The sequence below is a fragment of the Streptomyces sp. NPDC015346 genome, from assembly GCF_043078785.1.
In the GTDB taxonomy this organism is placed as follows: Bacteria; Actinomycetota; Actinomycetes; order Streptomycetales; family Streptomycetaceae; genus Streptomyces.
Genome location: NZ_JBIBTW010000011.1, coordinates 54,910 through 110,280, shown reverse-complemented (window position 1 = coordinate 110,280; position 55,371 = coordinate 54,910). Strand labels below are relative to the sequence as shown.

The window sequence follows — 55,371 nt, the reverse complement described above, 5'->3', positions numbered from 1 at the left end:
CGCCGCGGCGCGCAAGCTGAACAGCTGGATCAAGACGAAGACCGGCGGCGACCCGAACAAGATCGCCATCGGCTACCAGCTCAACGGCGCGCAGATCTCGGCCGGCAGCGAGGCGGCGTTCTTCGCGCCGTTCGCGGTGGCGGCGATGACCGACGCGGGCAGCCAGGCGTGGCTCGACGCGCTCTGGAACAAGATGCTGGCCACTCCCGTCGACACCAGCAGCTACTTCGGGGCGAGCATCCAGCTGCAGGTCATGATCACGGCCTCCGGCAACCACTGGGTGCCGTAAGCGGCCCGACCGTGCCCGCCGGGCACCTCGGACCCCGGGCCCGCCGGGCCGGCATTCGCCGGTCCGGCGGGCACGGCCGTCGCTCCGTGGCCGAGTCGGCCCCCTTGCGATGCACCCCCGGCACCCTCGCGACATCGAACATGCCTTGCGCATATGCGTCATGAATGCACGTCAGGCACCGTCAGGTTCGCTTTCCGCACGTCGTTGACACTGCACGACGCCCTGAGGTTAATTAATCAACGAGTGGCCTGATGCGACTCCGGCGGACCCGACCGCCGTCATAAGTACCCGCTGGGGGGAGCGAGTTGGAGGCCACGACAGCCGCGCGTCTTCACTGAGCGGGTATGTGCGCAGCAGACTTCTTCAGGGGGGATCAATGACCCGGCTCAACTCCTTCACCGTTCCCGACTTCCATCTTCCGTTCGGCAATTCCAAGCATCCGCAGGCCGCGCAGGCGAACGTCGAAGCCACCTCCTGGGTGGTGCGCCACGAGCTCGTCACGGACGCCATGGACCAGTTCACGGGCATCGGCTGCGGCCATCTCGCGGGCCGGGTGAGCGGCGAGGTCGCCTACGACCGGATCCTCCTGCTCGCCGAGTGGATGGCCTGGTCCTTCGTCCTCGACGACCAGCACGACCACCTCATCAGGACGGGTGACGTGGCGGCCTGGGAGCCCGTCGCCGAGGCGATCACCACCTACCTGGAGACCGGGACGGTCGGCAGGACCTCCCCGCGGCACAACCCCCTGGTGGACGGGTTCGTCGACCTCTGCGACCGCATCCTGGCCGGCATGTCCGAGGCGACCGCCGCCCGCTACCGGTCCCATGTCCCCATGATGCTGCGCTCCTTGGACCAGGAGGCGGTCAACCGCGAGGCCCCCGGCCGACCCTCGGTGGCGGAGTACGTCGTGATGCGCCGGCACAGTTCCCAACTGCTGCCGATGATGGACATGGTGGAGGCGGGGCTCGGCATCGACCTGCCCCAGCGGATCCACGGACTCCCGGAGTTCCAGGAGCTCATCGCGAGCGCCGTCGACATCATCTCGTGGGCGAACGACGTGTTCTCGCTGCCGAAGGAGTACGCCTGCGGGGACCACAACAACCTCGTCTCCCTCATCGCCCACCACGAGCGCCGCTCGCTCTCCGACGCGGTCCGGGAGGTCGAGAACCGGATCCAGATCCGCATCGAGGAGTATCTGGCCGGGAAGAAGCACCTCTTCGAGGCCCTGGACACCGACGGGACGACGAGCCCGGAGCTCCGCGAGACGGTCTCCCGGTGCGTGCGCAGCTACGAGGACTGGATCATCGGCACGGATCTGTGGCAGCGTTACGAGTGCACGCGGTACAGCGACGAACGGTTCGCGGCCGGGCTGGAGTCTGCGTACACCCGCCCGGACCTGATCTCGGTGGCATGACAGGGAGTCGTTCCATGACAGGTCTGGAAGTCTCCGGCTCCGCGGTCCAGGCGCCGGTGGCTCCGGGGCGCATACCGCTCCTGGGTCATGTGCCGCGGCTGATGCGGGAGCCGATCGCGTTCCTGGAGTCGCTGCGGGACCACGGCGAGGTCGTACGGCTCGACATCGGGACATGGCCGGTCCTGGTGCTCACGAGCCCGGACCACGTCCACACCGTTCTGGTCCAGCAGGCCCAGAAGTTCGGCCGCGGCAGGGTCTTCGAGCGGCTCCGGCCGATGTTCGGCAACGGCATCGTGACGACCGACGGCGACTTCCACCGCAAGCAGCGCCGGATGATCCAGCCCGCCTTCCACCGCGACCACATCACCGAGTACACCGAGACGATGGTCCGGCAGGCGGAGGCGATGTCGTCGTCATGGACCGCGGGCCGCGAGGTCTCGATGGTCAACGAGACCCGCCGGTACGCCCTGTCCTCGGTCGCCGAGATGATCTTCTCCGGCGACCTGAGCCGGCCGGCCGTCGCGGAGGTGCACCGCTCGCTCCCCATCGTCCTGGAGGGGATGCTCCTGCGGGTGGTCATGCCCAAGTCCCTGGACCGGCTGCCCATCCCGGTCAACCGGCGGTTCGACTCCGCCGCCGCGCGCCTGCGTCGCATCATCGACGAGGTGATCGCGCGGTACCGCACCACCGAGGAGGACCGGCCCGACCTCCTCTCCCTGCTGCTGTCCAGCGTGGACGCCGACACGGGCGCCCCGATGACCCCCGAGCAGGTACGGGACGAGGTGATCGCGATCATGTTCGCCGGCACGGAGACGCCGGCGACCACCCTGGCCTGGATCTTCCACGAACTCGGCCGCCATCCCGAGGTGGAGAAGCGGCTGCACGCCGAGGTCGACACCGTCGTGGGCACGCGCCCGGTCCGCCCCGAAGACCTCTCACGGCTCACCTACACGAACCACGTCTTCCAGGAGGCGCTGCGCCTCCACTCGCCCCTGCTCTTCACCCGGCGCGCTCTGGTCCCGCTCACCCTCGGCGGCGTGTCGATCCCGGAGGGCGCCGAAGTGGCCTACAGCCCCTACGCGTTGCACCGTGACCCGGCGCGGTTCCGGAACCCCACGGTCTTCGACCCGGACCGGTGGGCCGAGGACGCGGTCGAGCGGCCGGGTGCGCACACGTTCGTCCCGTTCGGGGCCGGCCAGCACAAGTGCATCGGCGATCAGTTCGCGGTGGCGGAGATTCTCATCGCGGTGGCGACCGTGGCGTCACGGTGGCGTCTGACGCCGGCCCCGGATGTCACCGTGCGCGAGGTCCCCGCGGGCATCCCGCAGCCGAGCGAACTCCCCATGATTCCCGTCGCTCGCCACTGACCGCTCCCGCCAACTCCCGTCGTCCGCCGCGCACTTCACCGCCATGAAGGGCGCGAAGGTTACCGCATCATGACCACGTCTGTGGTGAGATGCCGGAAAAGAAGCTTTGAGCAACATCATTCCGCCTGTGGGCCGTACACTCGGCCGCACGCGCAGGAGGGGGCACGAATGTCACAGGTCGGCGAAGCGAGGATGTGGGCCTCCCAGCCTCTACTCGAACGGGAATCCGAGATTCTCGCCATCCACCGCGCGGTGGACGATCTCTGCGGCACCTCCGTCGCCGGTACGGTCACCCGCCGCGGGGGTGTGATGACCTTCGCCGGATCGGCCGGCATCGGCAAGACCACCCTGCTGGCCGAAGCCCGCCGGCACGCCGCCGAGCGGGGCTGCACCGTGCTGTTCGCCCGCGGCGGCGAGCAGGAGAAGCAGGTGCCGTTCCATGTGATGCGGCAGCTCATCCAGCCGAGGTTCGTGGCCATGAGCGAGGACGCGCGCCGCGACGTCCTGGCAACTGGTACGGCATCGTCGCCCCGGCGCTCGGCCTCACCGCCGCCCCGACGGGCCGCACGGCGCCCGACCCGCAGGGCGTGCGGGACGGCCTGGACTGGGTCGTCACCCATCTCGCGGTGCGCAACGCACCCGTCGTCCTGGTCCTCGACGACGCCCACTGGGCGGACGCCGAGTCCCTGGCCTGGCTGACCGCCTTCGCGGCCCGGGCCGAGGAACTGGGCATGCTCATCATGATCGCCTGCCGGCCGGATGAGATCCCCGCCGACGCCGGCTCCCTGCGCGCCCTGATGGGGCGCCAGGGGACGCGTCCGCACGAACTGGCGCCCCTCAGCACCGGCGCGGTGGCGCGCATCGTCCGCGAGGCCCTCGACGAGAGCGCCGACGACGTATTCTGCCGGGAGTGCTGGGCGATCACCGGCGGGAACCCCTTCGAGGTCGTCGAGTTGGCGATGAAGGGGCGCGACCAGGGGCTCAAGCCGCTCCAGGACAACATCCCCCAACTGCGCGACCTGGCCTCCGCCGTCAAGGGCAGCGGACTGATCGAGCGCCTCGAACAGCTCGGGCCGTCGACCGTCCGGTTCGCCTGGGCCGCCGCGGTCCTGGGCACCGCCGTCCCGACCGGCGTCGTCGGCGGTGTCGCGGCCCTGGGCGAGGCGCAGACCGCCGAGGCCATCGACCGGCTGCGCGCCGCGCGCATCCTGACCGTGCTCACCAGCGTGCGCCGCCAGGAGGTCGTGGAGTTCTTCCACCCGCTCATCGCCACCGCCGTCTACCGTTCGATCCCGCCCGGTGTCCGCGTCGGGATGCACGGGATGGCCGCCAGGGCCCTGCTCGACGACGGGCACGGCGCCGCGGCCGCCGCCCGTCACCTTCTGGAGATGCACCCCGAGGGCGACCCCTGGGTGGTGCAGCAGCTGCGCCGGGCCGCGCGCGACAGCTTCTCCTCGGGAGCCCCCGACGCCGCACGGCGCTATCTGGCACGGGCGCTGCGCGAACCGCCGGAGGCGGAGGACCGGGCCGAGGTCCTCTTCGAACTCGGCTCCGCGAACCTGCTGCACGACCCCACCACCACGATCAACCAGCTCAGGACCGCACTCGAGGAGCCCGGCACCGACCAGGAGCTGCGGGAGGCGATCACGTACCGGCTCGCGCAGGCGCTCGCCCACACCGGCCAGTTGGCGGAGGCCGCCGGACTCCTGCACGAGGAGGCCCGGCGCGCCACCAGCTCCCGTACCCGCTTGCGCATGCAGGCCGAACAGTTCAAGTGGAACTCGGTCCGGGTCGACGAGGAGAACTCGCCCGGCAGGTCCCGGCTGCTGGCCCAGTTCGCCCGGCGGCTCACCGGCCGCGGGCTGCCCGAGCGGCACATCCTGGGCCTGCGCGCCTGGGACGCCGCCATGCGCGGCGAACCCGTCGCCACCGCCCTGGACTACGCCGAGCAGGCGCTCGACGGCGGGATGAGCTGGACCGACCAGGACTTCGGTTTCGAGGTGCCGGCCTCCGTCGCGGTCACGTTCATGTACTGCGACCAGCCGGGCCGGGCCGAGGAGCTCTTCAACACCGGCATCGTCGAGTTCGAGTCGAAGGGCTGGCGCGGCGCGCACCTGTCGTTCGTCTACACGCTGCTCGGTTACGTCCGCTACCGGCGCGGACGCCTCGCCGAGGCCGAGGACTTCGTGCGCAACGGCCTGCAGATCGCCGACCGCATCGGACACGGCATCCCCGCGCAGTGGTACGCCGTCGGCACCCTCATCGAGACGCTGATCGCCCGCGGGAACATGTCCGAGGCCCAGCAGGTCGCCCGCACCTACCAGCTGGCGGACGGCTTTCCCCAGGCCGTCGTCTACCCCGACCCGCAGGCCGTGTGGGGCAAGCTCCTGCTCGCCCAGGGCCGGACCGAGGAGGCCGAGCGGCACCTCGTCGCGGCGGGCAAGCGCCTTGACCTGCGCGGCACGCGGAACCCCTCGTGGAGTCCCTGGCAGCTCGACCTGGCGCTCGCGCAGCTCACCCGCGACCCCGAGCAGGCACGCGCCACGGCGACGGAAGCCGTCGCACGGGCCCGCGCGTTCGGAGCGTCCAGCGTGATCGGCCACGCCCTGCGCGTCGCGGCGGCCACGGCCGCGGACACCTCACAGGCGGCGCTCCTGCTGGAGGAGTCGGTCGCACATCTCGGGCAGTCGCCGGCCGCGTACGAACTCGCGCACGCTCTCATCGACCACGGCACGGCCCTGCACACCATCGGTGACACCCACCGGGCGGCGCGGCAGCTCTACCGCGGTCTGGAGACGGCTGTCGGCTGCGGCGCCGACGGGCTCGCGGACCGTGCCCGCGGCCACCTGGCGTCGGCCGGACTGCGTCCTCGCCGGCTGCACACCTTCGAGCAGGAGACCTTGACGATCGCGGAGGACACGGCGGCCCGGCATGCCGCTCTCGGCCTCGATGACGCGGCCATAGCGCGGGAGATGCGCAGGGACGTCCAGGAGGTCTCGGAGCTGCTGTCGGCGGTCTTCATGAAGGTGGGCACCGACAGGGCCGGGCTCCGGCAGGTCTTCGGCGCCTGACCTCCGTACGGTGGGGGCCGCCGGTCACCCTCAGTGGGCGCGCGGCAGCGGGCGGGAGCGGACGCCGTACCCGGTGGCGCTCCCGCGGGCCACGTCGGCTCGGGGCGTGCGCGGGCGGGCGGAGGAGGCGCCCAGGAGCCGACCGGCCTCGGCGTGTCTCCGCAGGGTCCTGATCAGGCCTTCGCCCTGCCGCGCCCGGTCGAACCACACGGTGCCGTCGAGGAGGTGGCGGTCGCCGAGGAGCCCGAGCAGGCGTCGGGGCTGCGGCTGCCAGTCGTAGAAGAACACGGTCGCGCCACGGGCGTGCGCGCGCCGCTGGAAGTCCCGCACACAGTGCATGCCGACGACGTCGGCGAACGAGACCCGGCCCAGGTCGCAGGCGACGACGGCGACCCTGTCCCCCAGAGAGCCGAGGACGCTCCGGAAGGCGGCTTCGGCGGTCATGTCGAGCTCACCGGACGGGGTCAGGTGCACGCTGGGTCCGTAGCGCCGTACGACGATACGGAAGCCGCTGCCGCTGTCGACGGTTTCCATGGCGTCTCACCTGCCAGGAAGAGAGGCCGTTCGGTGGGCCCCGGCCCGCTGCGGGGACGGGCGGGGTGACCACTTCGATACTGGACCCCGCGCCTTCGCTTCCGCAACCTCTCCGAGGGCCCGTCCCGGCCGGAAAGACGCGCGCACACCAGTCCGGTCGTTCGCCTGATCGGTGATCCACCGCACGCCGCCGTCCGTCTTCGATCACTGTGGCGGCTGGACAGCTCGGGGGGAGAAACGGGAGGGGATGCGATGACGCGGGGAACGGGACCGGAGCGCGGTCTGAGGGAGAGTGACGCGGTGCTGCTGGCCGCGGGGGCGGCGGACTGGGCCCTCGACGGTCTGGCCGGCGCGGCGCGGGGCCTGCGGGGGCTGCTCGGCAGGGCGGACCGGGGCGCGCTGGCGGAGGACGGACGGCAGGAGCTCAGGGCCCGGGGACGTCTGGCCCTGGACCGGCTGTCCCTCGACAGGCTGGCGCCCGCGCCGGCGTACCTGGAGGTGCTGGCCCGGCACGTCGCCGCCCGGCGCACCGACGGTGAGGACGGTGGCGATGTCCGTCGTGACGGCTGACGGCGGCGAGGCGCGGACCGTCCTCAAGAACCGTGTCGACGCGGTCCTGGACCGTTTCGTCGAGGACGAGATCGACCAGCTGCTGAGCGTCGACGGCGAACTGGCCCCGGTGGCCGAGCAGTTGCGTACCGCCACGGCGTACGGCAAGCGGCTCCGAGCGGCGTTCTGCTACTGGGGGTGGCGGGCGGCGGGACAGCCCGACAGCGACGCGCTGGTACGGGCCGCGGCCGCGATGGAGCTGGTGCACGCGGCGGCCGTGGTCCACGACGACCTGATCGACGACAGCCCGCTGCGGCGCGGCCTGCCCACCGCCCACATCGCCCTGCGCGCGGCGGTGGCCGGCCGGGGCGGGCCGGCGGCGGCGCGGTCGCTGGCCATGCTGGTGGGGGATCTGCTGATGGCGTGGGCCGGGCAGCTCTTCGTCACCAGCGGCCTGCCCGCCGCCTATCTGTCCCGGGCACGCCCGCTGTGGGCCGCGCTGGCGCGGGAGCTGATCGCCGGGGAGTGCCTGGAGATCCTGCGCACCGGCGCCGAGCCCGACCTGCGGCGCTCGCTGAAGGTGATCCGGTACAAGACGGCCAAGTACACGGTCGAGCAGCCCCTCCTCATCGGCGGCGCGCTGGCCGGGGCCTCGCCGGAGCTGCGGGAGGTCTTCACCGAGTACGGGCTGCCGCTGGGTGAGGCGTTCCAGCTGCGGGACGACCTGCTGGGACTGTTCGGCGACACCGCCCGTACGGGAAAGGCCAACACCGACGACCTCGACGGACACCGCCCCACGGCGCTCCTCGCCGAGACCTGGAGCCTGGCGACGCAGGACGAACGCCAGGAACTCGGGGGCCTGTTGAGCCGCGCCCGGCACGACCCGGACAGTCTTCAGCGGGTCCGCGCGATCATGGTCAGGACCGGGGCTCCCGACCGTGTCGAGGACATGATCGCCGAGCGGGTGCGGGTCGCCGTCCGGGTCGTGGAACAGGCCCGGCTGCCGGCGGACGCCGGCCACGCCCTCACCGGCCTCGCGGCCGACGCCGCCCACCGGCACCACTGACCGCGCACCCGTATCCGTACCCGTACCCGTACCCGTACCCGTACGCATATCCGTACCTGGAGAGACGTCATGACCTCTACGGAAGCCTCGCCGGACGCTCTGCGCCGGGCCGGGGACGAGCTTGCCGACGCCACCGTGGCCACCCTGTTCGAGCGCGGCGAGGTGGGCACGTTCAACACCCTGATGCGGTACGTCTCCAGGGTCGGGCAGGACCTGCCCGCGGGGCTGCCCGAGGTGGCCCGGGAGTACCTCCACGCCACGAGCGCCCCGCCGGCGTGGGTGGACTGGGACGAGATGGAGAAGGCCCGGCTCTTCTTCGTCGACAACAACGTGCACATCTCCACCGCCCTCTCCTTCGCCGCCATGCCGGCCTGCTACCTCGTCCCGCACGTCGCCCGGCTCCTGTCGGCGACGCACGGGCTGAGCTACCCCTCCAAACGCATGGCGGAGACCGGGCAGTTCACGGTCTACCTGATGCGGCCCGACGCCTTCGAGGCCGGCAGCCGGTTCATCCCCGCCGCCCAGAAGGTCCGGCTGCTGCACGCCTCCATCCGCCACCACCTGAGGCGTGAGAACCGCTGGGACACCGAGACCCTCGGGACCCCGATCTGCCAGGAGGACATGATCGGCGGGCAGATGTTCTTCTCCCTGCTGGTGCTGGACTCCCTGGACCGGCTGGGCGTCCATATGAGCACCGAGGGCGCCGAGGCGTACTTCTACGCCTGGCGGGTGGTCGGCGCCATGCTCGGCGTCGACCAGGAGGCCGTCCCCAAGGACCTGGCGGCTGCGCGCCGGTTCCTGGACCAGTACATGCTCCGCCACATGGGCCTCTCCGCCGAGGGCGCCCATCTGACCCGGCAGCTGATCGATCTGTACGAGGAGGTCGTGCCGGGCACCTTCTTCGACCCGGTCGTCTCCGCGCTGATCCGCCATCTGATCGGTGACACCTGCGCCGACTGGCTGGATGTCCCCCGCACCCCCTGGGACACCCTCGTCAAGGCCGCACCCCACCTGCTGGGCGTGCTCGAGACGATCGAAGACCGCTCACCGCTCGGCGCATGGGCGCTGGACCGCCTGGGCTACCTCACCACTGTCCTGGAGCTGTCCTCCCTCACCCGGGGCCGGGTGATGCACTACGCCATCCCCGACCAGCTGAAGGAGGAGTACGGCGTCGACACCGCCCTCCCCCGCACCCGCCGCTGGACCCCGCCCGCGCCCACCGTGACCTGAGCCGGAAGGCACCTGCCCGCGCCGGTGACGAGGCGGAATTCGCTCGACACGGCGGCGCCGACGCGGGAGGCTTCCCCCCGATGACACGACGTACCGATACGCCTCCCGCCTGGGACGAGCGCACACAGCTGACCACCTTCCTCGACTACGCCCGGGACACGGCACGGGCCAAGTGCGAGGGGCTCTCTCCCGAGGACGCCCGCAAGGCGCCGCTGCCGCGGTCACCGTTGATGACGGTGTGCGGCCTTATCAGCCACCTCCGATGGGTCGAACACCACTGGATCCAGGTGGTGTTCCTGGGCGAGGAGCCCGAGGGCCCGCTCGCCGAGGCGTCCGACGAGGACCCCGACCCGGAGATGCGGCTGGCGCGGGACATCCCGCTGGCCCGTCTCCTCGCCGAGTACGAGGAGCAGAGCGACCGCTACCGCCGCCTGCTGTCCGAACACGACCTGGACACGAAGGCGAGCCGCCCCATCCGGGACGGCCGCCACGTGGACCTCCGCTGGATCCTGCTCCATCTCATCGAGGAGACCTCCCGCCACAACGGCCACCTCGACATCGTCCGGGAACTCCTCGACGGGCAGACCGGCGTCTAGACGCGTTTGAAATCGGCCATCCCGCGCATTCGAGGGGAGAAGCACCGCAGCACGCCAAGCCGAGAGGGAGGACCACATGGGCATCATCGCCTGGATCGTCATCGGACTGCTGGCCGGCTTGATCGCCAAGGCACTCATGCCGGGCCGGGACCCTGGCGGTCTCATCATCACCATGCTGATCGGCATCGCGGGTGGCCTGCTCGGCGGCTGGCTGGGCAAGGTCCTCTTCGACGTCGACTCGATCGACGGATTCTTCGAGCTGTCCACCTGGATAGCAGCGATCATCGGGTCGATGATCCTGCTCGCCGTCTACCGGGTGTTCGCCGGGGGACGCACACGCCACGGCCACTGAGCGCGGAGCGCGGGACCGGGAGGGCCGGAGGGATGACGAAAAGGGCTGGAAGGGCCGGAGCGGCCCTTCCAGCCCCTTCGGCTGGGCCTCACTTCGTCAGCAGCCGGTTGAAGAAGGACCGGTACTGACGCAAGGCGTTGCGCAGGCTCTCCGTGTCGGCCTGTTCACCCTGGTTCCACTGACCCTCCAGGCCTTTCTTGTGGTCGGCGAAGGTCTCGGCCAGGGTCCGCATGACGTCGGCGACCAGTCCGTCCGCCGAGTGGACCGCCTCGCGCGGGTCGTCCACGAACTCGTTCTGGATCTGCTGCCAGCGTGAGCGGAAGGCTTCCACGTCGTCCTTCGACAGCAGTTCGGGGAGGTCCTCGGTGTCCTGGCCGCCCGCGGCGGCCACGGCCTCCGTGCCCGTCCCCTCCGGCTCCGTCTCTGTGGTGTCTGCCTCTGTGTCCGCCTCCGTTCCCGCTGCCGTACCGGTCGCCTGGCCCGGGTACACGGGCGCTTCCGAGCCCTGTCCGCCGCCCGCCTCCGGGTCTCCGAAGCCGGCGATGTCCTCGGTCGTCAGGCCGCTGTCATCGGCCCGGTCGGGCATGTCGTTGTGCTGCATGACGTCTCCTCGTACGTCTGCCGTGCGCTCCCGTGGACGGTCAGGTCTCGGCCGGGCCGGACCGTTGGCCGTCGGAGAGCAGTTCGTCGAAGAGGGCCCGGTAGTGCACCATGGCCCCGCGCAGCTGCTCGGTGGTCGCCTGGCGGCGTGAGCTCAGTGCGTTGATCTCATGAGCGGCCCGGTAGTGCTCGAGGGTCTGGCCGTGCTCGACGGAGAGGTCCCGCACCTGCTGGTCGAAGTCCTCGGTGGGATAGCCGCGGGCCCGCATGAGCGCGGTCACGAGCCGGTCGGCGTCGTGCACCGCGTCCTCGGGACGGTCGACGAACTCTTCCTGCACGCCGTTCCACTCGCGCGCGTACCTGTCTCTCTCGCTGGCCTCCAAGGGGCGGAGCTCGAGCGAGTCGTGGCGCTTCTCGCGTTCGGCGAGGTCGCGCTCGGCGGCCCGCCGGCTTCCCGCGTCCTCGACGGTCCGTTCGTACTCCGGCCCGAAGCGCTCCCGGAGGCGGCGGCGGCGCCGTACGACCGTCATGGCTACGGCGATCAGTGCGAGCACCACCACGACCGGGATGATGATGGCCAAGAGCGTCCCTGTTGACATCGGGGCTGGCCCCCTCGGTCGGTTTCGCGTGTCTGTCAGCGGCGCTGCTGCCCGTTCGGTGCCGTCCGAAACGGGCGCGCCGTCCGCGCGTGTACGGGCGGGCCTCAGCCGGGCTTGCGGGCCTCGATGAGGAACCGGGTGGTGTGGGCGACGAAGGGGCCCTCGGTCTCGATCCGGTCGTGCAGCTCGCGGAGCTGCCGCCGGTACCCCTCGACGGTGAAGCCGGGCACCATCCAGATCACCTTCCGCAGGAAGTAGACGACGGCCCCGATGTCGTGGAACTCGGTGCGCAGCGACTCCGACCGCAGATCGACGACATGGAGCCCGGCGGCCTCCGCGTCGGCGCGGGCGTCGTCGGGGTGGCGGGCGCGGCGGACGTTCTCGGGCTGGGCGCCGAGGAAGTACTCGACGAGTTCGAACACGCTGGCCGGGCCGACCTGCTGGGAGAAGTACGTGCCTCCGGGCCGCAGCACCCGGGCGATCTCCTCCCACCACACGGTCACCGGGTGGCGGCTGACAACGAGGTCGAACGCGGCGTCGGCGAACGGCAGCGGCGGCTCGTCGGCGTCCGCGACGACCGCCGCGCCCAGCGGGTGGAGCAGCCGGGTCGCCTTGGCGACGTTCGGCGGCCACGACTCCGTGGCCACCATGAGCCGGGGCAGCTTCGGGACGCCGGCCAGCACCTCTCCCCCGCCGGTCTGGATGTCGAGCGCGGCCGAGGCCCCGGCGAGGCGCTCGCCCAGCATGCGCTGGTAGCCCCACGAGGGTCGCTGCTCGGTGGCCCGGCCCTGCAGCCAGGAGAAGTCCCAGCCCTCCACGGACACCGTCTCCGCCTCGGCGACCAGCTCCTCGAACGATCGTGTCATGGACAAGATCCTCTCATCGGCCGCCGGGCCCGGCACCGTGTCAGGTGGGGTTGCGGCGCTGTGCGGTGCTCTCCTCACGCAGTCGTTCCGTCTGCCGGGTGAGGTCCTCGATGCGGGCGGCGAGTTCCGGGTGTCCGCCGCGCAGGTGGGGGGTGGTGGCGGCGAGGGGACGGACGAGGTTGGCGGCGTCGTTGTCCGCGAGGGCGCGGTTGAGGTCGTCGATCGGAGTGCGGGCCTCGGCCGGGAGGTCGGGCAGGGAGGCGATCTGGCCGGCGAGCCGACGCAGGTCGGCGGCGTTGTGGCGGGCCCAGGCCGCGACGGAGCGGTGCGCGGCGCGGCGGTCGCGCGTGGCCTGGACGCGTTCTTCGCCCGTGCTGCCCTCGGCACCGGGGCGCAGCCGGAGGTAGCGGCGCTCGGCCGCCTGGCGGCTCGCGACGCCGAGCGGTTCGGCCAGGTCCGCCCAGCTGGCGCCGGCTGCGCGGGCTGTCTCGATCAGCCCGGACTCCCAGCCGGCGAGCTGGTCACGCACATGGCGCAGGAGCAGGAGTGCGGCGAGGGCCTGCTCGGGGTAGGCGCCGTCTGGCTCCCGCCCCTCGCCGTCGGCGTCCGCGTGGGCGTCGCGTACCGCTTCCTCGATGGTGCGCAGTGCCGCCATGGCGGCGACGAAGGACGCCGGACCGCTCGCCTGTCCGTTCTTCTCGACCTTTTCGACGGGCTTTTCGACGGGCTTCTCGACGGGGGACACCTCCGCCTCCTTACGTCACCGGGTCAATGACATCTCATCTTGTCATCGTTTGGACGACATGCTACAAGGGTGAGTAGGTGACGCGCAGCGCCTGGCGTCACCCGAGCGTCGGTCCGGAAGCGAAACGCACCCGCCAGCAAGGGACACCGCGATGCGCATGCAATGGGACGCATTCCTCAAGGCCGTTCAGGAGCGCGGCGACTACGACTCGCCGCAGGAGGCGGAGCGCGCCGCCCGCACCGTCCTCGCTCTGCTGGGCGCCCACCTGGTCGGTGCGGACCGCGCCGAACTGGCCGCCCGACTGCCCGAGACCTTCGCCCTGATCCTGCTCAATCCGCTGCAGGCCGCCGAACCGCTGGACACGACACGGTTCGTGCGGGCGACCGCCGCGTGGATCGAGGGGGCGACGGAGGAGACCGCGAAGTGGGACGTCAGCGCCGTCCTGAGCGTGGTCGCGGACTGCGCGGGCGACGACCTGCTGCGTCGGGTCCTCCTCCAGCTGCCGCCCGGGTACGACCTGCTCTTCGGTCGCCCCATGCGGCAGGACTGATCCGGTCCCTCCCCCGCGCCGTCACCGGTCATTCCTCGGCGTCGTCCCGGGCCAGGAGGAGGGCCAGCTCCTGGAGGATCAGTTCGGTGCGCGGCCCCGATCCGGTCTCGTCGTAGGCGTCGGCGACCGCCTCGAAGGCGGCGATGAAACCGTTGACCAGCGCGTTGAGCGGCGTCGAGAGCTGGCCGAGCACCGCCATGCCGACCTCCTCCGGGCCGGCGCCGACGGGCACCATGAACTGCCCCGGGATCACCTCACCCAACAGGGTGGCGACGAGGCTCTCCTCCACACCTCCGCGCAGCCCCGTGAGCGCGGCGATGGCCTTGAGCTTGATCTCGTTCTCCGTCACACGCCGAGCGTAGGAGCACGCCGGGCCGCTGTTTCGCCGGTCGTCGGGACGGGCAGCCGGATGGCGCAAGGCGGTCACCCCAGGACGGGGTCGCCCCGGACGGAATCGAGAGGTGCGTGATCGGTGGACGGAACCGGGCCCGTGGTCGTCTTCGCCAACTTCCTCTCCGACCTGGCGGTCGACCTGACGGAGAGCGGGGCGCTGGCGGGGTGGGCGGAGCAGGCGCCGCGCAAGGCCTGGCTGCTACGGCCGGGAGACGTGCTCGTGACCCCCGTACCGCTCAGTGAGGCGTTCCTGCGGTACGTCGGCGGTCTGACGCGGGTGCCGACCGACGAGGTGACGGTCGTCCAGGTGCCCTCGGCCGGGACCGAGGCGCCGCCCTCCGGTGGCGCCGTGCCCATGGGGGAGGCGCTGCGCGCGGCGGGTCTGACCGAGCGGCTGCGGGCTCTCACGGACGGTTCCGGCGGGGCCCTGCTGCCCACGGCGCTGGACGCTTCCGCCGTCACGCTGGCCCGCGACCTCGGCATCACGGTGCGGCCCTTCCCCACGGTCGACGCCGCCGCGGCCGCCCTGGAGGTCACCCGGCGGCTCAACACCAAGGCCGGCTTCCGCGAGGTCGCCGCCGAGCTGGGCGTACGGCTGCCGGACGGGCGGGTGTGCCGACGCGGTGAGGTCCCCGAGACGGTGCGCGAGCTCCTGGAGACGTACGAAAGGGTGGTCGTGAAGCCCGACCGCTCCGCGGGCGGCCACGGGCTGCGCTTCGTCTCCCGGGGCGATCCCACCTGGACCGAGCACGCCCTGGATCCGGTCGGCGGCCCGGACGGGGTCTGGGTGGTCGAGGAGTGCGTGGACGTGGCCGAGTCGGTCAGCGTCCAGCTGGAGGTCTCGCCGACGGGAACGCGGCCCCTGTACAGCGGGGTGATGCGCACGGCACGGGGCGCGTACACCGGTTACGTCTCTCCGCTTCCGCCCGCCTTCCGGCGTGTGTGCGAGGAGCTGGAGCGGTGGGGAAGGGCCTTGGGCGGCCATCTGTCGCGGCACGGCTACGCCGGCCCGCTCGGCCTGGACGCGCTGGTCACCACGGACGGCACGTTGCTGGCCGGCGAGAGCAACGTCCGCCGCACCGCCACCACCACGGTCCAGGCGATGGTCGAGCGGCTCGGCACCCTCTCCGGCCTGCCCCCTCGGGCGTGGTCGGTCGGGAAGGGGCGCGCGGGGTCCCGCTTCGGCTTCGAGGAGGCCGTCCGCCGTCTCGCGGCGCACGGCCTCGCCTTCGATCCCGCGCGCGGCGAGGGCGTGGTCCTGTACGCGGACGCGCCGCCGGACGGGCATTCCTGGCGGTACGCGGTGATCGGCGCGGACGGCGACGGGGTGGCGGGGCAGGAGGTCCGGCTGGCCTCGGCTCTTGACTTCGCTGTTCGCTCACGTCCGGGCCTGTCTCAGCCGGCGTCCGGGCCGGCGTCCGGGTCACCGACCAGGTCACCGTCCGGGTCGCCGTCCGGGTCGCCGTCCGGCCGCTCGGACAGCTCCTGGTAGAAGGCGGCGAGGGTGTGCGCGCCCCGCCGCAGCGCTTCGACCTCCACCTTCTCGTCCGGGCCGTGCCAGCGGTCGTCGAGGAGGCCGGTGCCGAAGAAGAGCACGGGTGCGTCCAGGCTGCGGGCGAGCTGGGCGGCGGGGGCGGCGCCGCCGTTTCCCATCCGTCGGGCGGGGGCGTCGAAAGCCCGGCTCATGGAGCGCCGCAGCGCCGTCAGGGCCGGGTGGCCGGAGGGTGTGGTGTACGGATCCGAGATGGTCGACGACACCCGCAGGTCGTAACGGAAGTACGGCCGGGCGTGCCGGCCCAGCCAGGCGCGGAGTTGGGCGGCGACGTCGTCCGCCCGCTGGTCCGGGACGAGGCGCAGCAGGAGGTCCGCCGACGCGGTGGCCGGGATGAGGCCGCTCACCGGTCCGTGCGGGTCGCCGCCCGTCATGCTGCTGATCTCGGCGGAGGGCCGGAACCAGACGCGCTCGCGGACGTCGCGTCCGTCCCCTGCGGGGATGCCGAAGGTTCCCGTGCCGGCGGTCCAGGCGGTGGGGTCGAACGGCGGCAGTGCGTCGAGCTCGGCGCGTTCGGCGGGCGACAGCTCGCGGACCGGGTCGTAGAACCCCGGCAGCGAGACCCGTCCCCGCTCGTCGTGGAGCCGGCCGAGGATCCGGCAGAGTTCGTCGAGCGCGTTGGGCGCGCCGCCGGAAGCCGCGCCGCTGTGCAGGTTCCGCTCGGCCCCGCGGATCTCCAGGCGGGCGTTGACGGAGCCGCGGACGGCCGTGCACACGGCGGCGTCCTCCAGGGACCAGAGCATGGTGTCGGAGACCATCACCACGTCGGCCGCGAGTTCTCTCGGGTGTTCGGCGAGCAGGTCCGCCAGGTGGACGGAACCGATCTCCTCCTCGCCCTCGACGAGCAGCTTGAGGGTCACCGCGGGCGCCGCGTCACCGTGGCCGGTGGGGCGCCGGGCGGCCAGGTGGGCGCGGAGCGCCCACAGGTGGCAGAGGACCTGTCCCTTGGCGTCGGAGGCGCCCCGGCCGTACAACCGGCCCTCGCGGAGGGCCGGTGTGAAGGGGGCCGTCTCACGCCACTCCTCCTCCGTGACGGCGTGGACGTCGTGGTGGCTGTAGACGAGGAGGGTCGGGGCTGCCGGGTCCTCGGCGGGCAGGCACGCGTACACCGCCGGCAGGCCGTCGGTCCCCCACTCCTCGACGATCGGGAAACCCTCCTCCCGCAGGGCGCCGCACAGCCACCGGGCGGAGCGCGTCACGTCGACGGCGTGGGCCTCCTCCGCCGAGACGGAGGGGATCGACACCCACTCCGCGAGCGCCCGCAGGACGGAGTCCGTCTGGTCGGCGACGGCGGCGCGCAGCTCCCGGTCGGCCGGGTCACTCACCGCCGTCCTCCCGTTCGCCCCGCGTTCGGGGGGCGAACTCGGCACGGTGGGCGATCATCCAGGTGTTGAAGTCCTGGAGGGCGGGGTTGAGCGCGCGTACGGCGTCGAGGTCGCGGGCGGCGGTGAAGCGGTGCTCGCAGTCGGCGTAGAACTGGAACATGTTGCCGGACTCCTCCGCTCCGGGCACGTCCAGGGCCCGGAAGGCCTCCGGCGTCAGCGGCCGGTACTCGACCGGTTCGCCGAGGTGCCGGCTCATGGTGGCGGCCATGTCCGCGACCTTCAGGTGCTCCCCGGCGATGCCGACCTTGGCGCCGAGGAGGTCGGTGCCGCGCTTCAGGACGGCCAGCGCCGTCCTGCCGATGTCGTCGACGGCGATGCCGGAGAGCTTGCGGTCGCCCATCGGCAGATTGAGCACGAGGACGCCGTCGTCGTCACGGCGCGGCGCGTACTTGGTGAGCAGGTTCTCCCAGAAGAAGGTCGTCCGCAGGTACGTCGTCGGTACGCCGTCGTCCTCGAAATACCGGTCGGCCTCCGCCTTCGCGTCGAAGTGCGGCACCTTGTAGTAGCCCTGCAGGGTGGGCATCCGGTCGTCCTCCAGGGGGACGCACTCGCGGGTGTCCTCCAGCGTGGACCAGATGGCGTGCTGCACTCCGGCGAGCCCGGCGCCCCGGGCCATGGCCCCGGCCTGCGCCTTCTCCCGTTCCGCGGAGGTGTGCTCCCAGTAGTTGGTCACCAGGAACGCCCCGTACGCCCCCTCGAAGGCGGGGCCGAGGCTCTCCTCCTCGTCCATGTCGGCCTGGACCACCTCGGCCCCGAGCCGCTCGAGGTCCTTGGCCGCCGCGGAGTCCGGCCGTCGGGTGACGGCCCGCACCGCGAATTCGCCGTCCGCGAGGACCGCTCTGGCGAAGCCGCCGCCCTGGCGTCCCGTCGCTCCGAACACGGTCACCGTCCGTTTCCCGGTCCGCTTCCCGGTCATGGTCCGAGCCTCCTCCCGACTCCGCACCCTTGCCTCAGCGCGGCGCCTACCCGGATCCGGGTCGCACATCCACGCTCCCGGCTCCGGCGGGGGCGGAGGCGCGGCGGCGGGCGGCGGCGGCGCGGCGGCGGGCGGTGGCGAATATCCCTTCGTACGGCGGTCCCGGGCGCGGTACCGTCCGCTTGCGCCCGCCCACGAGGCGGGAGAAGGGGAGCCGGACGTGGTGAACAGAGAGTCCGTGGACGAGGCGGTGCGGTTCCGCCAGGCGCTGGTCGCGTGGGCGGCCGGCGGGGCGGAGGCCGGTGCGGCGGCCACGGCGGCGCGGGAGGTGGCCGCGGGCGGCGGTGTGCGGACGGTCGTGCTCGTCGAGGGCGGCAGCGACCGGGCCGCGCTCGACGCGCTGGCCACACGGTACGGCCGGAACCTCGACGCGGAGGGCGTCCCGGTCGTGCCGCTCGGGGGCGCGACGAGCATCGGGCGCTTTCTCGACCTGTGCGGGCCCCAGGGGCTCGGCCTCCCGCTGGCGGGGTTGTGCGACGTCGGGGAGGAGCGTCACTTCCGGCGGGCCCTGGAGCGGGTCGGGCTCGGAAGCCCGGCGACGCGGGAGGACCTGGAGGCGCTCGGTTTCCAGGTGTGCGTCGCGGATCTCGAGGACGAGCTGATCCGCTCGCTGGGCGCCGACGCCGTGCGGAGTGTGGTCGAGGCGCAGGGCGAGCTCCGCTCCTTCCTCACCTTCCAGAATCAGCCGGCGCAGCGGGGGCGGGCCGTGGAGCGTCAGCTCCGACGGTTCCTGGGCACGCACAGCGGCCGCAAGGCGCAGTACGCCCGCGCGCTCGTCGAGAGCCTCGCCCCGGACCGGATCCCCCGGCCCTTGGAACGCCTGCTCGCGCACGTCTGAGACCGGCGGCGTGGCGGCGCTCCGCCGTCGCGCGCCGTGCCGCCGTGCCGCCGTGCCGCCGTGGCGGCCGGTGCGCGAACGCCGGCCCCGCCCCCCCTTCCTGTTCCGGGGGGCGGGGCCGGCGTCCGTGGCGGGTGACGTTACGAAGCGTCCCGTACCGTGCCGGTGAACTCCGGTCCCGGGACCGTCTCCCACGACTCGTCGTAGGTGATCAGCCGGGCCCGCAGTGACTCCGCCGGCTCGCGCGCCGCGTCGGCGACCGTCGGCACGGAGACCTCGACGGCCGTCTCGCCCGCGGGGACGTAGACCGACAGGGCGCCCATGTCCATCGCCGACAGCGGCACGGCGGGTTCCGGTGCCTCGCCGAAGTTCCCCTCCAGCCAGGCGCGGTCGACGTCGGCCGTGGACAGTTCCGAGCGGCCGGCGGCGACGGGCAGGAACTCGACCCCGGCCGAGATGTCGGCGTCGGCGGCCTCGGACAGGGTCAGCCGCCAGGTGAGGGGCTTGCCCTCGGTGACGTCGGCCGCGACCGGTGTCACCGTGACCGCGGGCATCGCATCGTCGTTCCGCGCGGTCACACCGCCCCGGTGGGAGCCGACCACCGCGCCGCGGACCGCCTTCACGAAGACCTCCCGCGAGACGTCGTTGCCGTATCGCGTGTTGCCGCGCACCGTGAACGGTACGTCGATGCCGCCGCTGCCCTGACGTACCGTCACCGTGCGGGAGGTGACCTCTCCGGTGTCCGGCTGGGTGACGAACACCCGGACCTGGCCGCTGCCCTGGCCCGAGACACGCACGGGCACACGGTAGGTACGGGTCCCGGAGTCGCCCTCGTCGACCGTCAGTCGGCCGATGTCGACGCGCGGCAGGGCCGCGGCGCGGACCGCCGGTGTCCCCGGGCGCCAGCCCCAGGCGTCCATCAGCCACGCCCGCCCGGAGCCGGTGCGCGGGGTCAGTTCGAGGGCCTTGACCCGCTTCAGGTCCAGGCCGGCGCGGGCGGCCGCCGACAGCGGGACGCGGATCTCGCGGCCCCAGTAGGAGGCGGTCCGCTCGGTTCCGGGCAGCCCGTCGACGCGGGCCCGGCCCAGGCCTGCGCGGCGGCCCGAGGCGTCGACGACGGCGACGTCCAGCTCGGTCCCCGTGGAGTTGGGCGGGACGATCACGCGCAGGGCGAGGGCCTCACTGCCCGCGAGGGAGACCGGGCGGGCAGGGCGTACCGTGACCGCTCCCCCGGCGCGGGACCAGTTCAGGGCGATCGCGTCGCGGCCCGGTTCCGGGGAGGCCTCCCAGGAGGCGAAGTGCGGCGACTGGCCGACGCCGTCGGGCGGCAGGCAGGCGCGGGCCGGGTCGGGGTCGATCTGGGCGCAGAGCCGGCCGCCGCCGGTGACGGTGACCGACGGGTCCGGGAGGAGGGCCGGTGTGCGGTGCGCGCCGACGGCGTGGGTGAGCACCCGGGCGGGGTCCGCCGAGGGCGCGCGGCGGCCGGTGCCGTCGAGGAGCGGGCGGACCCGGTCGTCACCGGCGACGAACAGGCGCGCCGCCGCGGCGATGTAGGTGGCGCCGGCGGCCTGCTGCTGCGTGGCGGTCAGCCGGGTCTTCGCGCCGGGCGTGCACACCGGGTCCGGCGTCTCGTCCGACCAGAAGTCGTCGTCGGCCGGTGCCTTCGCCTGTCCCGGGGTCCACTCGCTGTTGAAGAAGTTGTGGTTGGCGCCGATCATGTAGACCGCGCTGTGCAGGGCGGTGCCGCGGCTGACACCGCGGGTGCCGTCGACGTAGATCTGGCCCTGGAGGTCGGACACGTCGCCGTCGCAGCCCGGCAGGAGGGTCGCGGAGGGCACGTCGGGGACCGGGTTCTGTCCGAAGACGGTGGGTCCGATCAGGACGTTGCCGCGGATGGTCCAGCGCACCGGGCCCCGGTAGCCGTCCTGGTCGGCGGGCGGCCGGGAGAGGCTGTCGAGCGCGGCGCGGTTGACGCCCTCGCCGCCCCGGGAGTGGCCGACCAGCAGGACGCGGGACAGGTCGGCGGGCGAGGTCGCGCGGACGGCGGCCGGTGCGCCCTTCGGCTTCGCGGCCCAGTCGGCCCAGCGGGCGAGGTGCTGCCGCACGAGGGAGGAGCGGGCCTGGGCGCCGCCGTCCTCCGCCGCGTGGTCCTGCCCGTTGATGCCGTTGGCGGCGATGGAGACGGTCACGTACCCCTGGGAGGCCAGGAGTTTCTGGGCGCGCAGATAGCCCTGGTGGCTGGGGATCGGCTTGGTGCCGGCGGTGCAGGGCCACTCGCCGGTGACCTCGCCGGCGGCGCTGAAGCACGTGGCGTGACGTCCGTGCAGGAAGAGCGCCAGGGGACGCTTGCCGGGGGCGCCGACGGGTCCCACGACGGTGGCCCGCATCTCCACCGGGGCGGCGAATCCGGGCAGCCGTACCGACGGCAGGGTGTACTCGCCGGTGACGGTCCGGTGGGCGCCGCTGACGCCGGGATCGACCGGGTTCGCGGGGAGTTGGGGCTCCAGGCGGGCGGAAGGGGGTGTCTCGCGGGGCGCGGACGGGGAGAGACGCCCGGCGTCGCCGGGGGCGTTCGCGCCCGCGTCGAGGCGGCGGCCGCCCGCCATCACCCGGAGTTCCGCGGCGGGGCCGATGCGCGCACCGTCCGTCTTCAGCCGGTACGCGCGCCCGTCCGGCGTGGCCTCGGGCCGGCCGAGCAGCCTGTCGCCGGCGTAGAACTCGACGCGCGCGTCGCCCATGGGCACGGGGCCGGGCGAGGTCCAGATCAGTTCCGTTCCGGCGCCCTCGCCGGTGAGCCGCCAGCCCTCCGGGAGGTTTCCGTCCTCCTTCGCCTGGTTCGTCCTCGACAGGGGGCCGGGGTCCGGCTGCGCGTGCGCCGCTCCCGGGGACGCCGCGGCCAGCGCGAGTAACGCCGCGGCCGCGGTCACCGCGCGTGTGACACGTATCAAAGCGGTCTTCCTCACCATCGGTCTTCTCGGCACCTCCGGTTTCCGTGGTGCCTCTCTCGCCCCCCGAGGACGGCAACGGGCGTCCGTGGGTTGCCTGGTGAGGGCGACGACGTGGTACGCGCCCGGTGTCCGGGGTGAGTTGCGCACCCCAGAGCGGGAAGAACCATCACGAAAGGGGCGCGACAGGTGACCCGTCGCGCCGAGGTTTTCCGCCGAGGGGGGTAGGCCCGCGCCCCACCCTTGTTATACGTTCCGTCTAACAGCTTGCTAGACGTCACGTCTAACAAGCGAGGGTGGCGTGCGGCGGCCCTCACCTCGTCGCGCGGGCACGCGAGGGGGCGAGGGCGGCCGGCGTCGAGTCGATCTCTCGATTCAAGGAGCCGCACCATGGCAAGCAGCACCGTTCGCCCGGAGACCCAGGACCGGAGCGCCGAGCAGGACGTCGCCCGGCGGCTGCTCGACTCGGCCGCGAAGCTGTCGTACGACCCGGCCACCGAGGTGGACTGGGACACCCCGCTGGACAAGGACTTCCACGGCGCGAGCCCGGAGTGGAGCACCCTCTACGGCACCGCGTACTGGGCGGAGTTGACCGACGCGCAGCGCAAGGAGCTGACCCGCCAGGAGGCCGCGTCGGTCGCCAGCACCGGCATCTGGTTCGAGATGATCCTGCAGCAGATGGTGCTGCGCGACATGTACGCCAAGGATCCCACCTCCCCGCGCTTCCAGTGGGCGCTGACGGAGATCGCCGACGAGTGCCGGCACTCCATCATGTTCGCGCGCGGCGCCGCGAAGCTGGGCGCTCCGGCCTACCGGCCGCGGCGCATGGTGGTCGAACTGGGCCGCGCCTTCAAGACGCTCGCCTTCGGCGAGGCCGCGTACGCCGCGATCCTGGTCGCCGAGGAGGTCCTCGACGTCATGCAGCGCGACTGGATGCGGGACGAGCGGGTCGCCCCCTTCGTCCGCACCATCAACAACATCCATGTCGTGGAGGAATCACGGCACATGAAGTTCGCGCGCGACGAGACGCGCAAGCGACTCCGGCGCGCCGGCCCGCTGCGCCGGCAGCTCAACGCGTTCGTCGTCGCCATCGCCTCCTACTACATCGTCACCAGCATGGTGAACCGGAACGTGTACGCGAACGCCGGTCTCGACCCGGCGCGCGCCCTCGCCGAGGCGCGGGCGAACGAGCACCACAAGGCCCTGATGCGCTCCAGCTGCTCGGGGCTGATGGACTTCCTCGCCTCCGCCCGGCTGCTCACCGGGCCGGCGCTCTTCTTCTACAAGCGCGCCCACCTGATCTGACGCCGACAGCGCCACCGCCCTCCCCTCCCCCTTTCCTCCGACCGACCGAGCCGGGCTGACGACATGACCTACGCCATCACCCAGACGTGCTGCAGCGACGCCACGTGCGTCGCCGTGTGCCCCGTCAACTGCATCCACCCGACCCCGCAGGAACGGGCGTTCGGCAGCACGGAGATGCTCCACATCGACCCCGCGACGTGCATCGACTGCGGGGCGTGCGCGGACGCCTGCCCGGTCGACGCGATCTTTCCCGTGGACAGCCTCTCCGCGCCGCAGCGGGAGTACGCCGCCATCAACGCCGCCTACTTCGCGGACAAGGAACCCGAACCGGCCGACCACGGGCCGAACTTCCACTCCTGGGGCGAGCCCGTCTTCGACCGCGGCCTGCCGTCCGACTTCGCACCGATCCGGGTCGCCGTCGTCGGCACCGGGCCGGCCGGGATGTACGCCGCCGAGGACCTGCTGCTGCACACCAACGCCGAGGTGACGCTGGTCGACCGGCTGCCCGTGGCGGGCGGCCTGATCCGGTACGGCGTGGCGCCGGACCACCCCGCGACCAGGAAGGTGGGCGACACCTTCGCCCGGTTCCACACCCACCCCCGCGTACGGATGCACCTGGGCGTCGAGGTCGGCGAGGACATCACCGCGGAGGAACTGGCCGCGCACCACGACGCGGTGGTGTATGCCGTGGGCGCCTCGGCCGACCGCCGGCTCGGCATCCCGGGCGAGGACCTGCCGGGCAGCATCCCGGCGACCACGTTCGTCTCCTGGTACAACGCCCACCCCGAGGTCCCGGCGGACGCGGTCGCCCTGACCGCCGAGCGGGTCGTCGTCGTCGGCAACGGCAACGTCGCCCTCGACGTGGCCCGCATCCTCGTCACGGACCCGGCGTCGCTGGCCGGCACCGAGATCGCCGGCCACGCGCTCGCGGCCCTGCGCGACGCCCGGGTGCGCGAGGTGGTCCTGCTGGGGCGGCGCGGCCCCGAACACGCCGCGTACACCGCCTCCGAGCTGCTCGCCCTCACCCACCTGCCGGGCGTGGACCTCGTCGTCGACGACCACGACCCGCGGACCGGTGCGACGATCGACGGCTCGGTCGCGGGCGCGGGCGGGCACGAGAAGGCCGCTCTCCTGCGAGGGCTTCCGCGCGAGACGGTGGACTGGTCGCGTACGCCGGTGCCGGAGCGCCGTCGCATCGTCCTGCGCTTCCACTCCGCACCCCTGGAGGTGCTCGGCGAGGACGGCGTCAGGGGCGTACGGGTCACGGAGGCGACGGCGGAGGCGGGGGAACGGGAGATACCGGCCGGCATGTTCCTGCGGGCCGTCGGCTATCGGGGTGTTCCGGTGGCGGGGCTGCCCTTCGACGAGGCGAGCGGCACGGTGCCGCACCAGGGCGGCCGGGTGTCCGGGATGCCGGGGACCTACGTCGTCGGGTGGATCAAGCGGGGCCCCTCGGGCGGGATCGGGGCCAACCGCACCTGCGCCGCCGAGACCGTCGGCACGCTCCTCGCGGACGCGGTCGCCGGGGCCCTGCCCGCGCCGTCGCGTCCGCCGAGGGCGTTCCACCGCCTCGCCCGCAGGCGCGGCCGCCGACGCGGCAGGGGCTGAACGCGCGGCGGGCGGGCCGGGCCAGGTGGGCTGGGGTTGGCCGGGCTCAGTCGACGACCTTCTGCCACGCCGTCGTGCCGAGCAGTCCGGTCTCCCCCACGTCCAGGCCGCCCTCCGGTTCGACGGTCTGCCGCTCCGCCCCGGCGGCCGGGCCGATCTCCACGTACACGCCGCTGCCCCGCAGCGTCGCCGCGTCGACGGCCGAGTAGCGCCAGACGAACACACTGCGCGCGGACTCTCCGGGCGCGAGGGTCATGGGGTGCGGCCCCGGGTCGTCGAGCTGGGTGATCGGTTCCGGCCCCTTGAGGACGGTGACGTCCATGCGCTCGTTCTCGACGTCCCGTACCCGTACATCGGGATAGCCGTTCAACCGCCGCGCACCGCCACCGCAGTTGGTGAGCGTCACCGGCATCGCCCGGAGCCCCATGGCGGCGTTCACCGCGCCCGTCGACACCTTCACCCCGCTCGCCGGGCAGCCCGTCGGCGTCACAGACGGCTCGGCGTCCGTCTCGGCCGGCGCCGCGGTGGGTGGCGGTGGCTCGGGCGAGGCGGCCGCTCCCGTGCGCTCGGGGTCGGCCTCACGGTCGATCTCCGCCGCGAGCCCGCACCCGCCGGTCAGGAGTGGCCGCCACGGCCACCCCCGCGCCCGCCACGCGTGCGCGCCGCACCGATATGCCGGTCACTCGAACCGCGTGGTGTCGCCCGCTCCCCTGCGGACGATGTCGAGTTCGCCGCCGGAGAAGTCGATGACCGTCGTCGGCTCGGTGCCGCAGTCGCCCGAGTCCACCACGACGTCGACCACGTGGTCGAGCCGTTCCTTGATCTCCCAGCCCTGGGTCATCGGCTCCTCCTCGTCGGGCAGGAGCAGGGTGCTGGAGAGCAGCGGTTCGCCGAGTTCGGCGAGCAGGGCCTGCGCGACGGCGTGGTCGGGGATCCGGACGCCGACCGTCTTCTTCTTCGGGTGCAGCAGCTGGCGCGGCACCTCTTTCGTCGCGGGCAGGATGAAGGTGTACCTGCCGGGCGTCGCCGCCTTGATCGCGCGGAACACGTCGTTGTCGATGTGCACGAACTGTCCGAGCTGCGCGAAGTTCTCACACACGAGGGTGAAATGGTGACGGTCGTCGAGGTTCCGGATGGACCGGATCCGGCTGATGCCGTCACGGCTGCCCAGTCGGCATCCCAGGGCGTAACAGGAATCCGTCGGATACGCGACGAGCGCGCCGGACCGGATGCTGTCCGCCACACTGCTGATGGTGCGCCGCTGAGGATTCTCGGGGTGCACGTCGAAGTACTTCGCCATGCGGGCAGTCTAGGTCGAGGGTGGGACCGGCCCGGGACGGCGGGCCGGTGCGCCGGGGCGCGCCGGGGCGCTTCGGCGTACGCGCGACAGTCAGGCGTCAGGCGTCAGGCGGCGAGGCCCAGTTCCTGGCGCACCACGATCGCGTTGAGCCGGATCGTGTAGGGGGCGATGTCCCCCGTCCGCAGCGCGCCGGCCCTCTCCTTCTCCAGGCCGACGGTCACGTCGATGCAGAAGGCGATGGCGTACATGTGCTCGCCGGTCTCCTCGTCCTGCAGGGCGAAGAACAGGTCCCGGTAGTAGCTGGTGTGTTCCGGGCCCTCGTCGTAGTACGAGAGGCCCGGCTCGCCCTCCTGCGCCGCGAGTCCGGTGAAGGCGTGGACGAGTTCCTGCTCGATCGTGTCCCAGAAGGAGGCGTCGGCGAACTCCGCCGGAAGGGCCTGGCGCACGGCCTCCTTGAGGGAGAGCACCATGACGACGACCGGGGCCTCCTCCTGAAGTCCCCAGCCGCGGACCATCTTCACGACGGTGCTGTCGGGGATGGCCGCGGCCGCCTGGCGGATGTTGTCGAAGTCGAAGTTGACGGTCGCCGGGGCGATCGCCTCCTGGAACAAGCGGTCGATGGCACGGGCCTGTTCGAGATGGTCCGGTGCCACCTCGATGACGGTTTTGAAACTGGCGGCCATGTCTCCTCCTGCGGTGATCAAAGGCGATCAGATGTCGATCAGGTGTTGGTAGGGGTGATCAAGCGGGGTCAGTATGCCGAGCGGGCGCGCGGGCGGCGAGGTCGTCCCGCCGTACGGACGGCCGCTCCCGGCCGTGGGCCGAGGTCGTGGCGAGGGACAGCCATGGTCTTGTCGATCCGGCGCGTTCCGCGCACATTGACGGGCATGACGATCGTTGTGCTGGTGGGCACGCTGGACACCAAAGGGCTGGAGTACGGCTGGCTGCGCGAGCGGCTGCTGTCGCGGGGCGTCGAGGTCGTGGTGGTGGACACCGGGATCGTGGGAACCCCGCGCATACCCGCCGACGTGCCGCGCGCGGAGGTGGCGCGGGCGGCGGGGGTGGATCTGGAGCGGCTGCGCGCGGAGGGCGACCGGGGCGCGGCGGTGACGGCGATGGCGCGGGGCGCCGCCGAGGTCGTGCGGCGGCTGCACGCGGAAGGACGGCTGCACGGGGTGCTCGCCCTCGGCGGCAGCGGCGGTACGTCGATCGCGACCCGGGCGATGCGGGAACTGCCGCTCGGGGTGCCGAAGGTGATGGTCTCCTCGATGGCCGCCGGGGACGTCTCGCCCTACGTCGGCTCGGCCGACATCACGATGATGTACAGCGTGGTGGACATCGCCGGCGTCAACCGCCTCTCCGCCCCCATCCTCGCGAACGCCGTCGACGCGGTCGCCGGCATGGCGAAGGGGTTCGCCGCCGAGCCCCGGGCCGTACACGCCGCCGAGCTGCGCGAGGACGGAGCGGGCGGCGACGGAGCCGGCGACGGCGGGCCGCTGATCGCGGCGAGCATGGCGGGCGTGACGACGACCGGCGTCGACGCGGCGCGCGAGCGAATGACCGAGCACGGCTACGAGGTGCTGGTGTTCCACGCCAGCGGGTCCGGCGGGCGGACCCTCGAATCGCTCGCCGAGCGGCAGCTCTTCGCGGGCGTACTCGATCTGACGCTCTGCGAGATCGCGGACGAGCTCTTCGGGGGCATTCTGACGGCGGGTCCCGACCGGCTGCTGGCCGCCGGGCGCCGCGGGGTGCCGCAGGTGGTGAGCCCCGGCGCCCTGGACCTGGTGAAGTTCGGCCCGCTCGACACCGTCCCCGCGCGCGTCCGCGACCGGGACGTACGGGTGCACAACCCGTCCATCTCGGTCGTCCGTACGACGGCGCGGGAGTGCGCCGAACTGGGCACCCTCGTCGCCGCGAAGCTGCGGGCGGCGACGGGGCCGACGGCGGTGTGCCTGCCGTTGCGCGGCCTGTCCACGCTGGGGGCGCCGGGCGGTCCGTACCACGATCCGGCGGCGGACGGGGCGCTGTTCGGCGCCCTGCGGGACGGGCTGAGGGGGAGCGCGGTCGACGTGGTCGAGATCGACACGCACATCGGCGACCCGTCGTTCGGCCGGGCCGCCGCCGATCTGCTCCAGCGGCTGATCGCCGACGGGAAGGTCCGTTGACCGTCGGCGGTGACCCCGACGGGAGCCCCCGCGCCCTGCGCTCCCCCGCCCGTCAGCCGGGCAGGTCGGCCAGGCGTCGCCGGTCGAGCGGGGAGGAGCGGCGGTCGAGGCGCTCCTCCAGGAGGTGGCGGGCGGCGTCGCTCTGACCCGCCTCCATCAGCGCGTACAGCAGGGTCTCCTCGACGACCTCGCGCTGCGCGGCGCTGCCGCCCACCTTGCGCAGGGAGGGCACGAGCGCCCGCAGTCCGGACACCGCGGCCGTCCACCGCTCCTCCAGGACGGCTTCGAGGGCGCGGCACAGCGGGACGACGACCTCCCGCTGTACGGGATCGGCTCCGGCGGCGTGGGTGCGCAGCCGGCGCAGCGCGGGCAGGTCGCCCGCCGCCGTGAGGGCGACGGCGCTGTGGAGCGCGGTGAAGGCGGTCGCGGGCCGCTCGACCAGATCGCGGGCGACCGCGTCGAGGACCCCCTCGACGGGCATCCGGCCCGTCCAGTTGCGGGACATCCTGGCCCGCCACAGCAGGGACCCGGAGTCGACCAGTGCCCGGACGCCGTTCACCTGGCGAGGGGCCAGCTGCGCGAACCACCGGCGGCGTACGGCCGCGGAGTCGTCCAGGGCGAGCTCGTGCAGCGCCACGTGCCAGGAGAAGTGCGCCCGGTGCACGGCTCCCCTGCCCTGGCCGCCGATCCAGCCGTCGAGCCAGTCGCGGCCGTCGCGGTGGGCCCCGGACTCGTAGTGCACGTGGGCGAGGGCGTGCACCGCGTGGCCGGAGGCGGGCTCGGCGGCCAGCGCCACCCGGGCGAGGGCGCCCGCCTCGTCGATCCGGCCCTGTTCCTGGCGGACGAAGGCGAGGAGCGAGGTGTGGAACCAGTGGCCGTCGTAGGCGGGCGCGGTGTGTTCCACGAGCCGCAGCGCGAGGGAGCCGTCGAGGTCGCCGACGCCGGCGAAGGCGATCGTGGGGACGGCGATGCCGAGCGCGAAGGCGTCGCCGGGGAATCGGTCGAGGTGGTCGATGAGCGCCCGGTCGGCGTCGTCGGCCGAGGCGGTGCCGCCGTCGTGGGCGCGGACGCGGCGGGTGACGACGTCGACGAAGGAGCGTTCCCGTTCGTCGCCGCGCTCGGCGGCGCTGCGCCGGGCGTCGGCGAGCGCGCGGTTGACGTCGACGTCCGCGCCGCACTCGTGGCCGAGCAGGGCGAGCGCGGCATGGCCGAGGGCGAAGCCGGGGTCGAGTTCGACGGAGCGGGCGAAGGCCTCGGCCGCCTTGGCGCGTACGGTCACGACCCGGCCGAGTCCGGTGCGGAAGGCGGTGGCCGCGGCGGCGTGGGTGGAGAGCGGCAGCCCGAACTGGTCGGTGGGCCTGCGGCGGCGGGCCGCGCGGGCGGGGGTGAGCGGTGCGAGGACGGCTTCGGCGATCTCCTGGGCCTGGACGCGGATCTCCGGGATCGCGGTCGTCTCCCACAGCTCGCCGCGCCGGGGCGCGCCGAGCGTGAACAGCGGCCGCGCGGTGCGCCCTCGGGCGTCGAGGAGCCGGCCCGCGTCGGTGGCGACGCCGATGCCCAAGGGGCCCGGCACCGCGAGGCCGTCGGCGAGCAGGCCGCCCCAGAGCGGGTCGCCGGCGGAGTCCATCCGGAGTCCGGGCCCGGTGCAGTCCACCACCCGGGCGACGGTCAGTTCGCGGCCGTCGGCGAGTCGGACGGCGAGCCGGCCGTCCGCCAGCGGCTCGGCGGCGGCGATCCGTCCGGCGTGGATCCGCAGGCGGTGGGCGGCGCGGGCGCGGGTGACGGCTTCCGCGGTGGCCGGTGCCATGCGGTGGCGGTGGACGTTCCAGCGGGTGGCGTCGCGGGCGAGGAACTGGGCCCGCTCGTCGTCGGTGAGGCCCTGCCAGAGCGCGGCGATGCCGGGGCGCAGTCCGTCGAGGGCGGGCCGCCAGTCGCCGTGGTCCCGCAGGACGGCGGCGATGTGCCGGCGTAGTGCCGTACGGAGCCGGTGGATCGGGAGGGCGCCGAGACCGGGCGGAGGGGGTACGGGCGGCAGCGGGGCGACGGCGTGCGGCCGGGGCAGGAGTCCGCTTCGGGAGACCGCGTGCACGGTGCGGCCGGGCCGGTCGAGGACGAGGGCGAGGTCGACGGCGGTCAGGCCGGTGCCGACGAGCAGGACGTCGTCCGCCGGGCCCACCGCGTCGAGGGCGCCGGGCGCCCAGGGGTCCGCGATGAACCGGTCGGAGCCGCGCAGTGCCGCCGGGGCCCAGCCGGCCGTGCCGGCGGCGGGCCCGGTGGCCAGGACGACGCTGTCGGCGGTCACGGTCCCGCCGTCGGCGAGCGTGAGCGCGAGGCGCCCGTCGGCCGTGTCGGCGCAGCTCCTCGCCGTCGTCCGCAGCCGGCGCACGGCGACCGTGCCGTGGGCCGTGATGATGGCGCGTCCGAGGGTGTCGGCGAGGTAGGAGCCGAAGCGGTGGCGGGAGGCGAAGTCGGCGGCGGTGACGGTGGATTCGCCGTGGCGGCAGAGCCAGCGGCGGAAGTGTCCCGGGTCGTCCGGGTAGCAGCTCATCCCGCCGACGGGCACGTTGAGGCGGTGCTCGGGGACCTCGGTGGCGTAGGCCGTGCCCCGGCCCGCCTCCGCGGCGGGGTCGATCAGGACCAGGTCGAGCGGGGTACGTCGCCGGGCCGCGGCTTCGCACAGCTGGACGGCGACGAGGGCGCCGGCCGCGCCCGCGCCGACGACTGCCACGGTCGATCGCTGAGGGGCGGACACCACAGACGCGACGGGAACCACGGAAACCTCCGAGCCAAGGCGGGTGGTGCACGGTGAAGTTCGGGAAGTTCACTATGTCGATGGACAATGTGGAATGACAAGCCCGCCCCGTCGGCGGTGAGGGAGTCGGATCGCTTTCGCGCCAACCGTGAGACATTGAGGCGGTGAGGATCTCAGCGAGAACGGACTACGCCCTGCGGGCCATGGCGGAGCTGGCCTGTTCGCCCGAACGGCCGCTGAAGGCGGAGGAGATCGCCGGCCGCCAGGACATCCCCGTCCGCTTTCTCTTCGTCGTTCTCAGCGAGTTGCGCCAGGCGCGGCTGGTGCGGAGCGTGCGCGGCCCGGACGGCGGCTACTCACTGGCCGCGCCGGCGGCGGAGATCACCCTCGCCGATGTCATCCGGGCCATGGACGGCCCGCTCGTCAGCGTGCGTGACCTGAAACTGACGGGTCTCGAATACCAGGGCGCCGCCGCCCCGATGCCGGACGTGTGGCGCGCCGTCCGGGCGAGCCTGCGCCACGTCCTGGAGGGCACGACCCTCGCGGATCTGGCGGCGGGGACCCTGCCCGAGCTGGTACGGGAACGGGCCCGCGAGTACAACGACGACGTGCGGACCTATCCGTAACGCCCGGTGCGGGCCCCGGACGGCCTCGGGCTGCCCCGGTCCCTGCCCGGCCCGGCCCCCGACCTCGCTCCTCCACGACCCCTAGGGAAGGAACACCCCAGCATGCCGATGTTCGACCCGATCACGCGCAGGCTCCGGCGCCTCTTCGAGGTCCTCGACTCAGACCAGGACGGATTCGTCACCTGGTCCGACCACCGGCGGATCGTGGAGGCGTACGCCGCCGGTTACGGACTGGCCTGGGACGACGACAGGATCCGGGCCTTGGAGAAGGCGTACTGGGCGCTGTGGCTCGGACTGCTCACCCAGTCGGAGCCGGGGCGGGAGCAGCTGGACCAGGACGAGTTCGTCGCGGCCCAGCGGGCGGTGGGCTACGACGCGCACCGGCCCGAGCTGCTGGAGAACTTGGCGGAGGCGGTCTTCCGCATCATGGACACCCAGGGGGACAAGCGGGTCAGCCGGGACGAGTTCGCCGCCTACCTCTCCGTCTGGGGCGTCTCCGGCGAGGAGGCCCCGGTGGTCTTCGAGCGTCTTGACCTGGACCGTGACGCGTACATCTCCCAGCGGGAGATCGCCAGGTCCCTTCGCGCCTTCCACCTTCACAACGACGATCTCAACACGCCGGGCGGCATCTTCCTGGGCGTCCACTGACCCCACCCCGCCCCTCGGGCGGCGTGGGTGATGCGCGGTGGGCCGTCGTGTGGTCGGATCGGCGTCATGGACCTCGCAGAGGAGAACGACGGGCCACCACCGGGGCCCGCCCCCGGCAGTCGACGCCAGGCCGCCCGGCGGACCGTCGCGAGTCGGATCGTGGACCGGGCGGAGCTGGCGGAGTTCCTCGACATACTGGATCTGCGGCCGGAGGTCGATCACCTCTACCCCGGTACGGAGGCCGAGACGAAGGAGCGTCGCGGCCCCCGGCGGGCGCGGTAGCGCAGGAGCGCGGAGGCACGGAGGCACGGAGGCCGGCCCCGTCGCGCGGGCCGGTGCGCGGCGGGCCCGCGGGAACGCCCGGGGCCGGTCGACGGCCGGCACCGCCGCCATACGGCCGCCGTACCGCCGCCGTACGGCCGTCCCGCCCGTACACGTGGACGAAGCCGCCCTCCTCCGTGCTGCCCTCGACCCCTCCCCCTCCCCCTCTACCTCCCCGAGTGTCGACCGTCACATTCGGCATGGAATGCGTCCGTCCGGTCAGGTACCAGCGGCAAGGGTGCGCCACTGCGGCGCTGACCAGGAGGAACGAGAAGCATGCCCGAACTCTTCATCGGCGGAGCCTGGCGATCCGCGCTCGACGGGCGGACCCGGGAGATCCGGTGCCCCGCCGACGGCGAGCTTGTCGCGGTCGTCGACGAGGCCGGCGCCAAGGACACCGTCGAGGCGATCGCGGCCGCCCGCCGCGCCTTCGACGAGGGCCCGTGGCCCACGACGCCGGCCGCGGACCGCGGCGACCTGCTGCTGCGCGTCGCCGACCTGCTCGTCCGCGACAAGGACGCGCTGGCCCGCGCGGAGTCCCTCGACACCGGCAAGCGGCTGGTGGAGAGCGCGTACGACATCGACGACATCGTGAACTGCTTCCGCTACTTCGGGCGGCTCGCGGCGGCCGAGACCGGCCGGGTGATCGAGACGGGCACGGCGCACACCGACAGCAGGGTCGTGTACGAGCCGGTCGGCGTGTGCGGACTGATCACCCCCTGGAACTATCCGCTGCTCCAGACGGCGTGGAAGGTGGCGCCGGCGCTCGCCGCGGGCAACACCTTCGTCCTGAAGCCGAGCGAGCTCACCCCGCACACGGCGATCCATCTGATGCGTCTGCTCGCCGAGGCCGGGCTGCCGGACGGGGTCGCCAACCTCGTCCTCGGCGCGGGCCCGGAGGCGGGTGCGCCGCTCGCCGACCACCCGGACGTCGACCTGCTCTCGTTCACCGGTGGGCTGCACACCGGCCGCCGGCTGATGGCGGCGGCCGCCGGGACGGTGAAGAAGGTCGCGCTCGAACTCGGCGGGAAGAACCCGAACATCGTCTTCGCGGACGCCGACTTCGAGACGGCCGTGGACATGGCGCTGACCGCCGTGTTCCTGCACTCGGGGCAGGTCTGCTCGGCGGGGGCACGGCTCCTCGTGGAGGACTCCCTGCACGACCGCTTCGTCGACGAGGTGGTGCGCAGGGCCCGGGAGATCCGGCTCGGCGGGCCCTTCGACGAGCAGGCGCGGACCGGGCCGCTGATCTCGGCCGCCCATCGCGCGAAGGTCGAGGCGTACGTCGCGGCCGGGGTGGCCGAGGGCGCGGTGCTGCGCTGCGGCGGCGCCCGGCCGGAGGGCGCGGAGTACGACGCGGGCTTCTACTACCTGCCGACCGTGCTCGACGAGTGCCGCTCCGGCATGTCGGTGGTGCGGGAGGAGTCCTTCGGCCCGGTGCTGACCGTGGAGCGGTTCCGCGACGAGGACGAGGCGGTGCGGCTGGCGAACGACACGATCTACGGCCTGGCGGGCGCGGTGTGGACCTCCGACGAGGGCCGGGCGGGGCGCGTCGCGGCCCGGCTGCGGCTCGGCACGGTGTGGATCAACGACTACCACCCCTATCTGCCGCAGGCGGAGTGGGGCGGGTTCAAGCAGTCCGGTACCGGGCGGGAGCTCGGCCCGGCCGGCCTCGCGGAGTACCGCGAGACGAAGCACATCTGGCGCAACACCGCTCCGGAGCCGCAGGCCTGGTTCGCCTGAAACGTCCCCTCTCGATCAGGAGTCGACCCATGGCAGCAACCGCTCCCACCCCTCCACCGACGCCGGGCGACGACGCGGAACTCACCGAGTTCGGCTACCGTCCCGAACTCAAGCGCACGCTCGGCAACTTCCACACGTTCGCGGCCGGCATCTCGTACATATCGATCCTCACCGGTACGTTCCAGCTCTTCTACTTCGGTTACGCCAGTGGCGGCCCCGCCTACTGGTGGTCCTGGCCGATGGTCTTCGCCGGGCAGTTCATGGTCGCGCTCTGCTTCGCCGAGCTGGCCGCCCGCTACCCGGTGGCGGGCTCCATCTACAACTGGGCCAAGAAGGTCGGCAACGGGCACGTCGGCTGGCTCGCCGGCTGGATGATGCTCATCGCCTCGGTCGTCTCGATCGCCGCCGTCGCCCTCGCCTACCAGCTGACGCTTCCTCAGATCTCCTCCGTCTTCCAGTTCGTGGGGGACGGGACGGGGACGTACGACGTGGCGACGAACGCGGTGGTCCTGGCCGCGGGCCTGATCCTCTTCACCACGGTCGTCAACGCCTTCGGCGTGAAGCTGATGGCGCGGATCAACACGGCCGGTGTCTTCCTCGAACTCATCGCCACGGTCGTACTGATCGTGCTGCTCGCGGTGAACGTCGTGCGCGGCCCGCAGGTCGTCACCGAGACGGCCGGCACCGGCTCGGGCCAGTCCTTCGGCTATCTCGGCGCGTTCCTGATCGCCTCGCTCGCCTCGGCGTACGTGATGTACGGCTTCGACACCGCGGCCTCGCTCGGCGAGGAGTCCCTCGACCCCTCGCGCAACGCGCCGCGGGCCATCATCCGGGCCATCGTCGCCTCGTTCGTGCTCGGCGGGCTCATCCTGATCCTCGCCCTGATGAGCGTCTCGAACCTGCGGGGCGAGAAGCTGTCCACCGACGGGCTGCAGTACGTCGTCCTGGACGTGCTCGGCCCGACGGCCGGCAAGGCGATGCTGTGGTGCGTGCTGATCGCGGTCACCGTCTGCGCGCTCGCCGTGCACACGGCGGCGGTCCGGCTCGCCTTCGCCATGGCGCGGGACAACAACCTGCCCGCGTCCTCGCGGATCGCCAAGGTCAGCCCGCGGTTCGGCACCCCCATCCTGCCCACCGTGATCATCGGCGTCCTCGCGCTGGCGATCCTGCTGGTCAACATCCGCCAGCCGCAGATCTTCACGGTGGTCACCAGCATCGGCATCGTCATGATCTACGTGGCGTACCTGCTGGTCACCCTGCCGATGCTGGTGGCGCGGCTGCGCGGCCGGTGGCAGCCCGCCGACGGCAGGTTCTCGCTGGGCCGTTGGGGCCTTCCCGTCAACATCCTGGCCGTGCTCTGGGGCGGGGCCATGACCCTCAACCTCATCTGGCCGCGCGCGGCCGTCTACAACGCCGCCGAGCCGTACCACTGGTATCTGCGCTGGGGCGCGGTCCTGTTCGTCGGCGTGACCGCGCTCGGCGGCTTCACCTACTACTGGTTCGTCCAGCGGCACTGTACGGGCGTCCTCGCGGAGCACGCCGCCGTGGCGCCCCGTGAGCCTGCCGCACCGAAGGCCGCACCGAAGGAGGTCACCCCCTCATGACCGAAGAGTTCGATGATGTCTTCGACTACGTGGTGGTCGGCGGCGGTACGGCCGGCAACGTCGTCGCGGCGCGGCTGAGCGAGGACCCGTCCGTCACGGTGTGCGTCCTGGAGGCGGGTCCCAGCGACGTCGGGGACGACAACGTCCTCAGACTGGAGCGGTGGATGGGCCTGCTGGACTCCGGCTACGACTGGGACTACCCGGTCGAGCCGCAGGTCAGCGGCAACAGCTTCATGCGGCACGCCCGCGCCAAGGTGCTCGGCGGCTGCTCCTCGCACAACTCGTGCATCGCCTTCTGGGCCCCGGCGGAGGACCTGGACGACTGGGCGGCCGCGGGCTGTACCGGCTGGAGCGCGGCGGACCTCTTCCCGCTCTACCGCAGGCTGGAGAACAACGACGCTCCCGGTGACCACCACGGCCGGTCCGGGCCGGTGAAGCTGCGCACGCTCAAGGGCGGCGACCCGTGCGGCACGGCCCTGCTGGACGCGTGCGCCGAGGCGGGCATACCGACGACCCCGTTCAACACCGGCTCGACGGTGGTGCGGGGCGCGAACTGGTTCCAGATCAACGCCGACGAGAACAACATCCGGCAGTCCTCGTCGGTCGCCTACCTCCACCCGGTGATGGGCAGGCGCCCCAATCTCGAGGTCCGGACCGGGGTACGGGCGAAGAACCTGGTCATCGAGGACGGGCGCTGTGTCGGCGCGCGGTACCTGGACCCGGACCTGATCCACACCCGTACGGTCCGCGCCCGTCGCGAGGTCGTCGTCTCGTGCGGCTCCATCGACACGCCGAAGCTGCTGATGCTCTCGGGCATCGGCCCCGCGGAGCACCTGCGGGAGGTGGGCGTGGACGTGCTCGTCGACTCCCCCGGTGTCGGCGAGAACCTCCAGGACCACCCCGAGGGCGTCGTGATGTGGGAGGCGAAGCAGCCGATGACCACCACGTCCAGCCAGTGGTGGGAGGCGGGCATCTTCTACGACACGGAGCCGGGCCTCGACCGGCCGGACCTGATGTTCCACTACGGCTCGGTGCCCTTCGACATGAACACCGCCCGGCACGGCTATCCGACGTCCGAGAACGCCTTCTGCCTCACGCCGAACGTCACCCGGGCCAAGTCGCGCGGCACGGTACGGCTGCGCACGCGCGACTACCGCGACAAGCCGAAGGTGGACCCGCGGTACTTCACGCACGAGCACGACGTCCGGGTGATGACGTACGGCATCGAGCTGGCCCGCCGGATCGCGTCCCAGCCGGCGCTGTCCGGGTGGGCGGGGGCCGAGCTCGCCCCGGGCCCCGACGTCCGCACCGCCGACGAGCTGCTCGACTACATCCACAAGACGCACAACACCGTCTACCACCCGGCGTGCACGGTGAAGATGGGCGCGGACGACGACGCCTCGGCGCCGCTCGACGCGCGGCTGCGGGTCAAGGGGGTGCGCGGGCTGCGGGTCGCGGACGGCTCCGTGATGCCGGATCTCGTCACCGTCAATCCGTGCATCACGACCATGATGATCGGCGAGAAGTGCGCCGATCTGCTACGCGCGGACGCCTGACGACGACGCCCGACCCGGCACGCTGCCGGGTCGGGCGCGGTCGGTCTAGAAGGTCAGGTTCCAGGCGTCGATGCGGCCGGTGTCCTGGCTGGCGTTGTCGTTCACGCGGAGCTTCCAGACACCGTTCGCGACCTCCGAGGAGGCGTTGACGGTGAAGGTCGTGGCGATGTTGTCCGCGCTGCCGCCGGTCCGGTTGTGCACCGTGTAGACGGTGCCGTCCGGGGCGACCAGGTCGACCTTCAGGTCACCGATGTAGGTGTGCTTGATGTCCACGCCGACCTTCAGCGTGGCGGGCGCGTTGCCCGTCACCCCGCTGACCGTGATCGGGCTCTCGACGGTGGCGTTGTCGGCGACGGTGACGTCGGTGAGGTTCTCGAAGTACTTTCCGGGCGGCGGGGTGAAGCCTCCGACGGCCTTCAGCGCGTCGGTCTGGCCCTCGCCGAAGAAGCCGTTCTTCGCCGTCGTGCCGGTGCAGCGGCTGTCCGAGGGGCAGGCGACGTCGTTGGCCTGCGTCGCGAGCCGGCCGCGGATGTCGGCCGGGGTGAGGGCCGGGTCGACGCTCACCATGAGCGCGGCGACGCCCGCCACGTGCGGGGAGGCCATCGACGTACCGCTCTTGCTGCCGTACTTGCCGCCCGGCAGCGTCGAGTAGACACCGGAGGCGCCGTCGCCGCCGGGGGCCGCGATGTCGATGACTCCGTTACCGAAGTTGGAGTACGAGGCCTTGACGTTGCCGCTGCCCATGGCCGCGACCGTGACGACGCCCGGGAGCTCGGTCGGGATGTCGACGCACGCGTTGGTGATGGTGCGGGTGACCGGCGTGGAGTCGTTCGGGCTCTCGCTGTCGGTCGTCTTGTTCGCGAGGTCGTAGTTGGAGTTGCCGGCCGCGGCGATCTGGAGGGAGCCCTTGCTCTCGGCGTACGCCTGGGCGCGCTTGACGCCCTCGATGATGGCGGCCTGGTCCACGTTGTCGGGGCAGTTGAACTGCCACGGGTCCGTGTAGTAGCTGTTGTTGGTGACCTTGAAGCCGTGGTCGCCGGACCACATGAAGCCGCAGATGGTGTTCTCGGCGAAGAACAGGCCGCTCGGCTTCTCGGCGATGCGCACCGAGGAGATCTTCACGCCGGGCGCGACGCCGATGACGCCCTTGCCGTTCTTGGCGGCGGCGATGGTGCCGGCGACGTGCGTGCCGTGGGTGTCGATGTCCCGCCAGGCGCCGGCGCGGGTGTCGGCCTTGCCGTAGGCGCAGGAGACCGAGTCGGCCGCGTTGAAGTTGGGCGCGATGTCCTGGTGCTGGTCGTCCACGCCGGTGTCGAGCACGCCGACCTTGACGGCGGCGGAACCGGTGGTGACCGCCCAGGCCTGGTCGGCCTTGATCTGCGTCATGTCCCAGCGGTTGGACTCGGTGAGCGTCGTGGCCGACTGCGCGGGGTTCGCGGGGAGCGCCGGGTTGTAGGCGTCGGCCGGTACGTCGGACGTACGGGTCGCTCCGACCTGCTGGACGCCGCTGACCGCGCGCATCGCCGAGGCGAAGGTCGTCGACGTGGAGTGGGCGACGATCACGCCGATCGCGTCGTACGCGGCGAAGACGGAACCGCCGTTGTTCGCGACGGCGGTGCGTACGGCGGTGGTGTCACCGGGAGCAGTGATCACCAGGTACGCGCGGGTGCCGGCGGCCCATGCGGCCGGGGCCGCCACGGTCGCGACCCGGGCCGCCGAGGCGCCCGAGGGCTCCGGGGTGGTCGACTCGGCGGCCTGGGCGAATCCGGCGGGGGCGGCGAGCACCATGGTCGCGCCGAGCGCGGCCGCGGCCAGAGCGGAGTGTCTCAGCCGGCTGGATATGTGGGAAAACATTGCGTCCTCCGATGGCCCGGTGGCGCTGATGGCGCCGGCTCCGGACCTGCGATGTGTGGGGTGGACGCAAGATCGCAGACGATGCGGTGCGGAAGGAAGTGTTCTGTCCGACAAGCCCGTTGCCGTTACAGACTGTTGACCTGACGGCGGGGCGATCAGGGCGGGTATCGCCCCCGGTGGGCGCTTCGTTCCGACCACTCGCGTACGGCTAAGGTGGGCCCGTGCGGGTGCTGTTGGTCGAGGACGACGAGGACTTGCGTTTCGGGGTGGCCGCCGCGCTGCGTGCCGCCGGGTTCGCGGTCGACGAGGCCGTGGACCTCCCGCAGGCGGACGAGGCGCTCTTCGTCACGTCCTACCACTGCGTGGTCTTCGACCGGATGCTGCCCTCCGGCGACGCCGCCGCGTACGTCGCACGGCTGCGCGCCGGCGGCGCGGCCGTGCCCGTGCTGTTTCTGACGGCCCGTGACACGGTGGCCGACCGGGTCGGCGGTTTCGCCAGCGGCGGGGACGACTATCTGGTGAAGCCGTTCGCCGTGCCCGAGCTGGTGGCCCGGGTGCGGAGCCTGTGCCGCAGGGCGGCCGTCGTCCGGCCTCCCGTCCACCGGATCGGCGACCTGGAGATCGACACCGCACGGCGGCAGGTCCGCCGCGCGGGCGTGCTGCTCACGCTCACCGGGCGGGAGTTCGCCGTCCTGGAGGTCCTGGCTGCCCGCGCCGACCAGGCCGTGTCGCGGGCGGAGCTGATCGAGAGCTGCTGGGACGAGATGGCCGAGCCGCGGTCCAACGTGCTGGAGGTGCTGGTCTCCCAGCTCCGCCGCAAGCTCGGGGACCCGCCGCTGATCCTGACCGTGCGCGGGGTCGGCTACCGGCTGGCTCCCGGGGAGCGCCCGGAGCCCGGGGAGCGCCGGTGACGGTACGCCGGGATCCGACCCCCACCGGCCGGGTGCGCCGGCTGCGCCGGAGGATCACCGCGCTGTTCGCGCTCACCAGCGCCGTGGGGCTGGTCTCGATGGCCGTCTTCGCCGTGCGCAGCGACGACACGCGGTGGCGCGAGCAGCTCGACCGGTCGATGAACCTCGACACCACGCAGGCGATCAGCCTCCTCACGTACGACGAGGAAGACCGGCTGGACAGCCGGGACCTGGTCGAGACCATGGACACGGACTGCCCGCCGCTGACCGTCTTCTCGGTGCCCCGGGACCGCTCCGCGGGCCCCGTCGTCGACTTCGCCCCGGACCGGCCCTGCCTCATCGGACGCCCCGCCGACGTCCGGGCGGCGGCCGAGACCGCCGTCCGTACGGAGGACGTCGTCGCCGTCGACCGGCGGACGGCCGACGGACGGCCGGTCCGCCTCTTCGCCGAGCCCTTCTTCGCTCCGGACGCGGAGGGCGACACGGGCCGGGACGGTGTCGTGGTCACCGTGTACGACACGTCCTCGGCGCTGGCCGACCACCGTCGTACGGCCTGGCTGCTGAGCGCCGGCTGCGCCGTCCTGGTGTGCCTGTCGGCCGCCGTCGGGCATGTGCTGTCCGGGCGGGCGATCCGTCCGGCGCTGACGGCGCTGCGGCAGCAGGAGTCGTTCCTCGCCGACGCGGCGCACGATCTGCGCACGCCGGTCGCCTCGCTGCGGATGCTCGCGGAGACGGCGCTGCGCGGGGACACGGACGGCACCGAGGTGCTGCGCCGGACGCTGCGGCTCGCGGACGGCATGGGCGGCCTCGTCGACGGGCTGCTCACCCGGGCGCGGCTGATGTCGGGGGTGCAGACGCTCGCCCGCGAGCCGCTGCGGCTCGATCAGCTGGTGGAGGCGGTCGTCGAGGACAGTCCCGCGGCGGGGCACAGGGTGGCGGTACGGGCCGAGGAGACGGTCGTGACGGCCGACCCCGACCTGGTGCGCCGCGCGGTGGCGAACCTCCTTGGCAACGCGCTCGCCCACGGCCACGCCCCCGGCGTCCCCGCCGACGTCCGGATCGAGGTGGCGTCGGGGCCGCACGAGGCGACCGTCACGGTCGACGACGCCGGTCCCGGGCTGCCTCCCGGCGTCGCGGACTCGCTGTTCGAGAGGTTCCGCGCCGGGTCGGGGTCGACCGGGCTCGGGCTCTCCATCGCCTCCTGGGTCGCCCACGCGCACGGCGGGAGTCTCTCCGCCGGCCCGGGCGGGCGCGGCGCCGGTGCCCGCTTCGTCCTGCGGCTGCCCACGGGCGGCCGGCCGCCCGCCCCGGGCCTCAGTAGGGCCGGGGGGACATGATCTGGGGTTCGGCGCCCTCCACCTCCAGGACGCACCGCGGGACGCCGGGGCCGGGCGTCGCGCGGACCGTGACCGGGGTCGGGGGGTCGGTGGGCAGCTCGACGCGCACGTTCACCGGACGGTCGCCGCCGGTGGTGGCGTACCCCGTCTCCTTGCCGTCGACGAGGACCTCCACCACAGCGGTGTGGCCGGTCTGCACGGTGACGCTCACGGAGTGCCCCGCGTGGTCGGTGTGGAAGTGGTGGCGTCGTCTCATGGGCTCGTCTCCCGCCGGACAGGGCCGTCGAACGGCCCCTGATCCAGCGTAGCCGTCACCCGAACAGCGGCGCTCCGGACGTGCAAACCCCCTTCCCTCCGGTGCACTGGAGAGGCAACCGTCCGCCGAGCATGGAGACGACCATGTACGAAATGCACGTCGGCCTCGCGGCCCCGGACGGGGTCTTCGTCTGGCACGTCGCCGCCATGGGCACCGCGACCGCCCTCTGTGGTCAGTCCCTCCACGAGGAGCACCTCGAAGAGCGCGAGAGGACCGACCGTCACTGCACACCCTGCATGAGCTCGTTCCAGGAGCTGATGAACGCCGCCCGGCGCTGACGCGCGGGACCGCTCAGACCCCCAGCTTGGCGCGCAGCGCCGACAGCCTCGGACGCTTCTCGTGGCGCTCGCGCGACTGGCGGTCCAGCTCCTCCATCAGTCGCCGGCTCCGGTGGTCCAGGTCCAGCTCGTCGAGGATCCGGTCGATCTCGGCGAGCAGGGCACCGTGCAGCTGCCACTGCCGTGGATCCCGCAGCACGCCCTCCAGCAGCAGGTCGGCCGCGTTGTCGCGGACCGCCCGGGCCGCCAGGAGCTCTCCGGTCAGCCGTTCCTCCGCCGCGTCGGCGTTCGCCGTGACCCGGGTGGTGACGAGGACGGAGAAGCTGACGAGCGTGTCGGCGACGTGGGCCAGGAGCTCCTCCAGGGCGAGCGCCGCCTCGCGCGGGAAGAGTTCCTCCTCCCTCCGCTCCTTGGCGAGGTCGGTGAGCGTCCTGGCCAGGACCCGGAGCACGACGGCGCAGATCTCCAGGGTGTCCAGACCGGTGCGCAGCACGATGCGGTGCAGCAGCCCCTCCTTGACCCGCGGGTTGAGGCGGAGGCTGTCCTCGGCCTGGCGCAGGGCCGCGTCCACGTCGGCCACGTCGTTGTCGAGCCGGCGCGCCTCGTGCAGGCGGGCGGCCGCGTCCTCGACGGGGGTGGGGCTGGTCAGCTCCTCGCCCATCCGCAGCATGAGCTGCCGCATCCGCCGGGCCATGTCCTCGATGGACTCGCCCGCCGTCCCGACCCAGACCGGCGGGGCGAGGAGCACGTTGAAGAGCAGGCCCACCACCGCGCCGATGAGCGTCTCCAGGACCCGGTCCCAGGCGGTGTTCGTGACCTGGGTGACGCCGAGGACGAGCATCGCGCTGATCGCGACCTCGGGGACGAACTCGTCGACCCGCACGAAGCGGCCGACCACGAGCGAGGCCAGGATGATCAGTCCGAGGCTCCACCAGGTCAGGCCGACCAGGGCGCTGAACGCGATCGCGATGAGGACGCCGACGACCACGGAGTTCACCCGGCGGATGCCGGTGGTGAGCGTGGAGTAGAGGGTGACCTGGACGACCAGGAGCGCCGTCAGCGGCGCGGTGAGCGGGGCGGCCTCGCTGCTCAGCTGGAGCGCCACGACGTAGGAGATCGTCGCCGCCGCGGTGGAGCGGAGGGTCTGGACGACGGCCGGTTCCCTGCGCCGTGCGAGCAGGCCGGCCACCGGTCGTCGGAGCGCGTTTCCCATGTCCGCCACGTCGGTTGTCACAGTCCTTCCCTGGTGGGCTTCGCCCTCTCCTGCCCCCTTGAGGCTTTCGTACCCGAAGTCGCCCCGCGGTCGGTGGCGGCGCGGCCGGGCGGAGCCTGCCTGAATGGCGATCTTCCGGGGGGTACGGTGGGATGAGAAAGCGGTCAAAGCGTCCACGACGGATGGATGAAGGTTGTGTCGACCTCGAGCCACGCGATGTTCGGCGCTCCCTGCTGGGTCAGCCTGATGACCCGCGACCTGCGCGCCGCGGAGTCCTTCTACGGCGCCGTGTTCGGATGGGAGTTCCGCCCCACGAAGCTGGGCGAGGAGTTCTCCGTCGCTTTCCACGACGGGGCACCGGTCGCCGGGATCGGCGCGCTCGCGCCCCGCCTGGCGGTGGCCGTCGCCTGGACTCCGTACTTCGCCGTCGACGACGCCGACGCCGCCGCGGCGCGCATCCGTGAGCGCAGCGCCACGGTGGCCGTCGGGCCGCTGCGGTTCGGGACCGGCCGCGCGGCGCTCGCCTCCGACCGCGAGGGTGCCGTGTTCGGCATCTGGGAGGGTCGTGTCATCCCGGACTGGAGCGTCGGCAAGGGTGGCGCCCCGGCGTGGCTCGAACTGCGGACCAGGAACGCCTTCGACGCCGCGATCTTCTACGCCGAGGTGCTGGAGTGGGCCGGTGAGCGTCCCGGCTGCTGCGAGGTCTCCTACGAGGACGACCATGTGGTGCTGAGCCACGGCGGCGTGACCGTCGCCCGGCTCGTCGGCGGCGCCGTGGAAGCGGCCCCCGACCCTCAGGTCAGGCCGCGGTGGCATGTGCACTTCCGGGTCCCGGACGTCGACGAGGCCGTCGAGACGGCGGTCCGGCTCGGCGGGACGCCGGCCTCGGCGCCGCACCCCTCGGAGGACGGCCGGTGCGCCACGCTGCGCGATCCGGACGGCGGACTCTTCACGGTGGCCGACGGCCGGTAGGAGACGCCGGGCCCGCTCGGCGCAAGCGCTCCGGGAGAGGGCCGGGAAAGGGCCCCGGGGAACGGCTCCGGGGAAGCGTCGGCACGGGCGCATACTGGGCCGCATGGGATGGCCGCCCGCCTCCGTGGACGACCTGAGGGTACGGCTCGGCGCCTCGCTCTTCCGCCGTGTCGCCGGCCCCTCGGGCGAGCAGACGCGTGCCCGCATCCACGGCACTCCGGGGCCGCGCTGGTTCGGCCCCGACCGTCCCATCCGTACCGTCCACGGTGACGCCTCGATGTTCGCCGGGGGCCTCGCGGCGCTGCTGATGCAGTCGCTCCATCCGCTCGCCATGGCCGCCGTCGCCGCCCATTCGGGGTTCCGGGGCGACCCCTGGGGCAGGCTGCAGCGGACCAGCACCTTTCTCGCGGTGACGACGTTCGGCACGGCCGACGACGCGCGGCGCGCGGTCGACCGGGTACGGGCGGTCCACCGGCGGGTGACGGGCACGACGGCCGAAGGCGTTCCGTACCGCGCCTCGGACCCGCGGCTGCTGGGCTGGGTGCATGTGGCCGAGGTGGACAGCTTCCTGCGCGCCCACCGGTGCTACGGAGCGGCGCCGCTCGACCGGGCCGGGTACGACGGCTATGTGGCGGACGCGGCGCGAATCGCCCGGGAGCTGGGCGTGGAGGACCCGCCGCGCAGCGTCGCCGAGCTCGCGGAGCAGCTGGACGGGTACCGCGCCGAGCTGCGCGGGACGCCCGACAGCCGGGAGGCCGCCCGCTTCCTGCTGCTGAGTCCCCCGCTGCCCTGGCAGGCGCGCCCTCCGTACGCGCTGCTCGCCGCGGGCGCCCTCGCACTGCTGCCCCCGTGGGCCCACGAACAGCTCGGGCTGCCGTATCTGCCCCGGTCGGCGCGGACGGCGGCGCGGGCGGGCGGCGTGGTGGTGACCCGGGCGATCCGCTGGGCGATGGATCCGCCTCCTCCGGAGGGGGTCACTCTCCCGCGTGCGCGGCCCGGCGGATCGTCGCGTCGATGAGGGCCAGCGCCTGTTCGGCGGTGCGGCCCGGCGCGCGGTTCCAGGGGCCGATGAGGCCGGTCCAGCCCTGGGCGCGCAGTTCGGTGACGATCCAGGCGGCGGAGCGGTTCATGGTGTCGGCGCTGCCGTGGCCGAGGCGGTGGGCGGTCAGCAGGGCGCCGCAGAGGCAGCGCGCCCCGCGGGCGTCGCGGAGCCGGTACGGCCGGTTCTGCCAGCCCCATTCGACGAGGACGCGGCGGGCGTGGGCGAGGTGGGCGGAGGGGCGCAGGTCGGGCTGGCCGATGCGGCGCCAGGCGTGCAGGCGGTCGGGGAGGATCGCGCCGAGCCGGCCGGGCAGCGGCCGCTCGCGGGGCGGGGGTGCGGGAAGTGCGCCGAGGGCGGTGGCGACCAGCTCGTCGACCGGGACCGAGAGCAGGCGGCGCCACTCCTGGGGGCCGGGGCCCTGCGCGGGCGCGGTCGTGTCCCAGCGGCGGACGATCTCCTGCCAGGCGGCGGTGTCGTAGAGCTGGGCGGCGGCGCGGTCGACGGCCTCGGGGGCGAGGACGGTGGGGGTGGAGTACATGAGTGAAATGTCGGCTTTGTGCCGTTATTGCTTGAGCCATCCACCCATAAGTTACCAATCGGTTCACCGTGACTTCCCTAGCAGACGGCAGTAGAACTCGTTCCCACTTCCCTTGAGAGTGAGGAACCTCACATGGTCTCTCGTCGAAGATTCATCGCAGGAACAGGTTCTCTTCTCGGCGCCCTGGCCCTCTCCGGTCGGTCCGCCACCGCCGCCACCGTCCCGCCCGGCGCCCGTGTCGCCGCCCTGATCATCGGCAGCGGCTACGGCGGCTCGGTCACCGCGCTGCGGCTCGCCCAGGCCGGGGTCGACGTCCACCTGGTCGAGATGGGCATGGCCTGGGACACCCCCGGCTCCGACGGCAAGATCTTCGCCAACACGACGAAGCCCGACCACCGGTCGTTCTGGCTGCGCACCCGGACCAAGCAGCCGCTCAGCGACTTCCTCGGCTTCCCGCTCGACAAGGACGTCCCCCGGCACACCGGGATCCTGGACGCCGAGGAGTTCGGCGGCATCACCGTCTACCAGGGCCGCGGCGTCGGAGGCGGCTCCCTGGTCAACGGCGGAATGGCCGTCACCCCGCGCCGGGAACACTTCGGCGCCGTGCTGCCGTCCGTGAACGCCGACGAGATGTACGACGTCTACTACCCGCGCGCCAACGCGGGCCTCGGGGTCACCCAGGTCGACCAGGCCTGGTGGGAGAGCGCCCCCTGCTACCAGTACGCGCGGGTCGGCCGCAAGCACGCCCAGCGCTCCGGCTTCCCGTTCGTCTTCGTGCCCAATGTGTACGACTGGGAGTACATGAAGCAGGAGGCCGCCGGCGCCGTCCCCAGGTCGGCGCTGGACGGCGAGGTCATCTACGGCAACAACCACGGCAAGAAGACGCTCCAGAAGACCTACCTCGCCCGGGCGGCGGCCACCGGCAGGCTCACCGTCTCACCGCTGCACCGGGTCACCTCGGTCTCCCCGGCGGCCGGCGGCGGCTACACGGTCGTCATCGAGCAGCTCGACACCGGCGGGAACACCACCGCCACCAAGACCGTCACCGCGGACCGGGTGTTCTTCGCGGCCGGCAGCGTCGGCACGAGCAAGCTGCTCACCCGGCTGAAGGCCACCGGCGCGCTGCCCCGCCTGAACAGCGAGATCGGCAAGGGCTGGGGCGACAACGGCAACGTCATGTGCGGCCGCGCCAACCACATGTGGGACGCGACCGGCAAACTCCAGTCGGCCATGCCCACGGCCGGCATCGACAACTGGGACGCCGGCGGCGCGTTCGCCGAGGTGGCACCGCTGCCCACGGGGATCGAGACGTATGCCTCCTTCTACCTGTCGATCACCAAGAACCCGCACCGCGCCGAGTTCAGCTGGAACGCCGCGGCGGGCCGGGTCGAGCTGAACTGGCAGACCGCCTGGAAGCAGCCGTCCATCGACGCGGCCAAGACGATCTTCGACCGGATCAACGCGAAGGAGGGGACGATCTACCGCACCGACCTGTTCGGCTCCAACCGGATCTGGGGAGACCACCTCACGTACCACCCGCTCGGCGGTGCGGTGCTCGGCAGGGCCACCGACGACTACGGGCGTCTCCACGGCCACCCCGGCCTGTACGTCGTCGACGGCGCGCTGATCCCCGGGAACACCAGCGTCAACCCGTTCGTCACCATCACCGCGCTCGCCGAACGGAACATCGAGAAGATCATCGCCACCGATCTGTGACCGCCCTCCGGGACCGACCTCCGGGACCGACCACCGGCCGGCTCACTGCCCGGGCAGGACGCACACGCTGTCGAGCCCGAGCACATGGTTGAGCCGGCCGAACGCCAGCCAGGAACCGATGCTCATGCTCAGCTCCACGATCTCCGCCTGGCTGTAGTGCGCGGTCATCCGCGCCCAGAACGCGTCGTCCAGACCGTGATGGTCCAGGGCGTACCGTTCGGCGTACTCGGCGGCCAGCCGCGTCCGGTCGTCGAAGGCGTCGGTGGTGCGCCACTCGGTCACCGCGCCGGCGAAGGTGTCCTCGACCTTCTCCCCGTCCCGTTCGGTACGCCAGTCCAGACAGAAGGCGCACCCGTTGATCTGGGCGATCCGCAGCCGGGCGGCCTCGAACTCGCGCAGGCCCAGGGTGGTGTGCTCGTACACCGCGAGCGAGAAGTTCGCGGCGGCCGTCCCGATGCCGGGGACCATGTCGCCCCACACGTACCCGATCGGCTCCTGCCCTTCCGGGATGTCGATGATCACGACGGTCTCCTTCCGATTCTGCCGACTGCCGGGCGCAGCGGGACGTCGAGCGCGTCGTAGAGGCCGGGCTCGGCCGCCACGAGCCAGTCGACGGCGTTCACGAGCCTGCCGACCGCGGTGGCGTTGCCGCCCGCCGAGCGGTTCTCGCCCTCGTCCACGGCCTCGACCGTGACCTCGATCCGCGGGCGGCCCTCGATGATCACCCGGTGTGCCCCGGCGCCGTCGGGCGGCGTCGGCCAGTCCGGGGCGCAGGAGGGGTGGATCCGGGTGATGTGCTCGACGACGAGGCGGGGGACGCCCCCGACGATCCCCCGCACCTCGAAACGGACGGCGCCCTGGGTGCCGGCCTCGAAGACGCCCATCGTCCGGGTGGTCACGGTGGCGTCGAGCGGGCGGCGCTCCAGGGTCTCGCGGATCTCGTCGAGCTCGACGCCCAGCGCCCGGGCCATGAGCCGTATCTGGCCGCCCCACACCATGGTGGGGACGGACTCGGCGAGCATCGGCGGCTCGTACTCCATCGGGTGCCCCATGCCGATCAGGTGGCGTACGGAGTCCTCCTGCTCGTACGTGGAGTAGTCGAAGATCTCCTGGCAGCGGACCGCGTCCACGGTGGTGCCGAGGCCGCTGATCAGCAGCGGCAGCACGTCGTTGCCCCAGCCGGGGTCCACGCCGGAGACGAAGAGGGAGCCGCCGCCCTCGGCGACGGCGGCGAGCACCGGGTCCCGGAACTCCGGCGGGGCGTTGCGCTGGTCGTAGAGCGGATAGAGCGCGGGGGTGACGACCACGGCGCCGGACCGGACCGCCGCGACGACGTCCGCGAGCGCCTCGTCGGGCCGGATGTCGCCGGAGGCGGCGTACACCACGGCGCGGGGGCGGGCGGCCAGGGCGCCGGCCGTGTCGCGGGTCGCCGCGACGCCGAGGCGGCGGTCGAGCCCGGCGAGCTCGCCCGCGTCGCGACCGTCCTTGGCCGGGTCGTGGACGAGCACGGCGGTGAGTTCCAGCGCCGGGTGCGCGTCGACGGCCCGGATGGCCGCGCGGCCGACATTTCCGGTGCCCCAGACAACCGTCGGAATCATGCGCGGAGACTAACCTGACGGATCGTCAGTTCCTAGACCTACGCACCGCTGACTACGCTGCGTCACCGAGCGAGGTGGGCACTCCCTGGTTAGCGTGGCACTCGGGGACCCCCATCGAGAAGCACACGATCGGAAGAGAGTCACCGTCATGGCCGCACGACCTGAAGGCACGCCGGTCTGGACCGACGCGATGTTCACCGACGTCGAGGGAGCCAAGAAGTTCTACGGCGAGGTGCTGGGCTGGACCTTCGGCGAGTCCTCCTCGGAATTCGGCAACTACACGCAGGCCTACCGGAACGGGAAGGCGGTCGCGGCCGTCGTCCCGCCGATGCCCGGCCAGGACGACCCGAAGTCGGCCTGGTGTCTGTACTTCTCCTCACCGGACGTGGCCGCCACGGCGGAGAAGATCAAGAACAGCGGCGGCACCCTGCTCATGGATCCGATGCAGGTGAGCGACTTCGGCTCCATGTGCCTCGGGCAGGACCCCACCGGCGTCCTGTTCGGCGTCTGGCAGCCCGGCGTCCACGAGGGCTTCGAGCTGGAGGGCGAGCCCGGCTCCTTCGCCTGGGCCGAGGTCTTCACCCGCGAGCCCGCCAAGAGCGACGCCTTCCTCACCTCGGTCTTCGGCTACAACGCGAAGACGATGCGGGACGACCACGTCGACTACAAGGTCTTCGACCTGGGCGGCGAGCAGCCGGTCCTCGGCCGGATGACGATGACGCCGGAGGACTTCCCCGAGGAGATCCCGCCGTACATCCAGATCTACTTCGCCGTCGACGACTGCGACCGGGCGGTCGAGAAGGCGGAGAAGCTGGGCGGCCGGAAGGTCTTCGGACCGATGGACAGCCCGTTCGGCCGCTTCGCGGCGATCCTCGACCCGCAGGGCGCGGCCTTCGCCGTCATCGACCTGTCGACCACCGAGGGCGAGATGCCCGAGATGGTCTGAGGCGCGGGTCCGCGACGCGCCCGGGGCCGCTCGCGCGGTCCCGGGCGTCGCCGTGTCTCAGGCCCGGTCGCGGACGGCGACGATCCCGTTGAAGACGCCGATGTAAGCGGCGCCGTCGGGTCCGATCGTGATCGGCGCCCAGTTGTTGTCGTACGCGACCCCGGTGCCGGTCAGGCGCTTGAAGACGCGCTGCCCGGTGCGGAAGTCGACGGCCGTCAGGTACCAGGCGTCGATGCCGAGGGCGTTCGGCTCCTTCTCGTAGAAGTACAGCAGTCCGTTGGCCGTGGAGAGCTTCGGCACGGTGGAGGGGGAACGGACGGGGCTCTCCCAGACGGTGTCGCAGCCGCTGCCGTCGGGGCGGACGTCGATCCGGGTCGCGCCGCCGACGACACTGCGGCCGAAGGTGAGCGTGGTCGGGTTCTCGTAGCCGTAGTTGTTCTCGACGACGAGGCTGTCGCCCCAGCTGATCAGGGAGTTGTCGGTGGTGGAGGCGCCGGGGCGGAAGACCGGGACCCGGCAGACCAGCCGCTGGGACTCGGGGACGTCGGCGCCGCGCCGGTAGACGAGGACGTGCATCCGGTCGTCGGCGTTGTCGGTGATGGCGACGTACTTCTCACGGGTGCCGAAGAGGTCCGGGGTGGTGCCCGAACCCTGGTTCACCGAGCCGGGTTTTGTGCCGGTCCCCCGGTCGTACGTCTGGCGCCACCGGATCCGCGGGGTGCCGTCGGCGTCGGCGCGGAAGCTGTAGAGGGCGTGGTCGGAGACGAGGGAGACGCCGTCCTCGGCGACCGAGAACGAGTTCTGGATCTCCTCGCCGTCCAGCCGGACCGAGCGGAGTGCGCCGGTGGCGGGGTCGACGGTGCCGACCCGGCCGAGGCGGGTCACCCACCAGACGCGGCCGTCCCAGTCGGGCATCACGGAGGTGACGGGGTCGCAGACGCCGCTGGGGAAGAGGTTCGTCCAGCTGACGCAGTCGTGCGGGACGAGCGGGGTGAGGTCCCAGTCGTCCTCGACCGTGAACGACCAGCGTCCGTCGGCACCTTGGGAGTGCGCGATCCGCAGGATGTGCCCGCGGGAGTCGGCGAGGACGACCCGGTCCCGGTGGTCGAGGTAGAAGTAGGCGCCGCCGGAGGTGTCCTTGAAGATCTTCTCGAAGTCGAGCCGGGTGACGGCCTCGACGGTCGAGGAGCGCTGGGGCAGCCGGTACTCGGCGAGCGTGTCCAGGGTGCGCGGGTCGAGGAGCTTCAGCAGGAATCCGGAGAAGGTGCCGCAGACGGTGAGGAGCCGGCCGGCCGCGTCGAAGGTGACGGTGGCGCACTCGCCGCCGAGAGCGGCGATCTTCTCGCTGGTGACCTCGGGGTCGCGGCCGAGCGGACCGGAGTAGGGGTGGGTGCCGCTGCCCGCGCCGTCGGCGTGCATGCCGCTGCGTCCGTTGGGAGCGAGGTAGGGGTGCTGGGGCGGCGCCTCGCCCGGTACGGGGCGGGCGGTCGCGGGCGCCCCCTCATAGGAGTCGACGAGCCGGTGGCCGGGGGCCAAGGGTATCTCGTCGGCGAGGGCGGCGGGGGTGGCGACCGCGAGGACGGTCGCGATCAGGGCGAGCGCACGGGCTGGTCTTCGGGGGGTGGTCACTGCGGCTCCTCGGGTGCGTACGTCGGTCGCGCCGGCGGCCGACGTTAGGCCCGGGTCCGTGAGAAGTACATGCGAACGCCCTTGGTTTCACGGGCACTTCATGGTCGTGAAACGTTACGGCGCCGCCCCCGGGAGCCCTTGGCTCAGGGCTTGAGGCCGCTGACCACGTTGGCGGTGGCGGCGACCCCGTTCTGGATGGTCGGCGCCATGCTCGTGCCGGCGAGGAAGAAGCCGAGCAGGGCGCAGACCAGCGCGTGCGAGAGCTTGAGGCCGCCGCTGCGGAGGAAGATCACCGCCAGGACGAGCAGAAGCAGTACGACTGAAATGGATACGGCCATCGCCCACACCCTCCTTGCGCCGCGCCCGAATTCGCGGCGTTCGGCGGCCAGTGTGGCGCAGCGGGGCCGCCGTACGGCCGTACGGCATGCCTGCCGAACGGGTGACGTTCGGGTTCAGGGGGCCGGGGAGCCGCTCGGCGCCGGTGCCAGGCAGGCGGACCAGTCGACCGTGCGGTCGCACCAGCGCTCCAGGAGCAGGCGGTCGTGGCCGACGGCGAGGAGGCTCGCGCCCGCCTCCGCGCGATAGGTCTCCACCGCCGTGACCAGCGCGGCGGTGGTCGAGGCGTCGAGCATGGCCGTCATCTCGTCGCAGACGAGCAGGCGCGGGCGGAGCACCAGGGCCCGGGCCAGGCAGGCGCGTTGGAGCTGGCCGTCGCTGACCTCGTGCGGCCGGCGGGCGAGGAGGTCGTCGGTGAGGCCCACGGCGGGGGCGAGTTCGGCCAGGCGGGCGGGGATCTCGGTGCGGCGGCCGGCGGCGCGCAGCGGTTCGGCGATCAGGTCGCGCAGGCGCAGGCGTGGGTCGGCGGACATGCGGGGCTGCTGGAAGACCACGCCGACGGTGGTCCGCAGTGCGCGCGGCGCGCGGTGGCGCCAGGCCCGCACCTCCGCTCCGTCGAGGGTGACGCGTCCCGCGTCGGGCCGGTGGAGCAGTGCGGCGACCCGGGCGAGCGTGGACTTGCCGCAGCCGCTGGGCCCGAGGAGTCCGACCGACTCGCCGGGCGCGACGGAGAGCGTCGCGCGGGTGAAGACGGGGCTCCGGCGGTGGTAGCCGGCGGTGACGTCGTGGAGTTCAAGCACGGGGGCCCTCCGGGTGGTGACAGGCCACTCCCGCCAGCGGCTCGGGAAGGGTGGCGCAGGCCTCCGTCGCCCGCGCGCACCGGGGCGCGAAGGCGCAGCCCGGCGGCAGGTCGGTCAGCTCGGGCGGCATGCCGGGGATCGGGGTGAACGCCCGGTCGGGCAGCGCGTTCAGGAGGCCTCGGGCGTAGGGGTGGCGGGGGCCCGGCTCGCCGAAGAAGCGGTGGGCGGCGGTGGTCTCGACGATCCGGCCCGCGTACATCACGGCGACCCGGTCGGCGACGCGTTCGGCCGCGGCCAGGTCGTGGGTGATCAGGAGCAGGGCCCGGCCTTCGTCGACGTGGCGGCGCAGCTCGTCGACGGTCCGCCCGACGAGGTCGCGGTCGAGGCCGGTGGTGGGTTCGTCGGCGAGCAGGAGCGGTGCGTCGCCGATCAGGGCGAGCGCGGTGGCGGCGCGCTGGGCCAGACCGCCGGAGAGTTCGTGCGGGTGACGGTCGAGGTGGTCGGCCGGGAAAGCGGCCCGTGCGGCGGCCGCCTCGGCGGCGGCGCGCCGTTCCCGCCGGGGGACGGCCGTCAGTTCGCGGACGGTCTCCTCCAGCTGGGAGCGGACCGTGCGGACGGGGGTGAGGTGGGCGGCCGGGCTCTGCGGTACGAGGCCGACGCGCCGTCCCCGTACCGTACGGGCGAGGGTCCGCTCGTCGGCGGCGAGCAGGTCGACGCCGTCGAGCGTCGCCGTACCGGACGTCTCCGCGTTGCCCGGGAGGAGTCCGAGGAGCGCGGAGGCGAGGACGGACTTGCCGCAGCCGCTCTCGCCGACGAGGGCGAGGCACTCCCCCGCCGCCAGGTCGAAGTCGGCGTCGGTGACGGCGGCGACCTGGCGGCCGCCGCGCATCCGGAAGCGGACGGTGAGGCCGCGCACGCTCAGCACGGCGCCGTCGGCGCGTTCGGCGGTGACCGCCTCCAGGGCCCGCAGGACTCGGGCGTTCACAGCATCAGCTCCGATCGGCGGCGCGGATTGAGCCGGTCCCGCCACACGCCGGCGAGCCCCGCGATCGCCAGCGTCGGCACGATCAGGAACAGCCCGGGGAAGAGCGTCGGCCACCAGTCGCCGGCCAGCAGGGAGGAGCGGGCGGACTGCACCAGGTTGCCGAGGCTGGCCTGGTGGCTGGGGAGGCCGAGGCCGAGGAAGGAGAGGGCGGACTCGTGCCACATGGCGTGGGGCACCATCAGCACGGCGGCGAGCCCGGCCTGCGGCAGGACGGCGGGCAGCAGGTGGCGTACGGTCACCCGCCACCGCGAGGCGCCGCCGGAGATCGCCGCGTCGACGTAGGGGCGCGAGCGCAGCGAGAGCACCTCGGAGCGGACGATCCGCGCGGTGGACAGCCAGTGGGTGAGGGCGACGGAGACGATGACCGGCCAGACGCCGGGCCGGAACATCGCGACGATGAAGATGCCGAGGAGCAGGTGGGGTACGGAGGAGAAGGCGTCGACGATCCGCATCACCACCCGGTCGGTCCAGCCGCCCAGGGAGGCGGCCGCCGCGCCGACGGCGGTCCCGATGAGGGTGGCGACGAGCGCGGCGACGAGGCCGACGAGGAGCGAGACCCGTAGCCCGTAGACGCAGCGGAGCAGCAGGTCGCGGCCGACGTCGTCGGTGCCGAAGGGGTGTGCCCAGGACGGCGGCAGGAGTTTGCGGGAGAGGTCGACGGCCTGTTCGTCGAGCTGGACGAGCGGCGGGACGAGCAGCACGGCGAGGACGACCGCGCCGACGATCAGGGCGGAGGTCCACAGGCGCACGCGCCGGGCCTGACGGTCGGCCCCGAGAGCACGGGTCGCACGGGTCGCACGGACCGCTCGAATCGCGGGGGTCACAGGGGTCCCAGGCGTCACAGGGGTCGCACGGTCAGCCATCGAAGCCCACCCTCGGGTCGGCGAGCCCGTACAGCAGGTCGGAGAGGAGGTTGCCGAGGAGGACCGCCGCGGTGGCGAGCACGGTGAGCGCGGCGAGCAGCGGGAAGTCCACGGAGGTGGCGGCCTGGACGGTCGCCGCGGCGATGCCCGGCCAGCTGAAGACGGTCTCCACGAGGAGGGCGCCGGTGATGAGTTCGGGCACGCGGGAGCCGACGAGGGTGAGCATGGGCAGCATTCCGGAGCGCAGGGCGTGGCCGAGCAGGACGGTGCGTTCGCGCAGGCCGCGGGCGCGGGCGCCGCGCACGGGGTCCTCGTCCAGGGCGTCGCCGACGCCCTGTCTGACGTACAGGTAGAACCAGGGCAGTTGGGAGACGCCGAGGACGAGGGCGGGCAGCACGAGATGTCCTGCGACCTGGTCGAGGGTGACGGTGT

Annotated in this window: 54 protein-coding genes (2 of these 54 cut by a window edge); 28 read left to right on the top strand and 26 right to left on the bottom strand. The window is 72.8% G+C overall.

Annotated elements, in window-relative coordinates:
• From ACF06X_RS31625 to ACF06X_RS31615, 3 genes are all read left to right on the top strand, one after another.
• Positions 1-289, top strand: partial view of a glycosyl hydrolase family 8 gene (locus ACF06X_RS31625; RefSeq protein ID WP_392290735.1) — the 3' end only. The gene continues 1,616 nt to the left of window position 1, outside the view; only the last 289 of its 1,905 coding nucleotides appear in the window; its start codon lies off the left edge, out of view; its stop codon occupies positions 287-289.
• Between the two features lie 376 nt (positions 290-665).
• Positions 666-1,703 carry a terpene synthase family protein gene (locus ACF06X_RS31620; protein WP_392290734.1) on the top strand — a complete coding sequence of 346 codons (1,038 nt, stop codon included), beginning with the start codon at positions 666-668 and terminating at the stop codon, positions 1,701-1,703.
• A 14-nt stretch (positions 1,704-1,717) separates the two neighbouring features.
• Complete coding sequence (locus tag ACF06X_RS31615) at positions 1,718-3,070, top strand: cytochrome P450 (RefSeq protein WP_392290733.1); 1,353 nt, start codon at positions 1,718-1,720, stop codon at positions 3,068-3,070.
• A 210-nt stretch (positions 3,071-3,280) separates the two neighbouring features.
• Here ACF06X_RS31615 and ACF06X_RS31610 read toward each other — a convergent pair whose 3' ends face one another.
• Positions 3,281-3,511 carry a hypothetical protein gene (locus ACF06X_RS31610; RefSeq protein WP_392290732.1) on the bottom strand — a complete coding sequence of 77 codons (231 nt, stop codon included), beginning with the start codon at positions 3,509-3,511 and terminating at the stop codon, positions 3,281-3,283.
• Positions 3,512-3,657: 146 nt separating this feature from the next.
• On the opposite strand from ACF06X_RS31610, the gene ACF06X_RS31605 reads away from it, so the two are divergent.
• Positions 3,658-6,141, top strand: a complete 2,484-nt coding sequence (locus tag ACF06X_RS31605) for an ATP-binding protein (protein WP_392290731.1) — start codon at positions 3,658-3,660, stop codon at positions 6,139-6,141.
• A 30-nt stretch (positions 6,142-6,171) separates the two neighbouring features.
• On the opposite strand, the gene ACF06X_RS31600 is transcribed toward ACF06X_RS31605, so the two are convergent.
• Complete coding sequence (locus ACF06X_RS31600) at positions 6,172-6,675, bottom strand: STAS domain-containing protein (protein WP_392290730.1); 504 nt, start codon at positions 6,673-6,675, stop codon at positions 6,172-6,174.
• A gap of 252 nt (positions 6,676-6,927) precedes the next feature.
• On the opposite strand from ACF06X_RS31600, the gene ACF06X_RS31595 reads away from it, so the two are divergent.
• The 5 genes from ACF06X_RS31595 (at position 6,928) to ACF06X_RS31575 (ending at position 10,468) form a co-directional block, all read left to right on the top strand.
• On the top strand, positions 6,928-7,245 hold the full coding sequence (locus tag ACF06X_RS31595) for a hypothetical protein (protein WP_392290729.1): 318 nt from the start codon (positions 6,928-6,930) through the stop codon (positions 7,243-7,245).
• Positions 7,226-8,290, top strand: a complete 1,065-nt coding sequence (locus ACF06X_RS31590; protein ID WP_392290728.1) for a polyprenyl synthetase family protein — start codon at positions 7,226-7,228, stop codon at positions 8,288-8,290. Before ACF06X_RS31595 ends, ACF06X_RS31590 begins: the two co-directional genes overlap by 20 nt.
• A 69-nt stretch (positions 8,291-8,359) precedes the next feature.
• Positions 8,360-9,520, top strand: a complete 1,161-nt coding sequence (locus ACF06X_RS31585) for an oxygenase MpaB family protein (protein WP_392290727.1) — start codon at positions 8,360-8,362, stop codon at positions 9,518-9,520.
• Between the two features lie 80 nt (positions 9,521-9,600).
• Positions 9,601-10,116 carry a DinB family protein gene (locus tag ACF06X_RS31580; protein ID WP_392290726.1) on the top strand — a complete coding sequence of 172 codons (516 nt, stop codon included), beginning with the start codon at positions 9,601-9,603 and terminating at the stop codon, positions 10,114-10,116.
• 76 nt (positions 10,117-10,192) lie between these two features.
• On the top strand, positions 10,193-10,468 hold the full coding sequence (locus tag ACF06X_RS31575; protein WP_158992814.1) for a GlsB/YeaQ/YmgE family stress response membrane protein: 276 nt from the start codon (positions 10,193-10,195) through the stop codon (positions 10,466-10,468).
• Between the two features lie 88 nt (positions 10,469-10,556).
• Here ACF06X_RS31575 and ACF06X_RS31570 read toward each other — a convergent pair whose 3' ends face one another.
• The 4 genes from ACF06X_RS31570 to ACF06X_RS31555 form a co-directional block, all read right to left on the bottom strand.
• Complete coding sequence (locus tag ACF06X_RS31570; RefSeq protein ID WP_392290725.1) at positions 10,557-11,069, bottom strand: hypothetical protein; 513 nt, start codon at positions 11,067-11,069, stop codon at positions 10,557-10,559.
• A 40-nt stretch (positions 11,070-11,109) separates the two neighbouring features.
• Positions 11,110-11,667 (bottom strand): hypothetical protein, encoded by a 558-nt coding sequence (locus tag ACF06X_RS31565; RefSeq protein ID WP_392290724.1) that lies wholly within the window; start codon positions 11,665-11,667, stop codon positions 11,110-11,112.
• Between the two features lie 104 nt (positions 11,668-11,771).
• Positions 11,772-12,533, bottom strand: coding sequence for a class I SAM-dependent methyltransferase (locus tag ACF06X_RS31560; RefSeq protein WP_392290723.1), 762 nt, complete (start codon positions 12,531-12,533; stop codon positions 11,772-11,774).
• Positions 12,534-12,573: 40 nt separating this feature from the next.
• Positions 12,574-13,188, bottom strand: a complete 615-nt coding sequence (locus ACF06X_RS31555; RefSeq protein WP_392290799.1) for a hypothetical protein — start codon at positions 13,186-13,188, stop codon at positions 12,574-12,576.
• A gap of 241 nt (positions 13,189-13,429) precedes the next feature.
• On the opposite strand from ACF06X_RS31555, the gene ACF06X_RS31550 reads away from it, so the two are divergent.
• Positions 13,430-13,828 carry a DUF2267 domain-containing protein gene (locus ACF06X_RS31550; protein WP_392290722.1) on the top strand — a complete coding sequence of 133 codons (399 nt, stop codon included), beginning with the start codon at positions 13,430-13,432 and terminating at the stop codon, positions 13,826-13,828.
• 28 nt (positions 13,829-13,856) lie between these two features.
• Here the strand turns inward: ACF06X_RS31550 and ACF06X_RS31545 are convergent, their stop codons facing one another.
• Positions 13,857-14,177 (bottom strand): hypothetical protein, encoded by a 321-nt coding sequence (locus ACF06X_RS31545; protein ID WP_392290721.1) that lies wholly within the window; start codon positions 14,175-14,177, stop codon positions 13,857-13,859.
• A 123-nt stretch (positions 14,178-14,300) separates the two neighbouring features.
• Here ACF06X_RS31545 and ACF06X_RS31540 point away from each other — a divergent pair, with 123 nt between their 5' ends.
• A complete protein-coding gene (locus ACF06X_RS31540; protein ID WP_392290720.1) occupies positions 14,301-15,713 on the top strand; it encodes a peptide ligase PGM1-related protein in 1,413 nt (470 codons plus the stop codon).
• On the opposite strand, the gene ACF06X_RS31535 is transcribed toward ACF06X_RS31540, so the two are convergent.
• The gene (locus ACF06X_RS31535; RefSeq protein ID WP_392290719.1) at positions 15,617-17,098 is read right to left on the bottom strand and encodes a M20/M25/M40 family metallo-hydrolase; all 1,482 of its coding nucleotides are present in this window, start codon (positions 17,096-17,098) and stop codon (positions 15,617-15,619) included. The genes ACF06X_RS31540 and ACF06X_RS31535 overlap by 97 nt on opposite strands.
• Positions 17,091-18,074 carry an NmrA/HSCARG family protein gene (locus tag ACF06X_RS31530; protein ID WP_392290718.1) on the bottom strand — a complete coding sequence of 328 codons (984 nt, stop codon included), beginning with the start codon at positions 18,072-18,074 and terminating at the stop codon, positions 17,091-17,093. The genes ACF06X_RS31535 and ACF06X_RS31530 overlap by 8 nt, the downstream gene beginning before the upstream one ends.
• 238 nt (positions 18,075-18,312) lie before the next feature.
• On the opposite strand from ACF06X_RS31530, the gene ACF06X_RS31525 reads away from it, so the two are divergent.
• The gene (locus tag ACF06X_RS31525; RefSeq protein ID WP_392290798.1) at positions 18,313-18,972 is read left to right on the top strand and encodes a TOPRIM nucleotidyl transferase/hydrolase domain-containing protein; all 660 of its coding nucleotides are present in this window, start codon (positions 18,313-18,315) and stop codon (positions 18,970-18,972) included.
• Positions 18,973-19,112: 140 nt separating this feature from the next.
• Here the strand turns inward: ACF06X_RS31525 and ACF06X_RS31520 are convergent, their stop codons facing one another.
• A complete protein-coding gene (locus tag ACF06X_RS31520; protein WP_392290717.1) occupies positions 19,113-21,920 on the bottom strand; it encodes an alpha/beta hydrolase family protein in 2,808 nt (935 codons plus the stop codon).
• Between the two features lie 387 nt (positions 21,921-22,307).
• Between ACF06X_RS31520 and ACF06X_RS31515 the strand changes: the two genes are divergently transcribed.
• Together ACF06X_RS31515 and ACF06X_RS31510 are read left to right on the top strand one after the other, a co-directional pair.
• The gene (locus ACF06X_RS31515) at positions 22,308-23,222 is read left to right on the top strand and encodes a diiron oxygenase (protein ID WP_392290716.1); all 915 of its coding nucleotides are present in this window, start codon (positions 22,308-22,310) and stop codon (positions 23,220-23,222) included.
• 63 nt (positions 23,223-23,285) lie between these two features.
• Complete coding sequence (locus tag ACF06X_RS31510) at positions 23,286-24,830, top strand: FAD-dependent oxidoreductase (RefSeq protein WP_392290715.1); 1,545 nt, start codon at positions 23,286-23,288, stop codon at positions 24,828-24,830.
• Between the two features lie 46 nt (positions 24,831-24,876).
• On the opposite strand, the gene ACF06X_RS31505 is transcribed toward ACF06X_RS31510, so the two are convergent.
• The 3 genes from ACF06X_RS31505 to ACF06X_RS31495 form a co-directional block, all read right to left on the bottom strand.
• On the bottom strand, positions 24,877-25,320 hold the full coding sequence (locus ACF06X_RS31505; protein ID WP_392290714.1) for a DUF4232 domain-containing protein: 444 nt from the start codon (positions 25,318-25,320) through the stop codon (positions 24,877-24,879).
• Positions 25,321-25,509: 189 nt separating this feature from the next.
• Entirely contained in the window at positions 25,510-26,130 is a 621-nt protein-coding gene (locus ACF06X_RS31500; RefSeq protein ID WP_392290713.1) for an L-threonylcarbamoyladenylate synthase, read from the bottom strand.
• Between the two features lie 104 nt (positions 26,131-26,234).
• Positions 26,235-26,813, bottom strand: a complete 579-nt coding sequence (locus tag ACF06X_RS31495; protein ID WP_392290712.1) for a Type-2Aa cytolytic delta-endotoxin — start codon at positions 26,811-26,813, stop codon at positions 26,235-26,237.
• Between the two features lie 204 nt (positions 26,814-27,017).
• Between ACF06X_RS31495 and ACF06X_RS31490 the strand changes: the two genes are divergently transcribed.
• Complete coding sequence (locus ACF06X_RS31490; RefSeq protein WP_392290711.1) at positions 27,018-28,295, top strand: Tm-1-like ATP-binding domain-containing protein; 1,278 nt, start codon at positions 27,018-27,020, stop codon at positions 28,293-28,295.
• Between the two features lie 52 nt (positions 28,296-28,347).
• Here the strand turns inward: ACF06X_RS31490 and ACF06X_RS31485 are convergent, their stop codons facing one another.
• Positions 28,348-31,023, bottom strand: coding sequence for an FAD/NAD(P)-binding protein (locus ACF06X_RS31485; protein WP_392290710.1), 2,676 nt, complete (start codon positions 31,021-31,023; stop codon positions 28,348-28,350).
• 188 nt (positions 31,024-31,211) lie between these two features.
• Here ACF06X_RS31485 and ACF06X_RS31480 point away from each other — a divergent pair, with 188 nt between their 5' ends.
• The 6 genes from ACF06X_RS31480 (at position 31,212) to ACF06X_RS31455 (ending at position 37,545) form a co-directional block, all read left to right on the top strand.
• Positions 31,212-31,673: an RrF2 family transcriptional regulator gene (locus ACF06X_RS31480; RefSeq protein WP_392290709.1), complete on the top strand. Its 462-nt coding sequence runs from the start codon at positions 31,212-31,214 to the stop codon at positions 31,671-31,673.
• Between the two features lie 102 nt (positions 31,674-31,775).
• Complete coding sequence (locus tag ACF06X_RS31475; protein ID WP_392290708.1) at positions 31,776-32,321, top strand: EF-hand domain-containing protein; 546 nt, start codon at positions 31,776-31,778, stop codon at positions 32,319-32,321.
• Positions 32,322-32,387: 66 nt separating this feature from the next.
• Positions 32,388-32,603, top strand: coding sequence for a hypothetical protein (locus ACF06X_RS31470; protein WP_392290707.1), 216 nt, complete (start codon positions 32,388-32,390; stop codon positions 32,601-32,603).
• Between the two features lie 315 nt (positions 32,604-32,918).
• A complete protein-coding gene (locus tag ACF06X_RS31465; protein ID WP_392290706.1) occupies positions 32,919-34,385 on the top strand; it encodes an aldehyde dehydrogenase family protein in 1,467 nt (488 codons plus the stop codon).
• A 29-nt stretch (positions 34,386-34,414) separates the two neighbouring features.
• Complete coding sequence (locus tag ACF06X_RS31460; RefSeq protein WP_392290705.1) at positions 34,415-35,989, top strand: APC family permease; 1,575 nt, start codon at positions 34,415-34,417, stop codon at positions 35,987-35,989.
• Entirely contained in the window at positions 35,986-37,545 is a 1,560-nt protein-coding gene (locus tag ACF06X_RS31455) for a GMC family oxidoreductase (protein WP_392290704.1), read from the top strand. Before ACF06X_RS31460 ends, ACF06X_RS31455 begins: the two co-directional genes overlap by 4 nt.
• A gap of 45 nt (positions 37,546-37,590) precedes the next feature.
• Here the strand turns inward: ACF06X_RS31455 and ACF06X_RS31450 are convergent, their stop codons facing one another.
• Positions 37,591-39,399: a S8 family serine peptidase gene (locus ACF06X_RS31450; protein ID WP_392290703.1), complete on the bottom strand. Its 1,809-nt coding sequence runs from the start codon at positions 39,397-39,399 to the stop codon at positions 37,591-37,593.
• A 227-nt stretch (positions 39,400-39,626) separates the two neighbouring features.
• On the opposite strand from ACF06X_RS31450, the gene ACF06X_RS31445 reads away from it, so the two are divergent.
• Both ACF06X_RS31445 and ACF06X_RS31440 read left to right on the top strand, forming a co-directional pair.
• Positions 39,627-40,310 carry a response regulator transcription factor gene (locus tag ACF06X_RS31445; RefSeq protein WP_392290797.1) on the top strand — a complete coding sequence of 228 codons (684 nt, stop codon included), beginning with the start codon at positions 39,627-39,629 and terminating at the stop codon, positions 40,308-40,310.
• On the top strand, positions 40,307-41,647 hold the full coding sequence (locus ACF06X_RS31440; protein ID WP_392290702.1) for a sensor histidine kinase: 1,341 nt from the start codon (positions 40,307-40,309) through the stop codon (positions 41,645-41,647). The genes ACF06X_RS31445 and ACF06X_RS31440 overlap by 4 nt, the downstream gene beginning before the upstream one ends.
• On the opposite strand, the gene ACF06X_RS31435 is transcribed toward ACF06X_RS31440, so the two are convergent.
• Complete coding sequence (locus ACF06X_RS31435; RefSeq protein ID WP_392290701.1) at positions 41,625-41,903, bottom strand: hypothetical protein; 279 nt, start codon at positions 41,901-41,903, stop codon at positions 41,625-41,627. The two genes, ACF06X_RS31440 and ACF06X_RS31435, sit on opposite strands and share 23 nt — an antisense overlap.
• Positions 41,904-42,046: 143 nt before the next feature.
• Between ACF06X_RS31435 and ACF06X_RS31430 the strand changes: the two genes are divergently transcribed.
• Positions 42,047-42,241 carry a hypothetical protein gene (locus ACF06X_RS31430; RefSeq protein ID WP_392290700.1) on the top strand — a complete coding sequence of 65 codons (195 nt, stop codon included), beginning with the start codon at positions 42,047-42,049 and terminating at the stop codon, positions 42,239-42,241.
• A 13-nt stretch (positions 42,242-42,254) separates the two neighbouring features.
• Here ACF06X_RS31430 and ACF06X_RS31425 read toward each other — a convergent pair whose 3' ends face one another.
• Positions 42,255-43,454, bottom strand: a complete 1,200-nt coding sequence (locus tag ACF06X_RS31425) for an aromatic acid exporter family protein (RefSeq protein WP_392290796.1) — start codon at positions 43,452-43,454, stop codon at positions 42,255-42,257.
• A gap of 246 nt (positions 43,455-43,700) precedes the next feature.
• On the opposite strand from ACF06X_RS31425, the gene ACF06X_RS31420 reads away from it, so the two are divergent.
• Both ACF06X_RS31420 and ACF06X_RS31415 read left to right on the top strand, forming a co-directional pair.
• Positions 43,701-44,426 (top strand): VOC family protein, encoded by a 726-nt coding sequence (locus ACF06X_RS31420; RefSeq protein ID WP_392290795.1) that lies wholly within the window; start codon positions 43,701-43,703, stop codon positions 44,424-44,426.
• 103 nt (positions 44,427-44,529) lie between these two features.
• Entirely contained in the window at positions 44,530-45,444 is a 915-nt protein-coding gene (locus tag ACF06X_RS31415) for an oxygenase MpaB family protein (protein WP_392290699.1), read from the top strand.
• On the opposite strand, the gene ACF06X_RS31410 is transcribed toward ACF06X_RS31415, so the two are convergent.
• On the bottom strand, positions 45,401-46,006 hold the full coding sequence (locus ACF06X_RS31410; RefSeq protein ID WP_392290698.1) for a hypothetical protein: 606 nt from the start codon (positions 46,004-46,006) through the stop codon (positions 45,401-45,403). The two genes, ACF06X_RS31415 and ACF06X_RS31410, sit on opposite strands and share 44 nt — an antisense overlap.
• 132 nt (positions 46,007-46,138) lie before the next feature.
• On the opposite strand from ACF06X_RS31410, the gene ACF06X_RS31405 reads away from it, so the two are divergent.
• The gene (locus ACF06X_RS31405) at positions 46,139-47,722 is read left to right on the top strand and encodes a GMC oxidoreductase (protein WP_392290697.1); all 1,584 of its coding nucleotides are present in this window, start codon (positions 46,139-46,141) and stop codon (positions 47,720-47,722) included.
• Between the two features lie 42 nt (positions 47,723-47,764).
• Here the strand turns inward: ACF06X_RS31405 and ACF06X_RS31400 are convergent, their stop codons facing one another.
• Together ACF06X_RS31400 and ACF06X_RS31395 are read right to left on the bottom strand one after the other, a co-directional pair.
• Positions 47,765-48,244, bottom strand: coding sequence for a carboxymuconolactone decarboxylase family protein (locus ACF06X_RS31400; RefSeq protein WP_392290696.1), 480 nt, complete (start codon positions 48,242-48,244; stop codon positions 47,765-47,767).
• Complete coding sequence (locus tag ACF06X_RS31395) at positions 48,241-49,320, bottom strand: dihydrodipicolinate reductase (protein ID WP_392290695.1); 1,080 nt, start codon at positions 49,318-49,320, stop codon at positions 48,241-48,243. The genes ACF06X_RS31400 and ACF06X_RS31395 overlap by 4 nt, the downstream gene beginning before the upstream one ends.
• A 148-nt stretch (positions 49,321-49,468) precedes the next feature.
• On the opposite strand from ACF06X_RS31395, the gene ACF06X_RS31390 reads away from it, so the two are divergent.
• Positions 49,469-50,266, top strand: a complete 798-nt coding sequence (locus tag ACF06X_RS31390; RefSeq protein WP_392290694.1) for a VOC family protein — start codon at positions 49,469-49,471, stop codon at positions 50,264-50,266.
• A 57-nt stretch (positions 50,267-50,323) separates the two neighbouring features.
• Here the strand turns inward: ACF06X_RS31390 and ACF06X_RS31385 are convergent, their stop codons facing one another.
• The 6 genes from ACF06X_RS31385 to ACF06X_RS31360 all read right to left on the bottom strand — a co-directional run.
• Positions 50,324-51,895 carry a hypothetical protein gene (locus tag ACF06X_RS31385; RefSeq protein ID WP_392290693.1) on the bottom strand — a complete coding sequence of 524 codons (1,572 nt, stop codon included), beginning with the start codon at positions 51,893-51,895 and terminating at the stop codon, positions 50,324-50,326.
• Between the two features lie 143 nt (positions 51,896-52,038).
• On the bottom strand, positions 52,039-52,233 hold the full coding sequence (locus ACF06X_RS31380) for a hypothetical protein (protein ID WP_392290692.1): 195 nt from the start codon (positions 52,231-52,233) through the stop codon (positions 52,039-52,041).
• Between the two features lie 114 nt (positions 52,234-52,347).
• Positions 52,348-53,031: an ABC transporter ATP-binding protein gene (locus ACF06X_RS31375; protein ID WP_392290691.1), complete on the bottom strand. Its 684-nt coding sequence runs from the start codon at positions 53,029-53,031 to the stop codon at positions 52,348-52,350.
• Positions 53,024-53,920 (bottom strand): ABC transporter ATP-binding protein, encoded by an 897-nt coding sequence (locus ACF06X_RS31370; protein WP_392290794.1) that lies wholly within the window; start codon positions 53,918-53,920, stop codon positions 53,024-53,026. The genes ACF06X_RS31375 and ACF06X_RS31370 overlap by 8 nt, the downstream gene beginning before the upstream one ends.
• A 92-nt stretch (positions 53,921-54,012) precedes the next feature.
• Positions 54,013-54,939: an ABC transporter permease gene (locus ACF06X_RS31365; protein WP_392290690.1), complete on the bottom strand. Its 927-nt coding sequence runs from the start codon at positions 54,937-54,939 to the stop codon at positions 54,013-54,015.
• Positions 54,932-55,371, bottom strand: partial view of an ABC transporter permease gene (locus ACF06X_RS31360; RefSeq protein WP_392290793.1) — the final stretch only. The gene runs 526 nt beyond the window's last position; only the last 440 of its 966 coding nucleotides appear in the window; its start codon lies off the right edge, out of view; the stop codon is at positions 54,932-54,934. The genes ACF06X_RS31365 and ACF06X_RS31360 overlap by 8 nt, the downstream gene beginning before the upstream one ends.

Excerpts from the sequence above, each read along its gene's own strand:
- ACF06X_RS31620 (WP_392290734.1), top strand. The coding sequence starts at position 666 with ATGACCCGGCTCAACTCCTTCACCGTTCCCGACTTCCATCTTCCGTTC.
- ACF06X_RS31615 (WP_392290733.1), top strand. The coding sequence starts at position 1,718 with ATGACAGGTCTGGAAGTCTCCGGCTCCGCGGTCCAGGCGCCGGTGGCT.
- ACF06X_RS31610 (WP_392290732.1), bottom strand. The coding sequence starts at position 3,511 with ATGGAACGGCACCTGCTTCTCCTGCTCGCCGCCGCGGGCGAACAGCAC.
- ACF06X_RS31600 (WP_392290730.1), bottom strand. The coding sequence starts at position 6,675 with ATGGAAACCGTCGACAGCGGCAGCGGCTTCCGTATCGTCGTACGGCGC.
- ACF06X_RS31595 (WP_392290729.1), top strand. The coding sequence starts at position 6,928 with ATGACGCGGGGAACGGGACCGGAGCGCGGTCTGAGGGAGAGTGACGCG.
- ACF06X_RS31590 (WP_392290728.1), top strand. The coding sequence starts at position 7,226 with ATGTCCGTCGTGACGGCTGACGGCGGCGAGGCGCGGACCGTCCTCAAG.
- ACF06X_RS31585 (WP_392290727.1), top strand. The coding sequence starts at position 8,360 with ATGACCTCTACGGAAGCCTCGCCGGACGCTCTGCGCCGGGCCGGGGAC.
- ACF06X_RS31580 (WP_392290726.1), top strand. The coding sequence starts at position 9,601 with ATGACACGACGTACCGATACGCCTCCCGCCTGGGACGAGCGCACACAG.
- ACF06X_RS31575 (WP_158992814.1), top strand. The coding sequence starts at position 10,193 with ATGGGCATCATCGCCTGGATCGTCATCGGACTGCTGGCCGGCTTGATC.
- ACF06X_RS31570 (WP_392290725.1), bottom strand. The coding sequence starts at position 11,069 with ATGCAGCACAACGACATGCCCGACCGGGCCGATGACAGCGGCCTGACG.
- ACF06X_RS31565 (WP_392290724.1), bottom strand. The coding sequence starts at position 11,667 with ATGTCAACAGGGACGCTCTTGGCCATCATCATCCCGGTCGTGGTGGTG.
- ACF06X_RS31560 (WP_392290723.1), bottom strand. The coding sequence starts at position 12,533 with ATGACACGATCGTTCGAGGAGCTGGTCGCCGAGGCGGAGACGGTGTCC.
- ACF06X_RS31555 (WP_392290799.1), bottom strand. The coding sequence starts at position 13,188 with ATGGCGGCACTGCGCACCATCGAGGAAGCGGTACGCGACGCCCACGCG.
- ACF06X_RS31550 (WP_392290722.1), top strand. The coding sequence starts at position 13,430 with ATGCGCATGCAATGGGACGCATTCCTCAAGGCCGTTCAGGAGCGCGGC.
- ACF06X_RS31530 (WP_392290718.1), bottom strand. The coding sequence starts at position 18,074 with ATGACCGGGAAGCGGACCGGGAAACGGACGGTGACCGTGTTCGGAGCG.
- ACF06X_RS31515 (WP_392290716.1), top strand. The coding sequence starts at position 22,308 with ATGGCAAGCAGCACCGTTCGCCCGGAGACCCAGGACCGGAGCGCCGAG.
- ACF06X_RS31510 (WP_392290715.1), top strand. The coding sequence starts at position 23,286 with ATGACCTACGCCATCACCCAGACGTGCTGCAGCGACGCCACGTGCGTC.
- ACF06X_RS31500 (WP_392290713.1), bottom strand. The coding sequence starts at position 26,130 with ATGGCGAAGTACTTCGACGTGCACCCCGAGAATCCTCAGCGGCGCACC.
- ACF06X_RS31495 (WP_392290712.1), bottom strand. The coding sequence starts at position 26,813 with ATGGCCGCCAGTTTCAAAACCGTCATCGAGGTGGCACCGGACCATCTC.
- ACF06X_RS31490 (WP_392290711.1), top strand. The coding sequence starts at position 27,018 with ATGACGATCGTTGTGCTGGTGGGCACGCTGGACACCAAAGGGCTGGAG.
- ACF06X_RS31475 (WP_392290708.1), top strand. The coding sequence starts at position 31,776 with ATGCCGATGTTCGACCCGATCACGCGCAGGCTCCGGCGCCTCTTCGAG.
- ACF06X_RS31470 (WP_392290707.1), top strand. The coding sequence starts at position 32,388 with ATGGACCTCGCAGAGGAGAACGACGGGCCACCACCGGGGCCCGCCCCC.
- ACF06X_RS31465 (WP_392290706.1), top strand. The coding sequence starts at position 32,919 with ATGCCCGAACTCTTCATCGGCGGAGCCTGGCGATCCGCGCTCGACGGG.
- ACF06X_RS31460 (WP_392290705.1), top strand. The coding sequence starts at position 34,415 with ATGGCAGCAACCGCTCCCACCCCTCCACCGACGCCGGGCGACGACGCG.
- ACF06X_RS31455 (WP_392290704.1), top strand. The coding sequence starts at position 35,986 with ATGACCGAAGAGTTCGATGATGTCTTCGACTACGTGGTGGTCGGCGGC.
- ACF06X_RS31450 (WP_392290703.1), bottom strand. The coding sequence starts at position 39,399 with ATGTTTTCCCACATATCCAGCCGGCTGAGACACTCCGCTCTGGCCGCG.
- ACF06X_RS31435 (WP_392290701.1), bottom strand. The coding sequence starts at position 41,903 with ATGAGACGACGCCACCACTTCCACACCGACCACGCGGGGCACTCCGTG.
- ACF06X_RS31430 (WP_392290700.1), top strand. The coding sequence starts at position 42,047 with ATGTACGAAATGCACGTCGGCCTCGCGGCCCCGGACGGGGTCTTCGTC.
- ACF06X_RS31425 (WP_392290796.1), bottom strand. The coding sequence starts at position 43,454 with ATGGGAAACGCGCTCCGACGACCGGTGGCCGGCCTGCTCGCACGGCGC.
- ACF06X_RS31420 (WP_392290795.1), top strand. The coding sequence starts at position 43,701 with ATGACCCGCGACCTGCGCGCCGCGGAGTCCTTCTACGGCGCCGTGTTC.
- ACF06X_RS31415 (WP_392290699.1), top strand. The coding sequence starts at position 44,530 with ATGGGATGGCCGCCCGCCTCCGTGGACGACCTGAGGGTACGGCTCGGC.
- ACF06X_RS31410 (WP_392290698.1), bottom strand. The coding sequence starts at position 46,006 with ATGTACTCCACCCCCACCGTCCTCGCCCCCGAGGCCGTCGACCGCGCC.
- ACF06X_RS31405 (WP_392290697.1), top strand. The coding sequence starts at position 46,139 with ATGGTCTCTCGTCGAAGATTCATCGCAGGAACAGGTTCTCTTCTCGGC.
- ACF06X_RS31395 (WP_392290695.1), bottom strand. The coding sequence starts at position 49,320 with ATGATTCCGACGGTTGTCTGGGGCACCGGAAATGTCGGCCGCGCGGCC.
- ACF06X_RS31390 (WP_392290694.1), top strand. The coding sequence starts at position 49,469 with ATGGCCGCACGACCTGAAGGCACGCCGGTCTGGACCGACGCGATGTTC.
- ACF06X_RS31380 (WP_392290692.1), bottom strand. The coding sequence starts at position 52,233 with ATGGCCGTATCCATTTCAGTCGTACTGCTTCTGCTCGTCCTGGCGGTG.
- ACF06X_RS31370 (WP_392290794.1), bottom strand. The coding sequence starts at position 53,920 with ATGCGCGGCGGCCGCCAGGTCGCCGCCGTCACCGACGCCGACTTCGAC.
- ACF06X_RS31365 (WP_392290690.1), bottom strand. The coding sequence starts at position 54,939 with ATGGCTGACCGTGCGACCCCTGTGACGCCTGGGACCCCTGTGACCCCC.